General features: G+C 45.8%; 43 protein-coding genes and 1 tRNA gene. 42 read left to right on the top strand and 2 right to left on the bottom strand.

The window, feature by feature from the left end:
* Positions 1-168 precede the first annotated feature (168 nt).
* The 12 genes from NFR99_RS09390 to NFR99_RS09335 all read left to right on the top strand — a co-directional run bounded on the left by NFR99_RS09390 (position 169) and on the right by NFR99_RS09335 (position 17,064).
* Positions 169-366, top strand: a complete 198-nt coding sequence (locus NFR99_RS09390) for a hypothetical protein (protein ID WP_120482251.1) — start codon at positions 169-171, stop codon at positions 364-366.
* 166 nt (positions 367-532) lie between these two features.
* Positions 533-1,357: a hypothetical protein gene (locus NFR99_RS09385; protein WP_120482249.1), complete on the top strand. Its 825-nt coding sequence runs from the start codon at positions 533-535 to the stop codon at positions 1,355-1,357.
* A gap of 27 nt (positions 1,358-1,384) precedes the next feature.
* Positions 1,385-3,349, top strand: a complete 1,965-nt coding sequence (locus NFR99_RS09380; protein WP_120482247.1) for an LTA synthase family protein — start codon at positions 1,385-1,387, stop codon at positions 3,347-3,349.
* Between the two features lie 23 nt (positions 3,350-3,372).
* Complete coding sequence (locus NFR99_RS09375; protein WP_120482245.1) at positions 3,373-4,647, top strand: diaminopimelate decarboxylase; 1,275 nt, start codon at positions 3,373-3,375, stop codon at positions 4,645-4,647.
* Between the two features lie 65 nt (positions 4,648-4,712).
* Positions 4,713-4,795: transfer RNA gene (locus NFR99_RS09370), tRNA-Leu, on the top strand.
* A 296-nt stretch (positions 4,796-5,091) separates the two neighbouring features.
* Positions 5,092-10,623 carry a CotH kinase family protein gene (locus tag NFR99_RS09365; RefSeq protein ID WP_251353477.1) on the top strand — a complete coding sequence of 1,844 codons (5,532 nt, stop codon included), beginning with the start codon at positions 5,092-5,094 and terminating at the stop codon, positions 10,621-10,623.
* A 101-nt stretch (positions 10,624-10,724) separates the two neighbouring features.
* Positions 10,725-11,261 (top strand): anti-sigma factor family protein, encoded by a 537-nt coding sequence (locus NFR99_RS09360; RefSeq protein WP_160216364.1) that lies wholly within the window; start codon positions 10,725-10,727, stop codon positions 11,259-11,261.
* 18 nt (positions 11,262-11,279) lie between these two features.
* Positions 11,280-13,910: a DNA polymerase I gene (gene polA / locus NFR99_RS09355; RefSeq protein WP_120482239.1), complete on the top strand. Its 2,631-nt coding sequence runs from the start codon at positions 11,280-11,282 to the stop codon at positions 13,908-13,910.
* On the top strand, positions 13,911-14,516 hold the full coding sequence (gene coaE, locus NFR99_RS09350; RefSeq protein ID WP_120482237.1) for a dephospho-CoA kinase: 606 nt from the start codon (positions 13,911-13,913) through the stop codon (positions 14,514-14,516). It abuts the gene before it with no gap.
* Positions 14,503-15,303, top strand: a complete 801-nt coding sequence (locus NFR99_RS09345) for an MBL fold metallo-hydrolase (protein ID WP_120482235.1) — start codon at positions 14,503-14,505, stop codon at positions 15,301-15,303. The genes coaE and NFR99_RS09345 overlap by 14 nt, the downstream gene beginning before the upstream one ends.
* 64 nt (positions 15,304-15,367) lie before the next feature.
* Positions 15,368-15,640 carry an ACT domain-containing protein gene (locus NFR99_RS09340; RefSeq protein WP_120482233.1) on the top strand — a complete coding sequence of 91 codons (273 nt, stop codon included), beginning with the start codon at positions 15,368-15,370 and terminating at the stop codon, positions 15,638-15,640.
* Positions 15,641-15,699: 59 nt separating this feature from the next.
* Complete coding sequence (locus NFR99_RS09335; RefSeq protein WP_251353476.1) at positions 15,700-17,064, top strand: PFL family protein; 1,365 nt, start codon at positions 15,700-15,702, stop codon at positions 17,062-17,064.
* A 107-nt stretch (positions 17,065-17,171) separates the two neighbouring features.
* On the opposite strand, the gene NFR99_RS09330 is transcribed toward NFR99_RS09335, so the two are convergent.
* On the bottom strand, positions 17,172-18,413 hold the full coding sequence (locus NFR99_RS09330; RefSeq protein ID WP_251353475.1) for a nucleotidyltransferase: 1,242 nt from the start codon (positions 18,411-18,413) through the stop codon (positions 17,172-17,174).
* A gap of 139 nt (positions 18,414-18,552) precedes the next feature.
* On the opposite strand from NFR99_RS09330, the gene NFR99_RS09325 reads away from it, so the two are divergent.
* The 29 genes from NFR99_RS09325 (at position 18,553) to pgeF (ending at position 43,525) form a co-directional block, all read left to right on the top strand.
* Positions 18,553-18,828 (top strand): DUF1294 domain-containing protein, encoded by a 276-nt coding sequence (locus tag NFR99_RS09325; RefSeq protein ID WP_135974712.1) that lies wholly within the window; start codon positions 18,553-18,555, stop codon positions 18,826-18,828.
* A 134-nt stretch (positions 18,829-18,962) separates the two neighbouring features.
* Positions 18,963-19,958 carry a phosphate acetyltransferase gene (gene pta / locus NFR99_RS09320; protein WP_120482220.1) on the top strand — a complete coding sequence of 332 codons (996 nt, stop codon included), beginning with the start codon at positions 18,963-18,965 and terminating at the stop codon, positions 19,956-19,958.
* A gap of 26 nt (positions 19,959-19,984) precedes the next feature.
* A complete protein-coding gene (locus NFR99_RS09315) occupies positions 19,985-21,175 on the top strand; it encodes an acetate kinase (protein WP_251353474.1) in 1,191 nt (396 codons plus the stop codon).
* A 200-nt stretch (positions 21,176-21,375) separates the two neighbouring features.
* Positions 21,376-22,254: an MBL fold metallo-hydrolase gene (locus NFR99_RS09310; protein WP_120482216.1), complete on the top strand. Its 879-nt coding sequence runs from the start codon at positions 21,376-21,378 to the stop codon at positions 22,252-22,254.
* 45 nt (positions 22,255-22,299) lie between these two features.
* A complete protein-coding gene (locus NFR99_RS09305) occupies positions 22,300-23,553 on the top strand; it encodes a chloride channel protein (protein WP_120482214.1) in 1,254 nt (417 codons plus the stop codon).
* A 52-nt stretch (positions 23,554-23,605) separates the two neighbouring features.
* Positions 23,606-24,133, top strand: a complete 528-nt coding sequence (locus NFR99_RS09300; protein ID WP_120482212.1) for a YceD family protein — start codon at positions 23,606-23,608, stop codon at positions 24,131-24,133.
* Between the two features lie 3 nt (positions 24,134-24,136).
* Positions 24,137-24,316, top strand: coding sequence for a 50S ribosomal protein L32 (rpmF, locus tag NFR99_RS09295; protein WP_120482210.1), 180 nt, complete (start codon positions 24,137-24,139; stop codon positions 24,314-24,316).
* A 133-nt stretch (positions 24,317-24,449) separates the two neighbouring features.
* Positions 24,450-24,935, top strand: coding sequence for a cytidylate kinase-like family protein (locus NFR99_RS09290; protein ID WP_120482208.1), 486 nt, complete (start codon positions 24,450-24,452; stop codon positions 24,933-24,935).
* 114 nt (positions 24,936-25,049) lie between these two features.
* On the top strand, positions 25,050-26,048 hold the full coding sequence (plsX, locus tag NFR99_RS09285) for a phosphate acyltransferase PlsX (RefSeq protein WP_120482206.1): 999 nt from the start codon (positions 25,050-25,052) through the stop codon (positions 26,046-26,048).
* A gap of 26 nt (positions 26,049-26,074) precedes the next feature.
* Positions 26,075-26,302 carry an acyl carrier protein gene (gene acpP / locus NFR99_RS09280; RefSeq protein ID WP_120482204.1) on the top strand — a complete coding sequence of 76 codons (228 nt, stop codon included), beginning with the start codon at positions 26,075-26,077 and terminating at the stop codon, positions 26,300-26,302.
* A 160-nt stretch (positions 26,303-26,462) separates the two neighbouring features.
* A complete protein-coding gene (gene rnc / locus NFR99_RS09275) occupies positions 26,463-27,173 on the top strand; it encodes a ribonuclease III (RefSeq protein WP_120482257.1) in 711 nt (236 codons plus the stop codon).
* Positions 27,154-30,714, top strand: a complete 3,561-nt coding sequence (gene smc, locus NFR99_RS09270) for a chromosome segregation protein SMC (protein ID WP_251353473.1) — start codon at positions 27,154-27,156, stop codon at positions 30,712-30,714. Before rnc ends, smc begins: the two co-directional genes overlap by 20 nt.
* Positions 30,715-30,794: 80 nt before the next feature.
* Positions 30,795-31,724 (top strand): signal recognition particle-docking protein FtsY, encoded by a 930-nt coding sequence (gene ftsY, locus NFR99_RS09265; protein WP_120482200.1) that lies wholly within the window; start codon positions 30,795-30,797, stop codon positions 31,722-31,724.
* Between the two features lie 24 nt (positions 31,725-31,748).
* Positions 31,749-32,960: a threonine ammonia-lyase gene (gene ilvA / locus NFR99_RS09260; RefSeq protein WP_120482198.1), complete on the top strand. Its 1,212-nt coding sequence runs from the start codon at positions 31,749-31,751 to the stop codon at positions 32,958-32,960.
* A gap of 70 nt (positions 32,961-33,030) precedes the next feature.
* Positions 33,031-33,348, top strand: a complete 318-nt coding sequence (gene ylxM / locus NFR99_RS09255; RefSeq protein ID WP_120482196.1) for a YlxM family DNA-binding protein — start codon at positions 33,031-33,033, stop codon at positions 33,346-33,348.
* Between the two features lie 3 nt (positions 33,349-33,351).
* Positions 33,352-34,698, top strand: a complete 1,347-nt coding sequence (gene ffh / locus NFR99_RS09250; RefSeq protein ID WP_135974719.1) for a signal recognition particle protein — start codon at positions 33,352-33,354, stop codon at positions 34,696-34,698.
* 44 nt (positions 34,699-34,742) lie between these two features.
* Entirely contained in the window at positions 34,743-34,988 is a 246-nt protein-coding gene (gene rpsP / locus NFR99_RS09245) for a 30S ribosomal protein S16 (protein ID WP_120482192.1), read from the top strand.
* Between the two features lie 17 nt (positions 34,989-35,005).
* Positions 35,006-35,236, top strand: a complete 231-nt coding sequence (locus NFR99_RS09240; protein WP_120482190.1) for a KH domain-containing protein — start codon at positions 35,006-35,008, stop codon at positions 35,234-35,236.
* An 84-nt stretch (positions 35,237-35,320) separates the two neighbouring features.
* On the top strand, positions 35,321-36,145 hold the full coding sequence (locus NFR99_RS09235) for a C40 family peptidase (RefSeq protein WP_251353472.1): 825 nt from the start codon (positions 35,321-35,323) through the stop codon (positions 36,143-36,145).
* 18 nt (positions 36,146-36,163) lie between these two features.
* Positions 36,164-36,670 (top strand): ribosome maturation factor RimM, encoded by a 507-nt coding sequence (gene rimM / locus NFR99_RS09230; protein WP_120482186.1) that lies wholly within the window; start codon positions 36,164-36,166, stop codon positions 36,668-36,670.
* Between the two features lie 10 nt (positions 36,671-36,680).
* The gene (trmD, locus tag NFR99_RS09225; protein ID WP_120482184.1) at positions 36,681-37,415 is read left to right on the top strand and encodes a tRNA (guanosine(37)-N1)-methyltransferase TrmD; all 735 of its coding nucleotides are present in this window, start codon (positions 36,681-36,683) and stop codon (positions 37,413-37,415) included.
* A 9-nt stretch (positions 37,416-37,424) separates the two neighbouring features.
* Positions 37,425-38,864, top strand: a complete 1,440-nt coding sequence (locus NFR99_RS09220; RefSeq protein WP_120482182.1) for a C39 family peptidase — start codon at positions 37,425-37,427, stop codon at positions 38,862-38,864.
* Positions 38,865-38,981: 117 nt separating this feature from the next.
* Positions 38,982-39,332, top strand: a complete 351-nt coding sequence (gene rplS / locus NFR99_RS09215; RefSeq protein WP_120482180.1) for a 50S ribosomal protein L19 — start codon at positions 38,982-38,984, stop codon at positions 39,330-39,332.
* A gap of 75 nt (positions 39,333-39,407) precedes the next feature.
* Positions 39,408-39,977, top strand: a complete 570-nt coding sequence (lepB, locus tag NFR99_RS09210) for a signal peptidase I (protein WP_120482178.1) — start codon at positions 39,408-39,410, stop codon at positions 39,975-39,977.
* 22 nt (positions 39,978-39,999) lie between these two features.
* Positions 40,000-40,839, top strand: coding sequence for a ribosome biogenesis GTPase YlqF (ylqF, locus tag NFR99_RS09205; protein ID WP_251353471.1), 840 nt, complete (start codon positions 40,000-40,002; stop codon positions 40,837-40,839).
* 78 nt (positions 40,840-40,917) lie between these two features.
* Positions 40,918-41,496 (top strand): signal peptidase I, encoded by a 579-nt coding sequence (gene lepB / locus NFR99_RS09200; RefSeq protein ID WP_120482174.1) that lies wholly within the window; start codon positions 40,918-40,920, stop codon positions 41,494-41,496.
* An 8-nt stretch (positions 41,497-41,504) separates the two neighbouring features.
* Positions 41,505-42,263 (top strand): ribonuclease HII, encoded by a 759-nt coding sequence (locus NFR99_RS09195; RefSeq protein ID WP_251353470.1) that lies wholly within the window; start codon positions 41,505-41,507, stop codon positions 42,261-42,263.
* A gap of 18 nt (positions 42,264-42,281) precedes the next feature.
* Complete coding sequence (locus NFR99_RS09190) at positions 42,282-42,623, top strand: YraN family protein (RefSeq protein WP_135974729.1); 342 nt, start codon at positions 42,282-42,284, stop codon at positions 42,621-42,623.
* Positions 42,624-42,670: 47 nt separating this feature from the next.
* Positions 42,671-43,525 carry a peptidoglycan editing factor PgeF gene (pgeF, locus tag NFR99_RS09185; protein ID WP_251353469.1) on the top strand — a complete coding sequence of 285 codons (855 nt, stop codon included), beginning with the start codon at positions 42,671-42,673 and terminating at the stop codon, positions 43,523-43,525.
* 32 nt (positions 43,526-43,557) lie between these two features.
* On the opposite strand, the gene NFR99_RS09180 is transcribed toward pgeF, so the two are convergent.
* Positions 43,558-44,733, bottom strand: a complete 1,176-nt coding sequence (locus tag NFR99_RS09180; protein WP_120482166.1) for a ribose-phosphate pyrophosphokinase — start codon at positions 44,731-44,733, stop codon at positions 43,558-43,560.
* Positions 44,734-44,910: 177 nt separating this feature from the next.
* On the opposite strand from NFR99_RS09180, the gene der reads away from it, so the two are divergent.
* Entirely contained in the window at positions 44,911-46,242 is a 1,332-nt protein-coding gene (gene der / locus NFR99_RS09175) for a ribosome biogenesis GTPase Der (protein WP_251353468.1), read from the top strand.
* Positions 46,243-46,299: the final 57 nt, after the last annotated feature.

Below are 46,299 nucleotides of genomic sequence, written 5' to 3'. Positions count from 1 at the left end.
TATTTGGATTCGGCACCTAAATTTTACCACATATTTGGTCTCTTTTTCTATTCACTTATTAGATGAAATGCAATAAGTAGCTTAAATACAGTAACTATGTGGCTTTCAGCCACTTTCACGGCACAGCTGTGAATAATTCAGGTTAAATAACAAAAATATTAAGAAGATATGAAATACTGTTATCTCTGCAAAGGAGTACATTGCTTTTGTATAGTACTTTCCGAGACAGATGTGCCGGGAGAGACAGTACGTACCGGGGACGATACGCAGATAGGGAAATATATCCTGGTTCTGGTGGTATCGGGTCTGATGATAGGGCTCCTGGACTTCTTCAAAAAGCGTAAGAAAGAGAGCGAAGAAAGCTAAAAAGTGAAAATGTCCCTGGCATTTTTCCAGGGGCGTTTTTGCGGTACACCGTTTTTGGATGTAGAAAATGTGAGCTTTGGTGATAACAGATTGACAAAAACGGCTGGTTCTGCTAAGTTATATTAGCAGAAGGGTTAAGACAACTATTTAAAAGAAAGGTATAAAAATGAAATTTTTAAATAAGATGGAACGGAAATTCGGCAGATACGCAATCCGAAATCTGACATGGTACATTATCGTTACTTATATTATTGGGTTTTCGCTGGAGCTTTTGGCGCCCCAGATTCTGGGATATATTACACTGGAGCCGGCGCTGATCATGAGAGGGCAGATTTGGAGGCTTGTGAGCTGGGTTCTGGTTCCGCCAACGGATTTAGGATTTTTCACGATTGTGATGCTGTTTCTGTATTTTTCACTGGGATCAGAGCTGGAACATGCCTGGGGGGCGTTCCGATATAATCTGTATATTTTTATGGGAGTGTTCACATCTGTTATCGGTGCGTTTATTCTGTATTTCAGCGGAATAAATATACTGGGATATACGTTTAGTACATTTTATTTGAATATGTCCATTTTCCTGGCATATGCGGCAACCTATCCCAATGAGCGTTTGTATGTATACTTTTTGATTCCGATTAAGATAAAATGGCTGGGAATCATTGATGCGGTGTTTTTGTTATATGCGATGGTTCAGGGCGGTTGGGCAACCAGAGTGGTTGTTCTGGCTTCATTGGCAAATTTTGTTCTTTTCTTTTTGATGACGCGAAATATGCGCCGCGTATCACCGCGGGAAATCCGAAGGAAACAGAATTTCCAACGTCAGGTCAGAAGTAATGTGCCGTCTGCCGGGGTAACAAAGCACAAATGTGCTATATGCGGGCGCACGGAGCTGGACGGTGAACATTTGGAGTTCCGTTTTTGTTCGAAGTGCGACGGGAACTATGAGTATTGCCAGGATCATTTGTTTACACACGAGCATGTGCATAAATAACGTTTGAGAAGATAGAAGGTAGATAAGATGAAAAATATCATAAGTAAATCAAGGGCAAGGCGTGCGGCGGCGGTTGGAGCGGCGGCAGCCTTGTCGGCATTGAGCATCAGTGCAGTGTGGGGTGATGGCTTACAGGGTGGTAAGCTGGCACTGGCACTGTTTTTGTCTGTATTTGCAGGTGTGATTGTAGCGGTGGATATACAGATAAAGAAGAAAGCAGGCTTGGCAGTCTGCCTGTTCCTGCCTTTTGCGGCGCTGTGCTGTATGGAGTTTTATACGCATGTGCCGTGGGATCTTTCTTTTTTGATTGTTATATTAAATTATCTGTTTTATTTGATTTTATATGGGATTTTTACGGCTCTTTTTGGAAGCAGCCAAATAGGTTGTGCTGTCGCGCCTGTTTTTCCTATGCTTACAGGGCTGGTCAATTACTTTGTGGTCAGCTTCCGTTCTTCGCCCATCGTGCCCTGGGATATTTTTTCCATAGGAACGGCTACGAGCATTACGGATAATTATTCGTTTACATTGAATTACCGGGTAGTGTTTGTATTGATAGGATTTGCATACCTGATAATCTTGGGAGAGAAAACGCGGCTTGAAATCGGGAAACTGCGTGTACGTCTCGCGGCTATCTGTCTTTCTATGGCGCTGATGGCAGGGTATGTGACGGCAATCCAGGTGGAAGCAGTAGAAGATGCTTTTGGAATGGACGATATTCTGTTTACGCCGAATGTACTGTACCGAAATAACGGATTTATGGCGGCATTTTTGGCAAATCTCCGTTATCTGGATGTGGAAAAGCCTGATGGATATTCGGTAGAGGCAGCAGAGGAAATCGCACATCCCTGGGAGGAGGATGCAGAGCCGACGGATATTTCCGATAGTCCGAATATTATTGTTATTATGAATGAAGCTTTTTCTGATTTGTCGGTGTATGGAGATTTTGGGATAAGTGAGGACGCGATGCCCTTTATACGCTCCCTGGATAAAAATACAGTGAAAGCGAATCTGTATGTTTCTGTAAAAGGAGGCAATACTGCAAATACAGAATTTGAATTTCTAACAGGGAACAGCATGGCATTTATGCCTGCGGGAAGCGTTCCTTACCAGCAGTTTATCAAGAGTAAAATGCCAAGCCTTGCTTCTCATATGAAAAGCCTGGGATATCGGACAGCAGCTCTCCATCCTTATTATGCATCAGGTTGGAATAGGGAACAGGTTTATCCGGATCTTGGGTTTGAACATACATATTTTCGGGAAGACTTTATCAATGCTTCTACATTGAGAGGTTATGTCGACGATACTTCTGCATTCCGGAAGCTGATACAGCTCTATGAGGAGAAGGAAGAAGGGGAAAAGCTTTTCGCATTTGAAGTGACAATGCAGAATCATGGCGGGTACAGCAAGGAATACCCGGATTTACAGCCAGAGATTTTTCTTACAGAAACAGAGTATAAGAGCACACAGGTAGAGTCTACGGAAAAATACCTTACGCTGATTCGCAGAACAGACGAGGCATTTGAGGAATTGCTCAGTTATTTTGCAGGGGAAGAAGAAAAGACGGTCGTAGTCATGTTCGGCGACCATCAGCCCTCGGACTATATTTGCAATCCGGTGCTGCGTGAGCTGGGGATTAGTGAGGATTCCAGGGAAAAATCCCCGGAGGAATTTTCTAAAGGCTATGTGGTTCCGATGGTAATGTGGGCAAATTATGATATAGAGGAGGAAGAGATTGATGCAATCAGCGTGAACTATTTAAGTTCACTGCTAATGGATAAAACAGGGCTGCCAAAAACAGGATACCAGAATTATCTGTTAGAACTGCGGGAGGATTATCCGGTGGTGACTGCCAATTTCTTTCAAACCGCAGACAGAGTGTTCCATGATTATACTGATTCAGAAGAAAAATCTGGACTGGATCCATATGCGGTTCTTCAATACAATGATATGGTGGATAAGAAGAATCGCTTGGCAGGATTTTTTGGAGATTAAGCATTTTAAGGAGGAGTACAAAAATGAAAAAAGAACCATTTGTAACAAAGGAACAGCTTGATAAAATTGCGCAGGAGTACCCAACGCCATTTCATCTGTATGATGAGAAGGGGATTCGGGCAAATGTAAAAGCGTTGAAAGAAGCGTTTTCCTGGAATGAAGGATATAAAGAATATTTTGCAGTAAAGGCGACTCCAAATCCATTTTTGATAAATATTTTAAAAGAATATGACTGTGGGTGCGACTGTTCCTCTATGACAGAGCTGATGCTTTCCCGTGCAATCGGGGTAGTAGGAAGCGATATTATGTTTTCGTCTAATGATACACCAATAGAAGAATACCAGTATGCAGAGCAAATCGGCGCGACGATTAATTTAGATGATATCACACATATTGAGGTGCTGGAAAAGGCAGTGGGGAAACTGCCAAAGCGTTTGAGCTGCCGTTATAATCCGGGAGGCTTGTTTAAAATCAGCAATGATATCATGGACAATCCCGGGGATGCAAAGTATGGCATGACTACAGAGCAGCTTTTTGAGGCGTTCCGTATTCTGAAAGAAAAAGGAGTGGAGGAATTTGGTATTCATGCATTCCTTGCGAGCAATACGGTGACAAATGATTATTACCCGATGCTGGCGAAGGTTTTATTTGACGTGGCAGTGCGGCTGAAAAAAGAAACAGGGGCGCATATTACGTTTATTAACCTGTCTGGCGGAATCGGGATTCCGTATCGCCCGGAGCAGGAGCCGAATGACATTTTTGTAATTGGCGAAGGTGTGAGAAAAGCGTATGAAGAGGTATTGGTTCCGGAGGGAATGGGCAATGTGGCAATCTATACGGAGTTGGGAAGATATATGATGGGTCCCTATGGTGCGTTAGTAACCAGGGCAATTAATGAGAAACATACCCATAAGGAATATATCGGCGTAGATGCGTGTGCGGTAAATCTGATGCGTCCGGCTATGTATGGCGCATATCATCATATCACAGTAATGGGGAAAGAGGATATGCCTTGTGATCATAAATATGATGTGACGGGGTCTCTATGTGAAAACAATGATAAGTTTGCCATTGACCGAATGCTTCCGGAGATTGAAAAAGGAGATTTGCTGTTTATCCACGACGCAGGGGCGCATGGTTTTGCTATGGGATATAATTATAATGGTAAGTTGAAATCAGCGGAGATATTGCTCAGGGAAGATGGAAAGACAGAGCTTATCCGGCGTGCGGAGACGCCGGCAGATTACTTTGCTACGTTTGACTGTTTTGATTTTTATCAGAAAGTGCTGAAAAAATAAAAAAGTACTTGCATAGTGTCGGATGGTGTGTTACAATAGTCTACGGTCAGAACAAAAGAGGACTGGCCGCTGTGGCGGAATTGGCAGACGCACTTGACTCAAAATCAAGCGGTGAACAACCGTGCCGGTTCGAGTCCGGCCAGCGGCATAAGAGCAAGGGGAATATATTTTGTTACCCTTGCTCTTAGCTTTTATAGCGGAAATGTGAGAGCGAAGGCTTTTGCCGGAAAGAGGAGCATATGTATAAAAATGCATATACTCCTCTTTTTTATGTACAGTTCCATGTGTCGGCTTGCAGTATAGAAGCAAGATGTGTGAAAATGTAAAATTTGTGAAATCTGCAAAAAAGCAGAGACAAAATGAAGCAATTATGGTAAAATTCTTTTAATTACATAGTAAAAGTAACGACAAAAATTGTTACTTTTACTAAGAATGGAGGAAACTATGGAAAAAAGGAGATTGCAAAGTTTTACAGGAAGAGGATTTGCATTTTTGCTGTCTTTTGCAATGGGCATATCAGGAATCAGTTATGTGCCTGCTGCAAAGATGACGGTAGAAGCGGCAGATGGCGTGATTACAATCAACAGTGCAGATGAATTGGGGAAAATCGGAAAGGATTCCAATTACCCAATGAACGGAGACTATGTACTTGGGACGGATATTGATTTGGATGGAGTGAATTGGGTACCGATTGGAGGAAGCAGCGGTCCTCAGTATGGTCTTGTAGAAGGAGACAGGGTGTTCAGCGGCACGTTTGACGGCCGGGGACATGTGATTTCGAACTTGACGATAACGTTTAATGGACAGCAGTCTGCGGAAAAGACAAACCAGACAGGGCTGTTTGCCATGATTGGGAGCGATGACGCTTCAGATTATGCAGAAGTAAAGAATCTTGTATTTTCAGAAGTAGCCATCGCGCATACGCTGGGGCACGGCGATTCTATTGGAGCTTTGGCGGGTGATGCGAATGGTTATACGAAAGTAAATAATATTGCTGTGGCCAGCGGAAGCATTCAGGTTATGGCTTCTTCCAGCGGGAAGTCAGATTTGATTGGACTGGGCGGTATTGTAGGGCAGGTACGGACAAATTGTGAAGCTGTACAGCTCAGCAATCTGTATAATGGAGCAGATGTGACATTTAGCGGCGATTTAAATACCTTGTCCGGTTCCCTGCGATGCGGAGGAATTCTCGGAAGGGTGCATCAAACGGCCAGGATTGGAGAATTGTCTTCTTGTGTAAACGTGGGGGCAGTTACCTATCAGAGTGGACAAGGATATGCGATTAACGGAATCGATTGGGCAGGTGCGGCTGATTATACGGACAGGATTAGGAATTGTTATTATCTGAATGGTACAGGTATGGGAAGTGCAGCAGTGGCAGGGATGGCAGAGGCAGAGCTGGCGGGAGACGCAGTGGTTTCAGCATTAGGATCTGACTATTGGATGGTATCTAACGGCAAACTTGTACCGAAGGTTACGGATGGAGTTGTACTTACACCGATTCCTTCTCCTGTATTTGCAGAGGGGGACAGGGCGTCTGCGGTTACAAAGAATTTTACAGTACCTACATCTTACGAGGTTAGCGGCAGTACGGAGACAATTCAGTGGGTGAGCAGTAACACGGATGTTATTTCCGTTGACGGAAGTACGGGCGTGGCAACGGTGCATCCGGTGATGAAAGCAACTTCTGTTACTTTGACAGCTACGACAGGGGATGGCAGGACGAAGGAAGTTTTAGTTACGGTGCTTTCAAATCTGTCCCTGAAGCTGGACGGAGAATACGCAAAACCAGGGACGGCGCTTCAGGCTTCTGTACAGAACGACGCAGGCGAAGTTCCGGCAGGAGTCACCTTTACATACCGATGGACACTTGACGGAGCAGAAGTGTCAACAAGCGCATCTTATACGCCGACAGAAAGTGCTCTGAATAAATTTATTGAAGTTACAGCGATGACAGATGGGGCTGTCGTAGATACTTACCGGCTTTATTGCAGTAAGCTTCCGGTAGTGTATATTGATACGGTAGACGGACACGGAATTACCAGTAAGACGGTTTATAAAGACGCGTCTATGCGTATTCAGGGAAATGACACATATAACAGTACGACTACGACTTTGTATGATGGCGCTACAGAAATCCGCGGGCGCGGGAACAGTACCTGGAACACCGGTTACAATAAGCTTCCATACAAACTAAAGCTCGGCAAAAAGACAAATCTATTTGGTTTTGGCGAGAGTAAGCATTGGGCGCTTCTGGCTAATTATATGGATGAATCCCTGATGAGGAATACGCTTTCTTATGATTTGGCAAAAGAGATGGGAATGGAATCTTATTTGCCTTCCACCCATGTAGAAGTGGTACTGAACGGAAATTATGCGGGGAACTATCAGTTGGTAGGAAATGTGCGGGTAGAGGAAAGCCGCGTCAATATTTTTGACTGGGAGGACGCGGCGGGAGACGCAGCGAAGGCCATTGCGAAAAAGCATGGATTGGCCAAGGATCAGCAGGATGCCCTTGAGGATTACCTGGTAGAAAATATGGAGTGGATTACCAGTGAGCAGGGTATCAATTATAATGGCAGCGTTTACCCCAGGGAAGACTACGAGAGTGTACTCCCGACAGATGCATCGGGGAATGTAGACCTCTCGGGCGGATTTTTGTTTGAGCTGGATGCTTATTATGACGAGGCGTCAAAGTTCCAGACCACCTATAGTCAGCCCTTTATGTTTAAAAGCCCGGAGTTTGTAATTACAAACAAAGAATTATTTAGCACGGCACAGAACTATATACAGGCGTTGGAAAACAGTATTCATGCTTCTGACTTTTATACGACATATCAGAATGAATCCGTGCATTACACAGATTTGGCGGATCTGGACTCTCTGGTACGCTATTTTGTGCTTAATGAGTTTTTCTGGAATACAGAAACTATGAAAAAAAGTACTTTTATGTACAAAGACTTGGGTAAGAAGCTGTATGTCGGCCCTGTTTGGGATATGGACTGGACATCGAACAGTTTGGTGAGCAAAACCGAGACATGGAATTATCAGGTTTGGCTAACGAATGACCGTAACGATGGCGCTCAGAGGGAACAGTGGTATAAATACCTGATTGCTGACCCTTATTTCGTAACAAAAGTATATGAATGCTACCAGGCGAATAAAGGGAACTTTGAAGATATTATTAAAACCGGCGGAATTATTGACAGAAACATTGAGTATCTGACAGAATCTGCCAATAGCAATTATAATGCAGGATTCCTAAGGGATGATTTGTTATGGGAGAACGATGCAAGGTTTGATGCAGCAGTTACGCGTCTGCGTACCTTCCTGTCAAACAGGAAAAACTGGATGGACACGCAGTGTGCGTCTGTAGACGGGCTTCTTGCCTCTTTTGGGAAATTCAAGGCATCAGGAAACTTAACGGCGGCGGTAGATACATCGGGTGAAAAGACAACAGTTTACACGGCAAACGTGACGGACAGCACAGTGGAAAAGGTTGGTTTTTATATCAATGGAATCCTGGCCGGAACAGCAGATGTGACGGAGGGGGCGGCGTCCTTTACGGCAAGCGATTCTTATCTGGAAAGAGACAGTACAAAGCTGAATGTGGTTCAGGTTCGCGGCATGGATGCGGCGGGCAGGCTGCTTTCAAACGGGAGTGTGACAAATTATAAGACTTTCTCAAAAGAAGTTCAGGTGGATACATTGACCGGGACAGCAACCGTTTTGGGCGAAGCGAAGACAGGCAAAGTGCTGGCAGCAGCAGTAGAAGGCGGCAATAATACCGGAGATTTTACATACCAGTGGATGGCGGACGGTGTGGCAATTACGGGTGCAACAGGCAATGAGCTGCAGCTTACTGCAGGGCTGGCCGGGAAAAAGATTAAGGTTAGAGTGGGAAGCACTATGGAGGCTGATTATATCTACAGTGCGGAGACTGCTGCGGTAGAACTTGTAGAAGTGAAAAATGACCATGTAATTATCAACCAGGTATACGGCGGCGGGGCAAACGACGGGACGCCGGTATCCCATAGCTTTATCGAATTGTATAATCCTACGGATGCCGAGATAGACCTCAGCAGTTATTCTTTAGGATATTTGTCAAATGGAAAGAACGGCGCAGCGGCCGAGGAAGTGAAGCTGCCTCTGGATAAGAAGATTCCGGCACACACTTCTTATCTTGTTCGGTGCGAAGCCCAGGATGCATCTACGCCGGAGCTGATTAAGTATACAGTTGATACGTTTGATAAAGAGTGGAGCCAGACGATTGACAATAAGCGGTATCGTCTTGTACTTTATAGAGGAGAAACTGTAGAAGACGCAGTATCCGTGAATGAAGGCCATGTGGAAGGCTTTGCCCTCGCAGACGGTGCAATCAGCAAGCAGAAATCTATCCGCAGGACAGAGTTCCGGGATACCGATATTAACCGGAATGATTTTGAAACCGTAGATTACCGTGAAGCTGCATCAGTGTCAAAGTACCCCAGGAGCCTGACGGACGGTGAATGGGGACGGGAACCGGAGGTTCAGACGCTGAGCGGCGAAGTGGCTATCCGTGGAAATGCCATTGTAGGAGCCACTTTGTATGCAGATCAGAAAACAAATATAAACGAAGCAGATGAGGCATCGCTGCGTTATCAGTGGAAAGCAGACGGAACAGAGGTATCAGGAGCTTCCGGCGCGTTCCTGATGTTGGGGAAAGCGCTTGAAGGTAAAAAGATTTCCGTGAGCGTTACAAGCAGCGTGATGGAAGGGAATGTTGACAGCGGCGAGACAGCGGCAGTCAAGGTAGTAAAGCCACAGACAGGACATTTGATTATTAACCAGGTGTATGGAACAGGCGGAAAGAAAGAACCAGCGCTGTCCCACAGTTTTATTGAACTGTATAACCCGACCGCAGACAAAGTTAATCTAGAAGGATACAGTCTTTCCTATCAGTCAGGAGAGGGAACGGCGTCCCTGGAGCTTACAGGGGAAATTCCTGCAAATACATCGTATCTGATTCGCTGCGCAGAAAATGCAGAATATCTGTATGAAGTAAAGGATGGGGATATTGACTGGATGCAGGAAATCAGTAATAAGCAATACCGCGTGCTGTTGATGAAGGGAAGCGAGCAGGTAGACGGTGTGTCCGTCAATGAAGAGGCAGCAGAGGGGACTCCGCTTACAAACCCTGTGGGAGGTGAAATTATTTCAAAAAATAAATCCATCCGCCGAATCAGTTTTATTGACACAGACCAGAATGCAGAAGATTTTGAAGTGCTGAATTACAGCAAGCTTCCGGAAGAAATCAGGGCGGCAGTGGTTCCGAGAAATCTGAAAGACGGCGCATGGGGGAATACATCAGAAACTCCGGATCCGCCGAAACCTGAAACACCAGGTACTGAAACACCAGGTACTGAAAAACCGACGCCTGCACCCGTAGTGCCTGCAGCTCCGGCAGTTAAATCAGTGAAAAGTGTTATCCGCAGCGGTAGTTCGGCAGTGGAGGTAAAGATTGGCAAAGTACAGGGAGCATCCAGTTATCGGATTTACCGCAAGACAGGCAGTAAAACGACTCTGCTGGGCACTATGACAGGCGAGGTTTTCTATGATATGAAGCCGGTAAGCGGAAAAGCGACGTATCTGGCAGAAGCAGCTTCCGGAACGAATGTCAGCAGCAAGGGTACAGGAAAAGGCATTACGCTTCCGAAGGCTACGAAGAAAGTGACTGCAAAAGCAGCAAAATCCGGAAGTAAAAGGATTGTCAAAGTAAGTTGGAAACGTGTAAAAGATGCGAAGAAGTACATGATTTTCCGCTCGAATAAGTCCGGCAGCGGATTTAAACGGATTGCTATCATTAAGAAATCCAAGATTGTTAAGTATACAGACAAGAAAGTGAAAAAGGGCAAGAAATATTTCTACCGTGTGGTAGCAGTAAAAGGAAAAACCTATAGTCCGGCAAAAGCTTCCAAAGCAATAAAAGTAAAATAACAGTTTTCCCGAAAGGGAATTTGCAGAAACCGGAGTATCCTTTGGGATGCTCTGGTTTTGCTTGTTTCAGTTTGTAAAATATGATATACTCGTAGAAGATTTTGGAAATAAAAAAGCGGAAGGGCGGTGTCAGAGAAACGATGGACTGTAGGGAAGCACAGAGTCTGGTAACGGCTTATATAAAGCGTCAGTTGGATGAAAAGAAAACAGAGGAGTTCATCGGGCACATCACCCACTGCGAAGAGTGCTACGAAGAGCTGGAAATTTACTTCACGATTCATTTTGCTTTAAAAAAGCTGGATGAAGAACAGAATGTTTCATATACTATGCCATATCAGCAGGGAATGAAACATCCTGGAAAGCAGAAAAACAAAAAAAACTCAGGAACATACCATGTGCGGGATAAGAATTCGGACAGTATCGTGGATATGCTGCTGGATAATTTAGAGAGTACAGAGAGGAAGCTGCACAGGAGGAAAATATTCCGGGTATGCAGCTACGGTATTATGCTGATGGCGGAAATCATGCTGGTGTTGATGCTGATTACCCAGGCGCAGGCGTGGGCGGGAGGCGGCGTTAGAGAAACGTTCGCATATCAGGCGCTTTACGGGCAAGAAGAAGCCGTATCAAAGAAATAGGAATGGATGGAGAAAGCAATGGGCGAAAAAATAGTATTGATTGACGGACATAGCATATTAAACCGTGCGTTCTATGGAGTGCCGGATTTGACGAACTCAGAAGGGCTTCATACAAATGCGGTATACGGTTTTCTGAATATTATGTTTAAAATCCTGGAAGAAGAAAAGCCGGATTATCTGGCAGTGGCATTTGATTTGAAAGCTCCTACTTTCCGGCATAAGATGTATGCGGAGTATAAAGGTACAAGGAAACCCATGCCTCAGGAGCTTCACCAGCAGGTACCAGTGATACAGGATATGCTGCGTGCGATGGAGATTCCCCTGCTGATGCTGGAGGGGTATGAAGCGGACGACCTGTTAGGGACAGTGTCGAAGCGGATGGAGCAGGAAGGACTGGAAGTCTGCGTGGTATCGGGAGACAGGGATTTGCTGCAGCTTGCCACAGAGCATATTATGATTCGGATTCCGAAAACGAAACGGACGGGCACGGAAATTGAGAATTACCATACGGCAGATGTGCTTGAGAAATACCAGGTGACGCCGCTTCAGATTATTGATTTAAAAGCATTGATGGGGGATGCGTCGGATAATATTCCGGGCATTCCGGGAGTAGGTGAGAAAACTGCCACGAAAATTATAGCAGCATATGGTTCTATTGAGAATGCCTATGCCCATGTAGAAGAGATTAAGCCGAATAAGGCAAAAGAGTCTTTAAGAGAGCATTATGCTTTGGCACAGCTGTCAAAAGAACTGGCAACTATCAATATAGAAGCTCCTTTGGAGTTTGAATTGGAGGAAGCCAGTATGGGAGTCCTTTATACAGAGGAGGCATTTGAGCTGTGTAAACGGCTGGAATTCAAAAATATGCTGTCCAGGTTTGAGTGTCAGGGACCGGTAAATCGGGTATCAGAGAATTTTTGCAAGGTTTCAGATTTGGCAGAAGCAGAGAAAATCTTTGAGACGGCGGCGAAGGCGGCTCATGTGGGTTTTGAACTGATTCTTGCCGGGAAGTGTGTCCGCGGGTGCGCACTGTGCTTTAGTGAGGAAGATATTTATTTTATTCCGGCTGAAGGATTTATCAGCGGAGCTTATCTGTGCGGGAAAATAGATATGCTGCTGAATGAGACGGCGGCGGCTTCTACCCTGGATTTGAAAGCGCAGCTTCCGTTTTTTGCAAACCATGCCAGAGAAAAGCTGTATGATTTGGCGCTTGCGGCTTATCTTCTGAATCCGCTGAAAGATAAGTATACCTATGAAGATGTGGCGAAAGAACATATGAGCATGATGATTCCTTCACAGGAGGAGCTGCTGGGCAGGAAAGGATTTGAGGGCGCGGAGGATGAGAAAGCAGTGTCAGACTGCGCTTGTTATATAGGATATGTGGCATGGGCGGCTCTGGAACCGATGCAGAAAAAGCTGCTGGACACGGGAATGGATACTTTGTTCAGGGAAATAGAGATGCCGCTGGTATACACTCTGCATGATATGGAACGTGAAGGAATACGGGTGGAGGCGGCGGCTCTGAAGCAGTATGGGGAACAGCTCATCGGACGTATCGGAGAACTGGAGACAGAAATTTATGCAATGGCGGGAGAAACGTTTAATATCAATTCTCCGAAACAGCTGGGTGTAATCCTCTTTGAAAAGCTAAAGCTTCCCTATGGAAAAAAGACGAAAACAGGGTATTCTACCGCAGCGGACGTGCTGGAAAAGCTGGCAGATGAAGCTCCTGTTGTATCTCGGATTCTGGAATACCGCCAGCTTACGAAACTAAAATCTACCTATGCGGATGGGCTGGCGAATTATATTGCGGAGGATGGAAGAATCCACAGCACTTTTAAGCAGACGATTACCGCTACGGGAAGAATCAGCAGTACAGAGCCAAATCTTCAGAATATCCCTATCCGTATGGAACTGGGGCGGCTGATACGGAAAGTATTTATTCCGAAAGATGGCTATGTGTTTGTAGATGCGGATTACTCACAGATTGAGCTGCGGGTGCTTGCAGCGATTTCAGGGGACGAGACGCTGATACATGCGTACCGCGAGGCTCAGGACATCCACAGGATTACGGCGTCCCAGGTATTCCATATTCCGTTTGATGAAGTGACAGACTTGCAGCGCAGGAATGCCAAGGCGGTAAACTTTGGAATTGTGTACGGTATTAGTTCTTTTGGACTGAGTCAGGATTTGAGCATTACCCGGAAAGAAGCGGCACAGTATATTGAAAAATATTTTGAAACTTATCCGGGAATTAAGAAATTTCTGGACGATACGGTTGAAAATGCCAAGAAAGAGGGATATGTCACAACTCTGTTCGGACGCAGGCGTCCCATGCCGGAACTGAAAGCGGGGAATTTTATGCAGCGTTCTTTTGGAGAGCGGGTGGCTATGAATGCACCGATTCAGGGTACGGCGGCAGATATTATAAAAATTGCCATGATACGGGTGAACGACAGGCTGAAAGCAGAAAACCTGAAATCCCGCCTGATTCTTCAGGTTCATGATGAATTGCTGATAGAAGCAGAAGAATCGGAGACAGACGAGGTGAAACGGATTCTCCTGGAAGAGATGCAGGGAGCTGCAGAACTTTCCGTAAAGCTTGAGATTGATATGCATACAGGAAAGAGCTGGTACGAGGCAAAATAGATGAAGGTTTTAGGGATTACAGGGGGCATAGGAGCCGGGAAAAGCACGGTTCTTGCGTATCTTTCAAAAAAATACCGGGCGAGGGTGATTCAGGCGGATCAGGCAGCCCATGTGCTGGAACAGCCGGGACAGGAGTGTTATCATAGGATTGTGGAGACATTTGGAAAAGAAATACTGAGTGCGGGCGGCGAGATAGACCGCCGTCTGTTGGGAAATATTGTGTTTTCGGATAAGAAGAGCCTGGAAGAACTCAATGATATTGTACATCCGGCAGTACGGGAATATATCATACAGGAAATCCAGCAGGAGCGGCTGGCAGGAACGGCTCCGTTTATAGTGCTTGAAGCAGCGCTTTTGATTGAAGAACATTATGATGAAATCTGTGATGAGCTGTGGTATGTGCGTACCGGGGAAGAAATTCGGCGGAAACGGCTCATGGCGTCCCGGGGATATACGGCGGAAAAAGCCGGGGAAATTATGCAGAACCAGCTTTCGGATGCATTGTTTTTAAAACATTGCCAGTTTGTGGTTGACAACAACAGTGATTTTATAGAAAATACTTATGGACAAATAGACAGAGGATTGGTGGAACATGGATTTTTGTAGTATTGCCAGCGGAAGCAGCGGAAATTGTATTTATGCAGGCTCAGAAAACGCAGCCGTCCTGATTGATGTGGGGCTGAGCGGGAAGCGTATTGAGGCCGGGCTGAATTCTATAGACAGGAAAACTGCGGAGATTGACGGAATTTTGATTACCCATGAGCATTCAGATCATATCAAAGGATTGGGCGTAGTAGCCAGAAAACATCATATCCCTATTTATGCTACAGGCGGTACGCTGCAGGCGATCCGGGGAATGGGAAACCTGGGGAAGATTGATGAGGGGCTGTTTCATGAGATTGTGCCGGACGAACGCTTTATGATAAAAGATTTGGAAATACAGCCGTTTTCAATCTCGCATGATGCTGCCGATCCGGTGGCATACCGGGTAAATCATGGAAAGCAGTCCGTGGGAGTCATTACAGACCTGGGGGAGTATACAGATTATACGGTGGAACATTTGCAGAATCTGGATGCGGTGCTGATGGAGGCGAATCATGACATACATATGCTCCAGGTGGGAAGTTATCCGTATTATCTGAAACGGAGGATTCTGGGAGAGCGCGGGCACCTTTCTAATGAAAATGCGGGGAGACTGCTGTGTGAGATTCTCCACGATGGCATGAAATCTGTGTTTCTGGGGCATTTAAGCCAGGAAAATAATTTTGCGGAGCTGGCGTTCGAGACGGTATGTCAGGAAGTGACCATGGGAGACAATCCTTACCGGGCGAAGGATTTTTTTATTAGCGTGGCAAAGCGCAATGAAGCGTCCGCATTTGTACAAATAGGATAAAAAATATAACGTTTGGAAGTAAACTTCCAAATCGGCAAGATTATGTGATTAGAAAGGGGAAAATATGAAAAGGACGATTATAACTGTGGTGGGAAAAGATACGGTAGGTATTATTGCAAAGGTCTGCACGTATTTGGCAGATAACAATGTAAACATCCTGGATATTTCGCAAACGATTGTACAGGGATTTTTCAACATGATGATGATAACAGATGCAAACAAAGCCTCAAAAGATTTCGGGGATCTGACAAAAGATTTGGCGCAGCTTGGCGAGGAGATCGGCGTAACTATTCGGTGCCAGCATGAGGACATTTTCAATAAGATGCACAGAATATAAGCTGTATACAGGATGTTTGGGATGGATGATAGCTGCGATAAACGGGAGGAAATGTCATCATGATAAATATATTTGAAGTAAATGAAACGAATAAGATGATTACCCAGGAGAATCTGGACGTGCGCACGATTACGTTAGGCATTAGTTTATTGGAATGTGTAGATTCTGACTTGGAAAAGGTAAATCAGAATATTTACCGGAAGATTACGACAGTGGCAAAGGATCTGGTTTCTACCGGGAAGTATATTGAGCAGGAATACGGAATCCCTATCGTGAATAAAAGGATTTCTGTAACCCCTGTTTCTCTGGTGGGAGGCAATGCGTGTAAATGTCCTGAAGATTTTGTGTCCATTGCCAGGACTCTGGACAAAGCGGCGCACGAAGTAGGAGTAAACTTTATCGGCGGTTATTCGGCTCTGGTATCGAAAGGCATGACGAAAAGTGATGAATATTTGATACGTTCGATTCCCCAGGCCTTGGCGCAGACGGAACGTGTGTGCAGTTCTGTAAATGTAGGATCCACAAAATGCGGCATCAATATGGATGCGGTACGCCTGATGGGAGAGATTATCAAAGAGACGGCGGAGCTAACGAAGGCAAAAGATTCTCTGGGATGTGCGAAGCTGGTAGTGTTCTGTAACGCGCCGGATGATAATCCATTTATGGCAGGAGCATTTCATGGAGTGACGGAAGCTGATGCCATCATCAATGTAGGCGTCAGCGGTCCGGGCGTTGTAAAAACTGCGCTGGAGCAGGTGCGGGGTGAAAGTTTTGAGGTGCTCTGCGAGACGATTAAGAAAACGGCGTTTAAAGTCACCCGCGTGGGGCAGCTCGTGGCACAGGAAGCATCGAAGATGCTGAATATTCCGTTTGGAATCATAGATTTATCGTTAGCTCCGACTCCGGCTATCGGAGACAGCGTGGCAGACATTCTCGGCGAGATTGGGTTGGAGCACGCAGGAGCGCCCGGAACTACAGCGGCGCTGGCGCTTTTAAATGACCAGGTTAAAAAGGGCGGTGTGATGGCTTCTTCTTATGTGGGCGGTTTGAGCGGCGCGTTTATTCCGGTCAGTGAGGACCAGGGAATGATTGACGCAGTACAGGCGGGAGCGCTCACGCTGGAAAAACTGGAGGCTATGACTTGTGTATGCTCTGTAGGCCTGGATATGATTGCGGTTCCGGGAGATACGAGAGATACTACGATTTCAGGTATTATCGCGGATGAGATGGCCATCGGAATGGTAAACCAGAAAACGACGGCTGTTCGCCTGATTCCTGTAATTGGAAAAGGCGTAGGTGAAATCGTGGAATTCGGCGGGCTGCTGGGATACGCTCCTATCATGCCGGTGAATTCCTTTGGCTGTGATGCATTTGTAAACAGGACAGGGAGGATTCCGGCGCCTATCCACAGCTTTAAAAATTAAAGCAGGCTTCAGGGGCTGTGCCGCTGCCAGCAGAAACAAAAAAGAAATTGACTATGATATTTCAAAATAAACTTGGCAGGGAATTACGGTAATTGGGGAGAGTAGATTTAACGTTCATCCCATAGGATAATTTGACGCCGATACTCACTGTAGGCGCCCTGCTTGAATTTTCCGGTAGTTACGCATTGGAATACTTCTGATGCGTAGATGTCTTTTTTGAGAAATTCCATCTGTTCCGGCGAGAGCAGTTTTTTGGCGTCAGCCAGCTTGGTAATCAGGGGTATACAGCTCCTCTCTTTGATTTTACGCAGAAGAGAGGAGCTTTTTTTGCACAGTCCCAGAATCCTGGCATAACTGTTCCAACCATTGTCTTGCTGTGCCTGAACAGTTTCCATACGGATATCCAGAAGAATATGGAATAGGCAGCGTGAGATGCGGCTTTCCGTATACTGCTTCGTCTTTACTAAGGAGATAAACTGTTCAATATCCTCAAATCCGGGAATAAGACGGAATATTCTGTCGGCCAGTTCTGCAGAAACGTCCTGGAAATCTGTTAATTCCTCGGGGGAGGCTATGGAAAGAAGCCTGTAATGGAGCAGGGGAGAAAAGTCCCGGATGCTTACAGGACAGGACTTCCCCAGTTCTCCCAGCAGGATTTCATATACAGGAAGAGGGGTTTCAGATTTCAAACTTGAAAGCTTTGCAGCGTCGAGAAGCTTTCGTAAAGCTGTGGCAGAGCTAAAGGTTCCGTGAAGCGTATGGGAGTGGTAAGCGCTTCCGGTACGGGGAATAGTAAAAGGCTGTATCCGGCTGTCAAAGCGGAGCAGGGCTTTCAGGTATTCGATTCCCAGTATGTTGTTCGGCTCTCTCAGGAGTGAGGAAACGGGCGCATTCGGAAGATATTGTTCCAGCGCATTGGCGCGCGCCAGTGGAAAGGACTTTCCGGCTTTCAGGTTCTTTTTTAAAAACAGGCGGTATTCATCCGGTTCACTGTTTAAGATTTGGGCGGTTTCATGAAGAGGAGCAAGTTTTCCGCACTCACTTCCGAAGCACAGGAAATCCACTGAGTCAAGAGAATTCAGCAGAGAGACAGCGCCGGAAGCGAAATATTCAGCGCTTCCCAATGCCCAGGAAACGGGAAGCTCCAGCACCAAGTCGGCGCCGCAGGCAAGAGCCATTTGGGTTCGTGCGTATTTATCAAGAATAGCGGGAGCTCCCCGCTGCACAAAATTTCCGCTCATGACAACAACACAGAAGTCTGCACCTGAGATTCTTTTTGCTTCCTGCATATGCCAGGCATGTCCATTGTGGAACGGATTATATTCAGCAATCACACCGACAGTTTTCATAAAAATATCCCCCTGAGTTTTAAAGTAAGTATATCTGCAAAAAGTGGTTTTGTATACCTAAATCGGGAAGAAAAATAGACTTTGCGGGAAGGAAATGCTATAATTCGGAAAGAGAAAAGGGAAACGGAGGGACAAACCTATGCATATAGAAGGATTGGGAGATATATTTGTATGGCTATACCTGCTCATCAATGCAGCAGTTTTTGTTTTGTATGGTGTGGACAAGTGGAAAGCAGAGCGTCATAAATGGAGAATATCGGAGCAGGCGCTTTTGGGAGCAGCATTTCTCGGTGTGTTTGGAGCTTTTCTGGGGATGCATTTTTTTCGGCATAAGATTCGGAAGCCGAAGTTTTCTGTTGGCGTTCCGTTGATTATGCTGCTGGAAATTGGGATGGGATATTTGATTTTGCGATAGAAATCAATAGGAAAGTTCTTAAGAATTTAAACAAGCAACCTTGTATACCAAAATATACATATTCAGCAGTTGAAATTCCAGCCGGGCAGAGATATAATAAAACTATTAAAACATTACGAAAGGAGTCAGAAATCATGGGATTTATTGACGTAATCAAAGCCAGGGCAAAGGCAAATAAAAAGACTATCGTACTGCCGGAGACAGAGGATCGCCGTACATACGAAGCTACCGCGCAGATTCTGAAGGAAGGCATCGCAGATGTCGTCCTGGTTGGAAGCGAGGAAGAAATTAAAAAAGGAAGCGAAGGGCTTGATATTTCAGGTGCAAAGATTGTAGACCCGGCTACAGATGAGAGGACAGCAGCCTATATTGATAAACTGGTAGAGCTGAGACAGAAAAAGGGCATGACGCCGGAGCAGGCAAAGGAAATCCTGCTGAACCAGTATCTGTACTACGGTGTTATGATGGTAAAAATGGGAGATGCAGACGGTATGGTTTCCGGCGCATGTCATTCTACTGCTGATACACTTCGTCCGTGTCTTCAGATTCTGAAAACGAAACCGGGAACGAAACTGGTATCTGCGTTCTTCCTGATGGTTGTCCCGAACTGCGAGTATGGCGCAGACGGCACATTTATCTTTGCAGACTCCGGTCTGAACCAGAACCCGACGCCGGAAGAATTGGCAGCTATCGCAAAGTCTTCCGCAGAGTCATTCGAACTTCTGGTTGAGAAAGAGCCTGTTGTGGCAATGCTTTCACACTCTACGATGGGCAGCGCAAAACATGCAGATGTTGACAAAGTAGTAGAAGCAACGAGAATCGCAAAAGAAGAAAACCCGGAACTGAAACTGGACGGCGAATTCCAGCTGGATGCTGCTATCGTTCCGAGCGTAGGCGCTTCCAAGGCTCCGAACAGCCCGGTTGCAGGTAAGGCAAACGTCCTGGTATTCCCGGATCTGGATGCCGGAAATATTGGGTACAAGCTGGTACAGCGGCTGGCAAAAGCAGAGGCTTATGGTCCGGTTACCCAGGGTATCGCAAAGCCGGTCAACGATTTATCACGCGGATGTTCTTCTGAGGATATCGTGGGTGTAGTTGCCATTACGGCTGTACAGTGCCAGGCTGAATAGAAGTCTAAATTTAGGAGGAAAAGAAAATGAACGTGTTAGTTATTAACTGCGGAAGTTCTTCACTGAAATATCAGTTGATCAATTCTGATTCAGAGGAAGTGCTGGCAAAGGGGCTTTGCGAGAGAATCGGAATCGACGGAAGGCTGGTATACCAGAAAGCGGGCTGTGATAAGGAAATCACAGAAGCGCCGATGCCGACTCACAAAGAAGCTATCCAGATGGTGCTGGATGCGCTCGTAAACGAGAAAACGGGGGCGATTGCAAGTCTGGCAGAAGTAAATGCGGTAGGGCACCGTATCGTACATGGCGGCGAGAAGTTTGCTTCTTCCGCAGTTATCACAGATGAGATGATGGCGGCAGTTGCCGAGTGTAACGATTTGGCGCCGCTCCATAACCCGGCAAACCTGATTGGTATCAATGCCTGCAAAGAGCTGATGCCGGATGTACCGATGGTAGGCGTGTTTGATACGGCATTTCATCAGACCATGCCTGCAAAGGCATATCTGTACGGGCTTCCGTATGAGTACTATGAGAAATATAAAGTGAGAAGGTACGGATTCCACGGAACTTCCCACAGTTTCGTTTCAAAACATGCTGCAGAGTTTTTGGGGCTGGATATCAATCATTCTAAAATTATCGTATGCCATCTGGGGAACGGCGCTTCCATCAGTGCAGTGAAAGACGGAAAATGTGTAGATACTTCTATGGGACTTACACCATTAGAGGGACTTGTAATGGGAACACGTTCCGGAGATATCGACCCGGCTATCATGGAATTCCTGGCAAAGAAGGAAAATCTGGATATTGCAGGCGTAATGAATGTATTGAATAAAAAGTCCGGCGTATATGGACTTTCCAAAGAGCTTTCCAGCGACTTCCGCGATTTGGAAGAGGGAATGAACTCCGGAAATGAGTATGCAGCAAACGCGCTGGAAGTATTCTGTTATCGTGTGGCAAAATATGTCGGTTCTTATGTAGCTGCTTTAAACGGCGTGGATGCAATCGCATTTACCGCAGGTATCGGTGAGAATGCCGGGATTGTGCGTGAAAAAGTTTGCGAGCATTTCGGATACTTGGGAATCAAATTGGATGCGGAAGCAAATAGCAAGAGGGGAGAGGACATGGTTATTTCCACACCGGATTCTAATGTGAAAGTTGCCGTGATTCCGACAAATGAAGAGCTGGCTATCTGCCGTGAAACGGTGGCTCTGGTATAAGTATAGATAGCAAAAGAATAGGTGTTTTTTATAATAGATAAAAGTGGCGGGAAACCGCCACTTTTGCTGTGTGTATCTAAAGCGCTGTATTTTTGAAAAGCACTGAGGAGGCACATGTTTTTCCTATACTTTTGGGAAATGTACTTGTGATGTCTGGGGTTAGATGATAGAATTGAAGCAAGGATTGGAGGGACTTTATAATGTATGAATTGATACAGCTCAGCGATAAGTGTTACTACATAAATTGTCCGGCGAAGATAGGGGTTTATCTGGCGGAAGAAAACAATGTTTATCTGATTGACAGTGGGAATGATAAGGATGCCGGCAGGAAGGTGCGGCAGATTCTGGATAAAAATAGCTGGCAGTTAAAAGGGATTCTAAATACCCATTCCAACGCGGATCATATCGGCGGCAATCGCTATCTGCAGGGACAGACCAGGTGTAAGGTTTATTCCGGCGGTATCGAAGCGGCGTTTACGGAATACCCTATTCTGGAACCGGCGTTTCTGTACGGAGGATATCCCTGTAAGGATTTGAGGCACAAATTTCTTCTGGCTCAGGGGAGTGCGGTAACAGATTTTTCGGACGAAGAATTTCCTAAAGAACTTGAGATTCTTCATCTGCCAGGACATTTTTTTGATATGGTGGGATTTCGGACGCCGGATGGAACGGTGTTTCTGGCAGACTGTATAAGCAGTAAAGCAACATTAGACAAATATGCGGTTTCGTTTATTTATGATGTAGGCGCATATCTGGATACACTGGACAAGGTGGAAAAAATGGATGCGTCTGTGTTTGTTCCTGCCCATGCAGAAGTGACAGAGGATATCAAACCGCTTGTTCTCTACAATAGAGAAAAGGTACTGGAGATTGCAGGGCGTCTTTTAAATATCTGTAAAGAGCCTGTAAACTATGAAAAAATCCTTCAGAAAATTTTTCAGGAGTATGGCCTTGTGATGAATTTTGAGCAGTATGTGCTGGTGGGCAGTACCATCCGTTCTTATCTTTCCTGGCTAAAAGACGGCGGGAGGCTGGATACGGTGTTTGAAGATAATTTTCTACTCTGGAAAGCAGTGTAAACGGGCAGTCTTTTGAGTGATCTATGACATAGGGTGGAATTTCATATGAAAAAGAAGATGGAGATATGTATTAAACGAGCCGGGGGCCTTATCCGTTGGGTTGTTCTGGCTGGGGGAGTCGGGCTGGCGGCAGGGCTGCTGGTTGGATTGTTTGGGCGCTGCGTTGCGGAAGCGACGGCATTTCGGGCCAGTAACCCGTGGATGCTGTATTTTCTTCCGGCAGCGGGACTGGCGATTGTAGCCCTGTATCGGCTGGATTCATATAAAGCGGGAACTGATTGCCTGCTGGAAGGCATTCAGACGAAGGCAGTGATACCTCTGCGCATGGCGCCGCTGGTTCTTATATCAACAGTTCTGACCCATGCATTCGGCGGTTCGGCAGGAAGAGCAGGAGCAGTCCTGCAGATTGGAGGCAGCCTCGGCAATGCGTTTGGGAAATGGCTGAAACTTGACGGATATGACCATAAAATCATGCTTATGTGTGGAATGAGCGCGGGGTTTTCAGCGCTTTTCGGAGTACCTCTGACGGCAACGGTGTTTTCAATGGAAGTTGCAAGCGTGGGAGTGATGCAGTATGCGGCGCTGGTGCCCTGTGCCGTGGCAGCGCTTGCAGCAAAATCCATAGCGGGATTTGTGGGCGCCCGTGCTGAAAGTTTTTCGATTTCTGCCACAGCAGTTTTGGACTGGAAAAATTTCCTGTTGGTAGTGGTACTGGCAGTGTTGTGCGCGCTTGTCAGTATTTTATTCTGTACGGTAATACAGGGAACCGGACGTTTATTCAAAAAATATATTCCGAATGAATGGCTGCGAATTCTTGCAGGAGCCGTGCTTATCATATTGATGGCAAAGCTGCTGGATACGGCAGATTATCTGGGCGCAGGTATGGGAGTCATAGAGCTTGCGGTTGCGGGAAAAGTGGCGGCGGCAGCATTTATTTTGAAGATTATATTTACCGCAGTAACGCTGGGGAGCGGTTTCCGCGGCGGTGAAATTGCCCCGGCATTGTTTGTGGGAGCGACGTTCGGCTGTCTTTTTGGCCAGATTACCGGTTTCCCGGCATCGCTCGCGGCTGCATGCGGAATGGCGGCCGTGTTTTGCGGCGTGACAAATTGCCCGATTGCTTCACTTTTTTTGTGCGTTGAGTTTTTCGGAGCAGACCATATGCCTTTTTTTCTGCTGGCGGCAGGTATCAGTTATCTGGAATCGGGAAATTATGGACTGTATCGCAGTCAGAAGATTTTGTATTCTAAAACGAAGTTACAAGATATTGTGGAATGCTTGTCAAGAAAAACCTCTTGACAAAAGATTTCAGTGTGAGTATAATAGCTAAAGTGTGAATAGGAGAGAGCTTATGCTGATTGACTTAACCAATATTGCAAATAGCGAGGAAAAGATAATACATGCAGAAGTACCTTATAAGCCTGAAGTGTTTTCATCGGCTTTAGGGGAATTTCCTATCATGGGCAAGACGCCGGTTTCGCTGGAGATCAGGAATAAAGGGAACCGGAAATTGCAGATTGCAGGGAAGATGTCATTCGAGGCGGTCATCCCATGCAGCCGCTGTCTTGAAGATGTATCGGTGCGGATTGATATGGATTTTGAAAAATCCGTGGATATGAAACTAAGTGCATCTGAAAAGATAGAGGAGCTGGACGAACAGAACTTCATAGATGGATATAATCTGGATGTGGATAAGCTTGTCTATGGCGAAATTTTAATAAATTGGCCAACAAAAGTCCTGTGTAAAGCGGATTGCAAAGGAATCTGCAGCACATGCGGCGTTAATTTAAATCTACAGACCTGCGACTGTGATATCACAGATTTAGATCCAAGAATGGCACAAATCCGTGATATCTTTAGCAAATTTAAGGAGGTGTAAACCATGTCAATCTGTCCAAAGAATAAAACTTCCAAAGGAAGAAGAGACAAGAGAAGAGCAAACTGGAAAATGACTGCTCCGAACTTGGTGAAATGCAGCAAGTGCGGCGAACTGATGATGTCCCACAGAGTCTGCAAAAACTGCGGAACATACAACAAAAAAGAAATCGTTTCTGTTGATTAATTCAGGACATGGGACCTTTCGGGAAATCCGAAAGGTTTTTTCTTGTGTTTTCTACTAGGATTTTGAGGCAGTAAGTGGTATAATCAGAATGCAGCTTAATTACCGTAACCAAAGACATCAGGGAGGGATTCATATGAATTTAGTAATTACAGTCAGCCGCCGCTTTGGAACGGGCGCGAGTATTGTTGCCCGGGAATTATCCGGCAAACTGGGAATACCCGTATATGATAAAGCATTTATCGAGGAACGTCTTCATGAGCATTCTTATGAGACGGAAGCAGATGCTATCCGTATGCTGGCAAAAAAGCCTTGTATCATCCTGGGGCGCTGCGCTTCGGAAATCCTCAAGGAGCAGAGGAATGCATTTAATATATACGTGTGCGCCGATAAGGAGGATAGAATTCACCGGATTATGGATTTGGAGTCCATTCCGTTTGAAGAAGCCAGAGAAAAAGTAGAGCAGACAGACAGAGCCAGGGCGGATTATTACCACGAGCATACAGGTAAAACGTGGGGTGACGTGAATAATTACCATATGATTCTGGATACTTCGCGTCTTGGCGTTGAGAATTGTGCGGATATCCTGATGCGCTATTTTGAAAAAAAAGAGTACATATAAAACGGAGCCTCTGCTTTGGCAGAGGCTTTTTTCAGGCAAAGGCATATTGAAAAAACATGTTGACCTTTAGTTTGATGTTTAGTATATTATCTATAGCAAACAGGAGGAAGGATTATGCAGGATTTAGTGAAGGTGGTTGTAGACGCTATGGGTGGGGACAACGCACCGGAAGAAATCGTAAAGGGCGCCGTGGAGGCAGTGAACCGGCAGGAGGATATCTTTGTTTATCTCACCGGAAGAAAAGCTGACATAGAAGGAGAATTACGGAAATACACTTTTCCGAAGGAACGTGTGGAAATTGTACATGCGGAGGAAGTTATCGAGACAGCAGAGCCGCCCGTAATGGCAATCAGAAAGAAAAAAGATTCATCGATTGTAGTCGGCATGAATATGGTAAAGCGTGGAGAGGCGGATGCTTTTGTCTCTTCCGGGAGCAGCGGTGCGATTCTTGTTGGCGGACAGTTAATTGTCGGCCGGATCAAGGGAATAGAAAGACCCCCGCTGGCGCCGTTAATTCCTACGAAAGACGGAGTTGCGCTTCTGATTGACTGTGGGGCGAATGTGGATGCAAGGCCGTCTCATCTGGTGCAGTTTGCAAAGATGGGTTCCGTCTATATGGAACATGTTGTAGGCGTGAAAAATCCCCGTGTCGGTATCGTGAACATTGGCGCTGAGGAGGAGAAAGGGAACGCACTTGTAAAAGAAACATTCCCGCTGCTGAAAGAATGCGGGGATATTAACTTTATCGGGAGTGTGGAAGCACGCGATATCCCGGCAGGCGTCTGTGATGTAATCGTGTGCGAGGCCTTTGTGGGAAATGTAATCCTGAAGCTGTATGAAGGCGTGGGAGCCACGCTCATCCATAAAGTGAAAGAAGGCATGCTGGGCAGCCTCAGATCTAAAATAGGGGCATTGCTTGTGAAGCCGGCATTAAAAGAAACTCTGAAAAGCTTCGACGCCAGTCAGTACGGCGGCGCGCCGTTATTGGGGCTGAACGGCCTGGTAGTAAAATCCCACGGCAGTTCCAAAGCACTGGAAATCAAGAATTCTATCGTCCAGTGCGTGCAGTTTAAACAGCAGAAGATTAATGAAAAAATCAAAGAAAAAATGTAATCAAGAAGTGAGAGAGGAAGGACATTATGGAATTTGAGAAATTACAGAAAATTATTGCAGAAGTATTGAATGTGGATGCGGATGAGATTACTATGGACACAACTTTTGTCGACGACCTTGGGGCAGATTCCCTGGATGTATTTCAGATTATTATGGGAATTGAAGAGGAATTCGACATTGAGATTCCGAATGAAGAGGCAGAAAAGATTGTTTCTGTCGGTGATGCCGTAGAACAGATAAAGGGACTGGCTTAAAAGGAGTTATGTAAAGTCGAAAGGGTGCTGCGGCGCAGCACCCTTTCCATATATTTGTGCCATGAAGGATTACAAAGCAGCAGGCGGAAAAATTTGGAAGTCAGCTTTATCCGGCACGATGGCGCAGAAAATGCGCCGGAAAGGGAAAAATATGCTGTACATGAAAGAATTGAGAGAACTGGAAAAAAAGACAGGCTATACGTTTCAGGATTTTTCGCTGTTCCGTCAGGCGTTAACACACAGCTCTTATGCGAATGAACATAAACAGGAGCACTTTCGCGATAATGAGAGACTGGAGTTTTTAGGGGACGCCGTGCTTGAGATTATCAGCAGTGAATTCCTGTTTTTTCAATATCCGGGGATGCCGGAGGGCGATTTGACAAAATTTCGGGCGAGTATCGTGTGCGAGCCGACGCTGGCATTGTGTACCAAAGAGCTGGAACTCGGAAAGTACCTTTTGCTCGGAAAAGGCGAGGAGCGTACTGGGGGACGGTTTCGGGATTCGATTGTATCGGATGCTATGGAAGCTTTGATCGGGGCAATTTATCTGGATGGTGGTTTTGCTAGTGCAAAAGAGTTTGTGCACAGGTTTATCCTGACAGACATTGAGCATAAGAAGCTCTTTTATGATAGCAAGACTATTTTGCAGGAAATTGTACAGAGCGATTATAAAGGAGAGGAAGTTATTTATTGTCTGACAGGAGAGACCGGCCCGGATCATGATAAGCAGTTCCAGGTGGATGTACAGCTTGGCAGCCAGGTATGGGGCAGGGGAATAGGAAGGACAAAAAAGGCGGCAGAGCAGGAGGCAGCTTATCAGGCAATTATGAAGCTGAAAGGAAAGTCGGAAGATGTATCTAAAAAAGATTGAAGTGCAGGGGTTTAAATCCTTTGCAAATAAAATTGTTTTCCAGTTCCACAATGGAATTACAGGAATCGTAGGACCGAACGGAAGCGGTAAGAGTAATGTAGCAGACGCCGTCCGCTGGGTACTTGGCGAGCAGAGTGCAAAGCAGCTCCGTGGCGCCAGCATGCAGGATGTGATTTTTGCCGGGACGGAAAACAGGAAACCTTTGGGATACGCTTATGTGGCCATTACACTGGACAACTCTGATAAAAAGCTTCCTGTAGAGTACGAAGAAGTGACGGTTGCGCGGCGAGTATACCGTTCCGGTGAGAGTGAGTATCTTTTAAACGGGACTTCATGCCGCCTGAAAGATGTCAATGAACTGTTTTATGATACGGGTATCGGAAAAGAGGGGTATTCCATTATCGGGCAGGGGCAGATTGATAAAATCCTGAGTGGAAAACCGGAAGACAGGAGAGAGTTGTTTGATGAGGCGGTAGGGATTGTCAAATTTAAGCGCAGAAAGCATACCGCGCAGAAGAAGCTGGAGGATGAACGGCAGAATCTTCTTCGTGTAAATGATATTTTAAGTGAATTGACAAAGCAGTTAGAACCGATGGAACGCCAGGCAGAGACAGCGAAAATTTACCTTAAGAAAAAGGAAGAGCTGAAAATTTATGATGTGAATATGTTCCTTATGGAAATGGAACGTATTCGCAGTGAGTTGAAAGAAACAGACGGAAAACTGGCAATTTCTGAGCATGATATGGAAGATACCCGAAAGGCATACGGGGAAGCGAAGCTGGAATATGAAAAGCTGGAAGCAGAGTTGGAGACACTGGACGGGCATATCAGCGAAGAGAAGGATAAAGCTGCAAAAAATCAGCTTTTGAAACAGCAGATGGAAGGGCAGGTAAATGTCCTGCGGGAACAGATTAAAGCAGCAGGACTGAATAATGAGCATCTGCAGAACCGTATCCGGGCAATTGACAGGGATATGGACACAAAGCAGCAGCAGCAGCAATCTGAAACAGCAGTTCTGAAAAAGTTAAAAGAAGAACTTCGGGAAGCAGAGGAAGCGGAAGCGGATTCCCGGCTGGAAGCTGATGCTATTCTTGCAAGCCTTTCTCATCTGGAAACGGAAATTGAGAAAGGAAAAAATGCGATTATTTCCCTGCTAAACCAGAGGGCGTCTACGAAAGGGGAACTGCAGCGTTATGGTACAATGCTGGAGCAGATTCAGATTCGGAAGGCGGAAGTGAACCAAAAGCTTCTTTATCTGAAAAGCCAGGAGTCAGAACAGACAGATTCACTGGATGGACAGAGACAGAACTATGAAATGGTTACGGCAGAAATCGAGAAATTGTTGGAAGAAAGCAGACAGTATGAAGAGAAAGCAGACGCTGTCCAGAAAGAGCTGATTGCCCAAAATAAAAAAGTAGAGACGGGACAAACGGCGTACCATAGAGAGGCTTCCAGGCTGGAGACGCTGAAAAATATCACGGAGAGGTATGAGGGCTATGGGAACAGCATACGGAAGGTGATGAGCCGGAAAGCGGAGGAAAAAGGGCTGCTTGGGGTAGTGGCAGATATTATTAAAGTAGAAAAGTCCTACGAAACGGCAATTGAAACAGCTCTCGGAGGCAGTATTCAGAATATTGTCACAGAGGATGAAGATACAGCGAAGCGTATGATTGAGTTTTTGAAACGCAATAAATTCGGACGCGCAACATTCCTGCCTCTGACCAGCATTGGAAATAAGAATTTTTTTAATCAGGAAAAGGCGCTGCATGAACCGGGAGTTATCGGCCTGGCAAGCAGTCTGGTACAGGCAGACAGGAAGTATGAAGGGCTTGTAAAATATCTTTTGGGGCGTACGGTGGTAGCGGATAACATTGAGCATGCTATTAAATTGAATCGAAAATATCAGTATAGTCTGCGCATTGTTACGCTGGAAGGGGAATCTTTAAGCCCCGGAGGTTCGATGACCGGAGGAGCATTTAAAAATACCAGTAATCTGCTGGGGCGTCGCCGTGAAATGGAAGAGCTGGAGGTAAGCGTAGCTCTTTTGAAAAAGGATTTGGAGTCCATACGGGAGGAGATTGATGAAAACCGCCGCATCCGGAGCGATTACAGAGCCAGGATTGTCCGGCTAAATGAGAAGCTTCAGCAGCAATATCTCATTCAGAATACGGTAAAAATGGAAATTTCCCAGATGGAAGCAAAGCAGAGTGAAATACAGAATGATTTCTCGCGGCTGCGCGCAGAATCTTTAGAGATTGAAGAACAGGCGGCACAGATTCGGGAAGCGCAGGCAAAGATTGAGCAGGAGATGGAGATCTCAGTGGAGAATGAAAAGGGGTTGGAAGAGGAGATTCGTAAGCTCCAGCAGCAGCAGGAAACTGAGAGAAAAGAGCAGGAGAGCCAGAACGCGCATTCTGAAAGTATCCATTTAAAGCTTCAGGAAGTCCGTCAGAACGGAGCATTTATTCGCCAGAACCTGGAACGTATTGGCAGTGAGTTGACCGTTCTTTTAGAAGAAAAGTCCCAGGTAGAGGCGGGTATAAACGTCAGTGCCAGGGATATTGAGGAAAAAAACAGAGACATTGAAGAAATACAGCAGAAAATAACAGATGCCGGTACAGAAGAAGCTGCGTGCGCAGAGAGGCAGGAGAGCTTTATGTCCCGCAGGGAGCAGCTAAATACCAGACATAAATCATTTTTTACCCGACGGGAGGAGCTCTCAGAAAAAATCCGTCTCCTGGATAAAGAAAATTTCCGCCTGACAGCGCAGAAAGAAAAACTGGAAGAAGCAAAAGATTCACAGGCGAACTATATGTGGGAGGAATACGGGCTGGGAATTGGCACTGCGGCGGAACTTCGGAATGAAGCATACTCGGATTTGGCGCAGCTCAAAAAAGATATCCAGACGCTGAAAAATGAAATTAAAGCATTAGGCAACGTAAATGTAAATGCCATTGAAGACTATAAAGAGCTGTCTGAAAGGCATAGCTTTCTGAGTGAACAGCACGAAGATCTTGTGCAGTCAGAAAATGCGCTTCTGGGAATTATCGACGAACTGGACGCAGGAATGCGTATTCAGTTTAAAGAGAGGTTTGCCCTGATTCAGATGGAGTTTGACAAAGCATTTAAACAGCTGTTTGGCGGCGGGAAGGGCAGCCTGGAACTGGTGGAAGATGAGGATATCCTGGAAGCTGGAATCCGCGTCGTCTCCCAGCCACCGGGAAAGAAACTGCAGAATATGATGCAGATGTCGGGCGGTGAAAAAGCGCTGACGGCAATTGCGCTGCTTTTTGCGATACAGAACCTGAAACCGTCGCCGTTCTGCCTGCTGGATGAGATTGAGGCGGCGCTTGACGAGTCGAATGTGGCGCGTTATGCGAACTACCTGAAAAAGTTGACAAAGAATACACAGTTTATTATTATTACACATAGGCGGGGTACGATGGCGGCCTCAGACCGTCTTTACGGAATCACAATGCAGGAAAAGGGCATATCAGCTCTTGTATCTGTCAATCTGCTGGAAGATGAACTTGATGACTGACGGCAGGAAAGGAACATTCAGGAACAGGGCATCCGGCTGGCTTCTTAATTCAGGCGGTGCACAAAGACAGGAGGCGGGGTATGGAAGAGAAAAAAGGTTTTTTTAGGCGTCTGGTAGCAGGTCTGACTAAGACGAGAGATAATATCGTGTCAGGAATTGACAGTATTTTCAGCGGGTTTTCCAGTATAGACGAGGATTTTTATGAAGAAATCGAAGAAATCCTGGTGATGGGGGATTTGGGAATCAATGCAACCACTGCGATTATTGAGGATTTAAAGCGGAAAGTTAAGGAAGAAAAGATTAAAGAGCCATCAGAGTGCAAGCAGCTTTTGATTGACAGCATCAAACAGCAGATGGATGTGGGGGAAACGGCTTATGAGTTCGAAAACCGGAAATCCGTCGTGCTGGTTATCGGCGTAAACGGTGTAGGAAAAACGACCAGCGTAGGAAAGCTGGCCGGGAAGCTGAAAGACCAGGGAAAGAAAGTTGTACTGGCGGCGGCAGACACCTTCCGCGCGGCGGCCGGGGAACAGCTGACCGAGTGGGCGAACCGCGCCAGGGTGGATATCATTTCCGCCCAGGAAGGCTCAGACCCGGCTTCTGTTGTATATGATGCAGTGCAGGCCGCAAAAGCGCGCCAGGCGGACGTGCTTCTGTGCGATACGGCGGGCAGGCTGCACAATAAGAAAAACCTGATGGCGGAGCTGGGAAAGATTAACCGGGTGATTGAGCGGGAGTACCCGGAGGCATTTCGGGAGACGCTGGTCGTTCTGGACGGCACTACCGGGCAGAATGCACTGGCGCAGGCAAAGGAGTTCAGCGAAGTAGCGGATATTACAGGAATTATTCTAACAAAGCTGGATGGCACGGCGAAAGGCGGGATTGCCGTAGCAATCCATTCAGAGCTGGGGATTCCCGTGAAATACATTGGCGTAGGAGAGAGCATTGACGATCTGCAGAAGTTTGACGCGGATCAGTTTGTAGACGCACTTTTTAACATAGCTGACTGAGAAAAAGGATGGGGGGGCAGAAGAATGCTTACATTAGAGAAATTCGAAGAAGCATCAGAAATTGTAAAACAGGTAACACAGGAAACTAAGCTGATATACAGCAAATACTTTAGCGAGCAGACAGGAAACAAAGTATATTTGAAGCCGGAAAATATGCAGCTTACCGGGGCATACAAGGTTCGAGGAGCATATTATAAAATCAGTACCCTTTCAGCAGAAGAGCGCGCAAAAGGACTGATTACCGCATCGGCAGGAAATCATGCCCAGGGAGTCGCATATGCGGCTCAGGTGTATGGGGTAAAAGCGGTAATCGTAATGCCGACCACTACGCCTCTGATTAAGGTGGAACGCACGAAAGGCTACGGCGCGGAGGTAGTGCTGTACGGAAATGTTTATGACGAGGCATGTGCGTATGCGTATGAGCTGGCTGAAAAGGAGGGATATACCTTTATTCATCCTTTTGATGACCCGGCTGTGGCAACCGGACAGGGAACGATTGCTATGGAGATTGTAAAGGAGCTGCCGCTGGTAGACTATATTCTGGCTCCGGTGGGCGGCGGCGGACTGGCGACAGGAGTATCCACGCTGGCGAAGCTGCTGAATCCCAATATCAGGGTTATCGGTGTAGAACCGGCGGGAGCGAATTGTCTGCAGACTTCTATAAGAGAAGGAAAAGTAACTACTTTAGAGCAGATCAATACGATAGCAGACGGTACTGCCGTGAAGACGCCGGGAGAAAGGATTTTTCCATATCTCCAGGAAAACCTGGATGATATCATTACAGTAGAAGATGACGAGCTGATTGTGGCATTTCTTGATATGGTCGAAAATCATAAGATGATTGTAGAAAATTCAGGGCTTTTAACGGTGGCTGCACTGAAGCATATGGATGTCAGCGGAAAAAAAATCGTTTCTATCCTGAGCGGTGGGAATATGGATGTGATTACCATGTCCTCTGTAGTTCAACTTGGCCTGATTCAGCGGGATCGTATTTTTACGGTGTCTGTGCTGCTGCCTGACCGCCCGGGCGAGCTGGTGCGTGTTGCTTCAGTGGTAGCAAACGAACAGGGGAATATTATTAAACTTGACCACAACCAGTTTGTGAGTACAAACAGGAACGCAGCCGTAGAACTGAAAATCACCCTGGAAGCATTTGGTACAGAGCACAAAAAACGCATCGTAGACGCACTGATGAAAAACGGATATGCGCCGAGGCTCATTCGTGCGAACCTGTAACAAAATCTTGTCAAGAAAAAATACTTGACAAGAATCCTTCTTTCGTATATTATAGCAAAGGTGAGTCGTAATGGAAAAAATTGTAGAGCAGACACTTCTGTTTGATTTTTACGGAGAACTTTTGACAGAACACCAGAAAATCATTTATGAAGACGTTGTTTTCGGTGATTTATCATTTACGGAGGCGGCAGAAGCGAGAAGCATCAGCCGGCAAGGCGTCCATGATATGATAAAGCGGTGTAATAAGATATTGGCCGAGTATGAGGACAAGCTGCATCTGGTGGAGAAGTTTCAGGTGATAAAGGGAAAAGTGGAAGACATACGTATGTCCGCAGATGACCCGGAGCGAATTAAGCAGATTTCAGACGAGATATTAGAGGAGTTGTAGGCGATGGCATTTGAGAGTTTATCAGATAAATTGCAGAATGTATTTAAGAGCCTGCGAAGCAAAGGCCGCCTGACGGAAGCCGATGTAAAGACGGCGCTCAGGGAGGTTAAGCTGGCTCTTCTCGAAGCGGATGTAAGTTTCAAGGTAGTCAGGCAGTTTATCAAATCGGTACAGGAGCGGGCGGTAGGCCAGGATGTGATGAATGGGCTGAATCCCGGTCAGATGGTCATCAAAATTGTAAATGAAGAGCTGGTTTCCCTGATGGGTTCCGAGACGACGGAGATTGCGCTCCGTCCCGGCAGTGAAATTACTGTTATTATGATGGCAGGGCTTCAGGGTGCAGGTAAGACCACTACGACTGCAAAGATTGCAGGGAAGTTAAAGTCTAAAGGCAGAAAGCCGCTTTTGGCAGCCTGCGATGTTTACCGTCCGGCAGCAATAAAGCAGCTTCAGATAAATGGCGAGAAGCAGGGTGTGGAAGTATTTTCCATGGGAGATAAGCAGAACCCTGTAGATATTGCGAAAGGCGCAGTTGAATATGCGAAAAGTCATGGTTTCAATGTAGTTATTCTGGATACGGCGGGACGTCTCCATGTAGATGAAGATATGATGCAGGAGCTGCAGAATATCAAGACAGCCCTGGATGTGGATCAGACGCTTTTGGTGGTAGACGCCATGACAGGACAGGATGCCGTGAATGTATCCGATATGTTCAACCAGAAAATAGGGATTGATGGAGTAATCCTGACGAAACTGGACGGCGATACCAGAGGCGGTGCGGCGCTTTCTATTAAAGCGACCTGCGGAAAACCGATTTTGTTTGTGGGTATGGGTGAAAAGCTTTCAGATTTGGAGCAGTTCTATCCAGACCGCATGGCTTCCAGAATCTTAGGTATGGGCGATGTAATGAGCCTGATTGAGAAAGCCCAGGCGAACATCGACGAAGAAAAAGCCAGGGATATGGAGCAGAAGCTTAAGAAAGCCCAGTTTGGTTTTGACGATTATCTGGAAAGTATGAGCCAGGTAAAGAAGATGGGAGGTATATCCAGCATCCTGAGCATGATGCCGGGGATGGGGAACAAGATGCCGGATATTGAGTCAGCCATAGACGAGAAAAAAATGGGACGCATCGAAGCTATTATTTTATCCATGACGCCGCAGGAGCGTTCGAATCCGGATGTCCTGAACCCGTCCCGTAAGAAGCGGATTGCAAAAGGCGCAGGCGTGGATATCAGTGAAGTGAACAGACTGGTAAAACAGTTCGAACAGATGCGCAAGATGATGAAACAGCTCCCGGGCATGATGGGAGGTAAAGGTGGGAAAAGAGGTAAGTTCAGGCTTCCTTTTTGACATAAAATGAAATATATAAATAAGAGCCAAGGAGGTGAAAGAAAATGGCAGTAAAGATTAGATTGAGAAGAATGGGACAGAAAAAAGCTCCTTTCTATAGAATCGTTGTAGCTGATTCCAGATCCCCGAGAGACGGAAAGTGTATCGAAGAAATCGGCACTTACAATCCAAATACGGATCCAAGCGAGTTTAAAGTAAATGAGGAATTAGCAAAAAAATGGCTTGCAAACGGGGCACAGCCGACAGAGGTGGTAAGCAAGCTTTTCAAATTAGCCGGAATTGAGAAATAGGACGAAAGGTGAGCGTAATGAAAGAATTAGTTGAAGTAATTGCAAAAGCTCTCGTTGACAGTCCTGATGAAGTTGTGGTGACAGAAAAGGATACCGGAAAGGCTATCGTGCTTGAATTGAAAGTTGCAGCCTCAGATATGGGAAAGGTGATTGGCAAGCAGGGCAGGATAGCGAAAGCAATTCGATCCGTTATCAAAGCCGCAGCGTCAAAGGAAGATAAGAAGATTATTGTAGACATTTTACAATAATTGAAAGAAGTATGTAATTTAGAAAAAAATCTCGTGCATAACGGGATTTTTTTTGTTATAATGTAAAAAGGAGGTGTAACAAAAATGGGGAAGAGGAAAAAAATGACAATTTTTCTGCTGGCAGTGCTGTGTATCTTGGCGATAACGCCTATGACAGCAGACGCTGCAAAGCTGAAAAAAGTAAATGTGGACAAGTATTTGAAAAAGGGACGGAATTACACGATTCTTGCATACAATCCCACCAATAAATGGGTAAAGGTGAGAAAGAAAAAATCCGTACACTCCAGCAGATGGAACCTGATGCTGAATTACGGAGGAACGCTTACAGTGGACAGGAGTAAGCTGAAAAAGGGCGTAAAAACTTCTTGGATTCCGGTATTTATGTATGAGGGAAGAAAACGGACTACCGGATATATCCAGGCTACGCAAGTAAAGCTGGCAGTTGTATATAATAAGAAATATTCAGGGAACAGGATTATTGATACGGCGATTAAGACAGGTTTTCGATATTTGGGGACTCCGTTTGTGATGCCGGGGGCGTCGCTTGACCATGGAATCGACTGCGCGCAGTTTGTGGCGGCAGTATACCGGGCGGCAGGAAGAAATCTGGTATCTTGGGCGCATACAGATAACCTTCAGGCAGCGTGTTATGAAATTTTTTATCAGCGGGCGCAGAGAACCCTGTCTAAAAGCCAGATGAACAGGCTGAAGCCCGGGGATTTGCTGTTTTATCTAAAGAATGATACCAGCGGACCTATCGACCATGTGGGAATTTATATAGGGAATGGATTTATGATTAATTCTTCCGGGCATTACGGAATGGTTTATCCGAATGGCGGCGTCTGCCTCAAACGGGTACAGTATGGAAACCGCAAGATCGTGCGCGCGATGCGCATCCGGGGATTTTAGGGAACAGGAGTACGACATATGGAAGAGTATCTGCAGGTTGGTGTGATTACAAACACTCATGGCATCCGCGGGGAGGTGAAAGTCTTCCCAACGACGGATGATGCTGCAAGGTTTAAAAAGTTGAAACAGGTTTTGATGGACACCGGAAACGGTTATCAGGAAATGGAAATTGAGCATGTAAAGTTTTTCAAGCAGTTTGTTATCTTGAAATTCAAAGGATATGACAGCATCAATGAAATTGAGCGTTACAAACAGAAAAGCCTTCTGGTAGACAGGGCGCATGCAGTGAAGCTGAAAAAGAATGAGTATTTTATTGCGGATTTGATAGGGCTTTCAGTGTATACAGAAGACGGCGGACATTTAGGTCTGCTGAAAGATGTACTGCAGACAGGAGCAAATGATGTATATGTAGTAGAGATGGAGGACAAAAAGGAAGTCTTGATTCCTGCAATACGAGAATGTATCCTTGAGGTAAATATGGAGGAGAGGAACATGCAGGTTCATCTTTTAAAAGGGCTTCTTTGAACAGAAAATTATGAATTTTTATGTTTTGACATTGTTTCCGGAAATGATTCAGCAGGGGCTTGGTACCAGCATTACCGGCCGGGCTCTGGAGAAAGGGACGATTTCTCTAGAAGCGGTAAATATTCGGGATTACGCTGAAAATAAGCACCACAAAGTAGATGATTACCCATATGGGGGCGGTGCGGGTATGGTGATGCAGGCAGCGCCTGTGTACGGGGCTTATGAGGCAGTAAAAGAGAACATGGCATCTCCTCCCAGAGTTGTTTATCTTACTCCTCAGGGACAGGTGTTCCATCAGAAGATGGCTGAGGAACTGGCGAGGGAGGAGAATTTGGTGTTCCTGTGCGGACACTATGAAGGAATTGACGAGCGTGTGCTGGAGGAGATTGTTACAGATTATGTTTCTATTGGGGATTATGTGCTGACAGGAGGCGAGCTTCCTGCGATGGTCATGATTGACGCTATTTCCCGGATGGTTCCCGGCGTGCTAAGCAATGAGGAGTCCGCGCGCACAGAGTCATTCAGTGACAATCTTCTGGAACATCCTCAATACAGCCGTCCGGAAGTATGGAGGGGAAAGAATGTGCCTCAGGTGCTCTTGTCAGGGCACCATGCAAATATAGAGAGATGGAGGCGGGAACAGTCCCTTCTCCGGACGGCTGTCCGGAGACCGGATTTGTTGGAAACAGCGGTATTGAGTGAAAAAGATAAAAAGTATCTACATGAAATGTGGAGGAAGGATTAGGAGGAAAACATGCAGAAAAAGTGCAGAGGGCTGATAGCAGTCCTTTTCCTACTGTTCGGAATATGCTTTTCAATGGATGCTGCGGCGGCATATCCGCCCATATCGGATGCAAGACCTCTGAAAGCATACGGATGGCAATCGAAAAAATACACGGTCTATACAGATGAAACATTAGCAGAGCAAATGTGCGTCTTGTCTTACGGAGAGTGTGAGGTTGTGGCAGTTAGCAAAAATGCGGCGCAGATTCGGTATAAGGAAGACAACACCATGAAAAAGGGCTGGATTCCTTTGACGAAGCTGGTATATAATCCGGAGTATGCGCATCAGGTGTCTTATGCAAATGCAGATTTGACGCTGTACAGGCGTCCTACAGTGAAAGCGCCGTACATAATGATTCCCCAGTTCTCAGGCGGTGTGACAGTTAGTGAGCGCGGCGGTTGGACGGAGGTTCTTTTCCGTTCCGGTTCGGCATATTATCTGGGATGGATAAAAACGAGCACTCATCAAAGCATGGTAAGGCTTTCTATGGAGACGACTACCCAGCCTCTGGCAAATGGTATTTACACGATTTCTCCAAGAAATGCTGTGACAAAGGCATTGACCTGTGAGACGGGAGGCAGCAAGTTTAAGCTTGCTGCAAACAGGAAAGCAGGCACGCAGAGATTTCGCCTGCGTTATGTAGCGGACGGCTATTATCTGGTTACTCCTTTAAAAGAGAAAGGAAACCTGACAGATGCAGGGGGGCGGCTGAAGGCAAGGGAAGACGGCTGTCTGTGGAAGCTGTCGCGGAGCGGCGGATGTTTCTATATCCAGTCAAAGGACAGCAGAAGAGGACTGCGCTATGCGTCAGGAAGGGTTTCAGCAGCGGCTTTCCGAAAAGATAAGGCACAGCAGTGGAAATTTGTAAAGATTTCCAGGAAACCGACAAAGGAGAGCAGTATCGTGTTCTCACAATATGATCCGAAATGGGGCGGTTCTACTTATTATGCGGGGCCCACCAGGCGTACCATTTCTACGTCGGGCTGCGGGGTTGTGGCATTGACAAACGCAGTGTACGCATTAAATGGGGAATTTATTAATCCTGCAAAGATAGCGAGATTTTCAGTATCTCGGGGGCATTACTTCTATAATCAGGGCACAGCAGACACCTTGTATCCGGATTTTGCAAAAAAATACGGAAAGATGTATCATTTTAAGCACAATGGGAAAACCTATTCCCTTAGTAAAGTAAAACAACATCTGCTCAAAGGAAGAGTAGCAGTTGCACTGGTTCCCGGACACTATATTGCAATTGTAGGATACCGCAGCTCAGATGGATGTTTTCTGGTACTGGATTCTGCAATCTACGGTAAACGGCCGACAACGATTTACGGAGACTGGGTATCTGCTGCCACCCTGGGGCAAGGGACACTCCGGTGCGAGTATTTCCATATTTTGTCGAGACAGTGAAAAGTTCCTTGCATTTTTCGGAAAGTCATGGTAAAATAAACAGCGTTGTGAGAAGGAGATGGTCCTCTGTTACAGAAAGCTGTATTAAGAACATCCGAAAATATAAGGAGGAACACAATGAACGAAATTATCAGAAACATTGAAGCTGCTCAGATGAAAGCAGAAGTACCGCAGTTCCGTGTAGGTGATACGGTAAAGGTATATGCAAAGATTAAAGAGGGAAACCGTGAGCGTGTACAGATTTTTGAAGGAACTGTACTGAAAAAGCAGGGCGGAAGCAGCGTCAGGGCAACCTTTACAGTAAGGAAAAATTCAAACGGTATTGGCGTAGAAAAAACCTGGCCGATTCACTCTCCGAATGTAGAGAAAGTGGAAGTTGTCAGAAGAGGTAAGGTAAGACGTGCAAAACTGACTTATCTGAGAGGACGCGTTGGTAAGAGAGCCAAGGTTAAAGAATTAGTAAAATAAAAATGGACCAGGGACAAGTACTTTCGCAGTAGTTGTCCCTGTTTTCTACTAAGGTGGTATTTTGAGGTAGAAGATATGCGCAGAGTACGGAGAAGGCGGCAACGCAAGGAAATAGAGAAAAAGAGTGCAATCAAAGCAGTACTGGGATGGATTTTCCAGATTTTTGTCGTAGTTCTGATTGCTTATGTGGTTGTGTTTTTCTTTGGGCAGACCAGAACAAATGTGGGACAGTCCATGAATCCCACGCTGGCCGGTGGTGATACGGTTCTTTTGAATGAACTTTCGTATAAATTAAAAAGTCCCGCAAGAGGCGATGTGATAGCCTTTAAGGTAAATGGCAGCAATAGTTCTTATATCCGGCGGGTGATCGGGCTTCCGGGAGAAACGGTGCAGATAAAAGATGGAGCCATCTATATCAACGATGAAAAGTATGAGGAAGACGAAAGTATTATGCCCATAAGGAATGCAGGGATAGCAGAAAAAAAGATTACATTGAATTCTTCTGAATATTTTGTTTTGAGTGATAATCGGGACAGCAGCGAGGACAGCCGTTTTGTAGATGTGGGGAATGTGAGTTTATCAGACATTGAAGGGAAAGTCTGGTGTGTTATATCTCCCATGTCGCATTTTGGATTAGTGGATTAGTATACGGAAAGGATTTTACAGAATGAATTATCAATGGTATCCCGGACATATGACAAAAGCAAAACGCATGATGCAGGAGGACATCAAGCTAATTGATCTGGTGATTGAGCTGGTGGATGCCAGGGTGCCTTTATCCAGCAGAAATCCTGATATTGATGAGCTGGGAAAAAATAAGGCGCGGCTGATTCTGCTGAATAAAGCAGACTTAGCCTCTGATGAATGCAATGCGCTATGGATGGTTTATTTTAAAACAAAAGGATATTTTACGGTCAAAGTCAATTCTAGAAATGGCTCGGGAATCAAAGCTGTAGAAGGCGCAATACAGGAAGCGTGCAAAGAAAAGATAGAACGGGACAGGCGCAGGGGGATAAAAAACCGTCCTGTGCGGGCGATGGTTGTAGGTATACCAAATGTGGGAAAATCTACGTTCATCAATACTTTTGCCGGGAAAGCCTGTGCGAAAACAGGTAATAAGCCCGGCGTTACAAAAGGAAAGCAGTGGATTCGCCTGAATAAAAATACGGAGCTGCTGGATACACCGGGAATCTTATGGCCGAAATTTGAGGATCAGACAGTAGGACTGCATCTTGCAATGATAGGCTCCATCAGGGACGAGATTTTGAATGTGGATGAATTAGCCCTGGAACTAATAAAATTTTTGAAGGAACATTATCAAGGATGCCTGGAAGAGAGATATGGCTGCAGCGAATCGGGAGATGTCGTTTCTGTCTTGGGCGAGATTGCAGAGAGCAGAGCCGGACGTTTAAAGGGGAATGAACTGGACTACACCAAAGCTGCTGCAATCTTAATAGATGATTTCCGGAGCGGGCGGCTTGGAAAAATTACGCTCGAATTTCCGTAACAGTTTTGCTTAGAGTTAAGTATTAAAAGAATTTGGGGAAAATGAGTATAAATAATAAAGTAAAAGAAAGGATGGACTATGGGTACAGGGGAGAAAGAAGAAAAAACAGGAGAGCGGACGGCAAAGAATATGGTGAAAGAAGTATTGAGCATGGCGTTATATATTGCCGTTGTATTGTGTATTACCTTTTTGGTAGTGAGATATGTAGGACAGAGGACACAGGTGGACGGCCATTCCATGGAAAATACGCTCTTTGACGGGGATAATTTAATTGTAGATAAGATCTCCTACCGTTTTACAGATCCTAAACGGTTCGATATTATTGTGTTTCCTTATCATTATAAAGAGGATACATACTATATAAAAAGAATTATCGGGCTTCCGGGAGAAACTGTCCAGATTCGGGACGGGGAAATTTATATTGACGGGGCAATTCTGGAAGAAGATTATGGAAAAGAAACGATGCTGACCAGCGGACGGGCAGCAGATCAGATACAGTTAGGCGAAGACGAATATTTTGTTTTAGGCGATAACAGGAACCACAGCGAGGATAGCCGTTTTGATGATGTGGGAAATATTGAGCGTTCGGAAATTATCGGACGGGCATTTATACGAATCTGGCCGTTTGAACGCTTTGGCCTGTTGAAACATCAATAAGGAGATACATGGAAAAAAAGATTTCGGAAATTAAACACGAATTTGCATCAGCCGGAACAGAAGAGCTTTGGGGACTGTTCGCACTTTATGCGGAAGATTCCAGGGCCGGGGTTTCCGGCTTGATTAAACAATACAAAAAAAAGCTGGAAAAACTGGAAAAAGAGAAAGAACGTCTCTGGAAGATGAAGGAATATGAGCGTCAGTACAGATATATGGGGTATGTGTGCGGAATTGACGAAGCGGGCCGCGGACCGCTGGCCGGTCCGGTAGTGGCAGGAGCAGTAATCCTGCCGGGAGACTGTGAGATTCTGTGGCTTAATGATTCCAAGCAGCTCAGCGAAAAAAAGAGAGAAGTACTTTATGACGAAATTATGGAAAAAGCGGTTGCAGCAGAAGTGGGTATCGTGGAATCGGGGAAAATTGATGAGATAAATATCCTCCAGGCTACCTATGAAGCGATGCGTCAGGCAGTGAACAAGCTGTCCGTCCGTCCGCAGGTTCTGCTGAATGATGCAGTAACAATTCCGGGGCTGGATATCCGGCAAATTCCTATTATAAAGGGAGATGCAAAAAGTCTTTCCATAGCGGCTGCCAGTGTAATTGCGAAAGTCACCAGGGACAGGCTGATGAAAAAATATGATGAATCTATGCCGGAATATGGATTTGCATCCCATAAAGGTTACGGTTCTGCCGCTCACATTGAAGCGATTAAAAAATATGGTCCTTCTCCTATCCATAGACAATCCTTTATTTCAAATTTTTTATAACAGGAAAAGGACGATTGTATGAACAGAAGAAAAGTCGGGGCAGAATATGAACGCTATGCGGCGCACTTTCTGGAAAAGCAGGGATATCAGATTATAGAATACAATTACTGCTGCAGGCTGGGAGAAATCGATATCGTTGCCAGGGATGGGAGATACCTGGTGTTTGTAGAAGTGAAATACCGTTCTGATAGTACCCAAGGCTATGCGCTGGAGGCAGTGGACGCCCGGAAACAGACGGTTATCCGTAAAGTGGCCCAGTATTATCTTCTGGCGCGCCATTTGCCGCCGGAAACGCCCTGCAGATTTGACGCAGTGGGAATTACGGGAAAGGATACCGTGCTGGTGAAGGATGGATTCTAGGAAACCGGCGTAAAGCAAAAAGAGCGGTAAATAGCTGGAGGGAAAACATGGAGCTGAAAAGAAAAGGAAAACAGGAAGTCATTCAGATACGAAATGCGGGAACCGTTCCGTTCCTGGCATACCCAATGCTGGACGCGCCGGGAGTGGCGGTTCATGGATTTTCTACTCGTTTGGGCGGCGTGAGCCGGGAGCATTTATCCAGTATGAACCTGGGATTCGGAAGAGGGGACGCAGAGGAACATGTATACGAAAATTTCAGGAGAATTGGCGAATCTATCGGTGTTTCATCAGAGGATATGGTGCTTTCCCAGCAAACACATACCACAAACGTACAGGTTGTAAAAGAGGCAGACCGGGGCAGGGGGATCACAAAGCCTCTGGGATGGACGGATGTGGATGGACTGGTCACAGATGTACCGGGGCTGGTGTTGGTGACTTTTTATGCGGACTGTGTGCCTTTGTTTTTCCTTGATCCGGTAAAACATGCTGTGGGTTTGTCACATTCGGGCTGGAGAGGAACCGTAGGGAAAATAGGAAAAGTGACTGTTGAGACAATGGTTCGGGAGTATGGGAGCCGTCCGGAGGATATCCTGGCGGCAGTAGGGCCGTCTATCTGCCAGGACTGCTATGAGGTAAGTGCGGATGTGATAGAAGCATTTCAGAAGCAGTATAGGAAAAAACAGTGGGATTCTTTGTTTTATAAAAAAGAAAATGGAAAATACCAGTTGAATCTTTGGCGTGCGAATGAGCTGGTATTTCTGGAATCCGGTATTTTGCCGGAACATATCAGTGTTACGGATGTATGTACCTGCTGTAACCCGGAAATCCTGTATTCCCACAGGGCATCAAAAGGGATGCGGGGGAATCTGGCTGCATTTCTGGGATTGCGGAAAAACGGCTGAGAAAGGCCGGCGTGACGACGCCAGCCTTTTTGTTATACATTTTGATTGTATTTTTGCAGAAGTTTGTGTATCTTTGCGGTAGTATCCTGTACCTGCCCGATGGAGATATCGTGATTCAGCGAATCAATGATACTGGCGAGGTACTTTGTCATGTCGGCCTCCTGGTAATAAGGACGCTCCAGCAGTTCCGGGCGGCGGTAGTGGAGATTGGTGGTTACTACTTTGGTAATATAGCCTTTTTCATAATATTCATCAAATTTCTCCATGCCATCTGTAAACAGGCCAAAGGTTGTACATACAAAAACGCGTTTTGCTTTGCGGTCTTTAAGCTGTTTTGCTACATCCAGCATACTTTCCCCAGAGGAAATCATATCGTCAATGATAATCACATCTTTGCCCTCTACGGATGAACCCAGGAACTCATGCGCTACGATGGGGTTTTTACCGTTTACAATCGTAGAGTAGTCCCTGCGTTTATAAAACATACCCATGTCCACGCCAAGAATATTGGCAAAATATACGGCGCGTCCCATAGCTCCCTCATCAGGGCTTATCATCATCAAATGGTCATTGTCTATCCTGAAATCCGGTACTGAGTCAATCAGCGCTTTCAGGAACTGATACGTGGGCATGAACGAATCGAAGCCCTGGATAGGAATTGCATTCTGTACCCGGGGATCGTGGGCGTCAAAGGTGATGATGTTGGAGACCCCCATTTCCACCAGTTCCTGAAGAGCAAGCGCACAGTCTAAAGATTCCCTTTTGCTCCGCTTATGCTGGCGTCCTTCATACATGAAGGGCATGATGACATTGATGCGGTGTGCTTTTCCGTTTGCAGCGGAAATAATACGCTTTAAATCCTGATAGTGGTTGTCCGGAGACATATGGTTAAGATGTCCGCTCACTGTGTAGGTTAAACTGTAATTGCATACGTCCACAAGGATAAATAAATCACAGCCCCGGACAGAATCCCGGATAACGCCTTTTGCCTCGCCGCTTCCAAAACGGGGACAGGAGCAGTCCAGGAGATAATTATCTTCTAAATATCCCTTAAAAGCAATATCCTGAATATCGTGAGTCGGGGTTTTGTGGCGGTACTCCAGAAGATGTCGATGTACCTGCATGGCAAAGGGAAGGCTGCTCTCCAACGCAGCGATTTTTAAAGGTGCAACGGGAATTGCCTTATATAAGGACTCTAAGTTTGGCATATTAACCTCCAAAATAATATATGTTTCGACAAGATTTTTCAAATCTAGTTATATCATTTTGATAAAGGAGAGTCAAGATGTTATTGCGTTACTGCTGCGTGAAGAGTAACATTAAGATTTCATTGCAATTTTGCGGGTGATTTAGTATGATAGGTGAGAATAGGAGGTTGGACAGATATGAGTAAACCGATTGTGGCCATTGTAGGAAGGCCGAATGTAGGAAAGTCCACGCTGTTTAACGCGCTGGCTGGGGAAAATATCTCCATTGTAAAAGATACGCCCGGGGTTACCAGGGACCGCATTTATGCGGATGTGGAATGGCTGAATATGACTTTTACGCTGATTGATACCGGGGGGATTGAGCCGGACACCAGCGATGTGATTCTGGCGCAGATGCGGGAGCAGGCGCAGATAGCCATAGATACTGCAGATGTGATTATTTTCATGACGGATGTCAGGCAGGGCCTGGTAGATTCTGATTCAAAAGTGGCAGATATGCTGCGGCGCTCCGGGAAGCCGGTCGTACTGGTGGTAAATAAAGTAGACAGCTTTGTGAAGATGATGGCTGACGTATATGAATTTTATAACCTTGGCATCGGCGACCCGGTTCCGGTATCGGCAAATGCGAAACTTGGTATCGGTGATATGCTGGACATCGTAACAGAGCATTTCAATCAGGAAGAGTTTGAGGAAGAAGAGGATGACAGGCCGAAGATTGCGATAGTAGGAAAGCCAAATGTGGGCAAATCTTCTATAATAAACAAGCTGATTGGGGAACAACGGGTGATTGTATCTGATATAGCAGGAACCACCAGGGACGCCATTGATACGGATATTGTGTGGGATGGCAAAGAGTATGTGTTTATCGATACGGCAGGTCTGAGACGTAAAAGCAAGATTAAGGAAGAACTGGAACGTTACAGTATTATCCGCACGGTGACGGCAGTGGACAGAGCAGACGTGGTAGTCGTAGTAATAGATGCTACGGAAGGTGTAACAGAGCAGGACGCCAAGATTGCAGGCATTGCTCATGAGAGAGGAAAAGGAATTATCGTTGCGGTAAATAAATGGGATGCTGTTGAAAAGGACGATAAGGCGATTTACAGATATACAGAGAAAATCCGGATGACGCTTTCTTTCATACCGTATGCCGAAATTATGTTTATTTCGGCAGAAACAGGAAAAAGGCTGCCAAAGTTGTTTGAAAAAATCGATATGGTGCTGGCGAACCAGGCCATGCGGGTTCAGACAGGCGTGCTGAACGAAATCCTGACGGAAGCCGTGGCTTTGCAGCAGCCGCCTTCCGATAAGGGAAAACGGCTGAAGCTTTATTATATTACCCAGGTATCCGTAAAGCCTCCGACTTTTGTGATTTTTGTCAATGACAAGCAGTTGACACATTTTTCTTATACCAGATATCTGGAAAATAAGCTTCGGGACACCTTTGGGTTCCAGGGCACGCCCCTGCGATTTATTTATAGGGAAAGAACTATAAATGAGCAAATTTAAAAAATTGCACAATAAGCCTATGCCACTAAAGCTTTAACCTGCTCAAAGCCAATGTGC

Source organism: Hominisplanchenecus murintestinalis (assembly GCF_943193015.1).
Lineage (GTDB): Bacteria > Bacillota > Clostridia > Lachnospirales > Lachnospiraceae > Hominisplanchenecus_A > Hominisplanchenecus_A murintestinalis.
Note: the sequence above shows the minus strand (reverse complement) of the source record. Positions and strands in the feature narration are given on the sequence as shown.

Coding starts and splice junctions, on each gene's coding strand:
- lepB (WP_120482178.1), top strand. CDS start 39,408: ATGCGCAGAGTACGGAGAAGGCGGCAACGCAAGGAAATAGAGAAAAAG.
- NFR99_RS09330 (WP_251353475.1), bottom strand. CDS start 18,413: ATGAAAACTGTCGGTGTGATTGCTGAATATAATCCGTTCCACAATGGA.
- rpmF (WP_120482210.1), top strand. CDS start 24,137: ATGTCAATCTGTCCAAAGAATAAAACTTCCAAAGGAAGAAGAGACAAG.
- NFR99_RS09380 (WP_120482247.1), top strand. CDS start 1,385: ATGAAAAATATCATAAGTAAATCAAGGGCAAGGCGTGCGGCGGCGGTT.
- rplS (WP_120482180.1), top strand. CDS start 38,982: ATGAACGAAATTATCAGAAACATTGAAGCTGCTCAGATGAAAGCAGAA.
- NFR99_RS09340 (WP_120482233.1), top strand. CDS start 15,368: ATGAAAAGGACGATTATAACTGTGGTGGGAAAAGATACGGTAGGTATT.
- ilvA (WP_120482198.1), top strand. CDS start 31,749: ATGCTTACATTAGAGAAATTCGAAGAAGCATCAGAAATTGTAAAACAG.
- rimM (WP_120482186.1), top strand. CDS start 36,164: ATGGAAGAGTATCTGCAGGTTGGTGTGATTACAAACACTCATGGCATC.
- smc (WP_251353473.1), top strand. CDS start 27,154: ATGTATCTAAAAAAGATTGAAGTGCAGGGGTTTAAATCCTTTGCAAAT.
- NFR99_RS09385 (WP_120482249.1), top strand. CDS start 533: ATGAAATTTTTAAATAAGATGGAACGGAAATTCGGCAGATACGCAATC.
- NFR99_RS09180 (WP_120482166.1), bottom strand. CDS start 44,733: ATGCCAAACTTAGAGTCCTTATATAAGGCAATTCCCGTTGCACCTTTA.
- plsX (WP_120482206.1), top strand. CDS start 25,050: ATGCAGGATTTAGTGAAGGTGGTTGTAGACGCTATGGGTGGGGACAAC.
- NFR99_RS09235 (WP_251353472.1), top strand. CDS start 35,321: ATGGGGAAGAGGAAAAAAATGACAATTTTTCTGCTGGCAGTGCTGTGT.
- NFR99_RS09315 (WP_251353474.1), top strand. CDS start 19,985: ATGAACGTGTTAGTTATTAACTGCGGAAGTTCTTCACTGAAATATCAG.
- rpsP (WP_120482192.1), top strand. CDS start 34,743: ATGGCAGTAAAGATTAGATTGAGAAGAATGGGACAGAAAAAAGCTCCT.
- NFR99_RS09240 (WP_120482190.1), top strand. CDS start 35,006: ATGAAAGAATTAGTTGAAGTAATTGCAAAAGCTCTCGTTGACAGTCCT.
- NFR99_RS09290 (WP_120482208.1), top strand. CDS start 24,450: ATGAATTTAGTAATTACAGTCAGCCGCCGCTTTGGAACGGGCGCGAGT.
- ylxM (WP_120482196.1), top strand. CDS start 33,031: ATGGAAAAAATTGTAGAGCAGACACTTCTGTTTGATTTTTACGGAGAA.
- NFR99_RS09335 (WP_251353476.1), top strand. CDS start 15,700: ATGATAAATATATTTGAAGTAAATGAAACGAATAAGATGATTACCCAG.
- acpP (WP_120482204.1), top strand. CDS start 26,075: ATGGAATTTGAGAAATTACAGAAAATTATTGCAGAAGTATTGAATGTG.
- NFR99_RS09195 (WP_251353470.1), top strand. CDS start 41,505: ATGGAAAAAAAGATTTCGGAAATTAAACACGAATTTGCATCAGCCGGA.
- NFR99_RS09305 (WP_120482214.1), top strand. CDS start 22,300: ATGAAAAAGAAGATGGAGATATGTATTAAACGAGCCGGGGGCCTTATC.
- ylqF (WP_251353471.1), top strand. CDS start 40,000: ATGAATTATCAATGGTATCCCGGACATATGACAAAAGCAAAACGCATG.
- ftsY (WP_120482200.1), top strand. CDS start 30,795: ATGGAAGAGAAAAAAGGTTTTTTTAGGCGTCTGGTAGCAGGTCTGACT.
- NFR99_RS09310 (WP_120482216.1), top strand. CDS start 21,376: ATGTATGAATTGATACAGCTCAGCGATAAGTGTTACTACATAAATTGT.
- NFR99_RS09220 (WP_120482182.1), top strand. CDS start 37,425: ATGCAGAAAAAGTGCAGAGGGCTGATAGCAGTCCTTTTCCTACTGTTC.
- coaE (WP_120482237.1), top strand. CDS start 13,911: ATGAAGGTTTTAGGGATTACAGGGGGCATAGGAGCCGGGAAAAGCACG.
- NFR99_RS09365 (WP_251353477.1), top strand. CDS start 5,092: ATGGAAAAAAGGAGATTGCAAAGTTTTACAGGAAGAGGATTTGCATTT.
- NFR99_RS09345 (WP_120482235.1), top strand. CDS start 14,503: ATGGATTTTTGTAGTATTGCCAGCGGAAGCAGCGGAAATTGTATTTAT.
- polA (WP_120482239.1), top strand. CDS start 11,280: ATGGGCGAAAAAATAGTATTGATTGACGGACATAGCATATTAAACCGT.
- pta (WP_120482220.1), top strand. CDS start 18,963: ATGGGATTTATTGACGTAATCAAAGCCAGGGCAAAGGCAAATAAAAAG.
- NFR99_RS09300 (WP_120482212.1), top strand. CDS start 23,606: ATGCTGATTGACTTAACCAATATTGCAAATAGCGAGGAAAAGATAATA.
- NFR99_RS09375 (WP_120482245.1), top strand. CDS start 3,373: ATGAAAAAAGAACCATTTGTAACAAAGGAACAGCTTGATAAAATTGCG.
- trmD (WP_120482184.1), top strand. CDS start 36,681: ATGAATTTTTATGTTTTGACATTGTTTCCGGAAATGATTCAGCAGGGG.
- NFR99_RS09325 (WP_135974712.1), top strand. CDS start 18,553: ATGCATATAGAAGGATTGGGAGATATATTTGTATGGCTATACCTGCTC.
- ffh (WP_135974719.1), top strand. CDS start 33,352: ATGGCATTTGAGAGTTTATCAGATAAATTGCAGAATGTATTTAAGAGC.
- rnc (WP_120482257.1), top strand. CDS start 26,463: ATGAAAGAATTGAGAGAACTGGAAAAAAAGACAGGCTATACGTTTCAG.
- NFR99_RS09190 (WP_135974729.1), top strand. CDS start 42,282: ATGAACAGAAGAAAAGTCGGGGCAGAATATGAACGCTATGCGGCGCAC.
- pgeF (WP_251353469.1), top strand. CDS start 42,671: ATGGAGCTGAAAAGAAAAGGAAAACAGGAAGTCATTCAGATACGAAAT.
- lepB (WP_120482174.1), top strand. CDS start 40,918: ATGGGTACAGGGGAGAAAGAAGAAAAAACAGGAGAGCGGACGGCAAAG.
- NFR99_RS09390 (WP_120482251.1), top strand. CDS start 169: ATGAAATACTGTTATCTCTGCAAAGGAGTACATTGCTTTTGTATAGTA.
- der (WP_251353468.1), top strand. CDS start 44,911: ATGAGTAAACCGATTGTGGCCATTGTAGGAAGGCCGAATGTAGGAAAG.